General features: G+C 51.4%; 53 protein-coding genes (2 of these 53 cut by a window edge). 38 read left to right on the top strand and 15 right to left on the bottom strand.

From position 1 onward, the window contains the following. Both Q8K39_RS20085 and Q8K39_RS20080 read right to left on the bottom strand, forming a co-directional pair. A protein-coding gene (locus Q8K39_RS20085) for an MOSC domain-containing protein (protein WP_370868650.1) crosses the window boundary here: on the bottom strand, positions 1-397 show its beginning. Its footprint begins 497 nt before the window's first position; the window shows 397 of its 894 coding nt (coding positions 1-397); the start codon lies at positions 395-397; its stop codon lies off the left edge, out of view. Positions 398-414: 17 nt separating this feature from the next. Next, a complete protein-coding gene (locus Q8K39_RS20080) occupies positions 415-1,404 on the bottom strand; it encodes a GlxA family transcriptional regulator (RefSeq protein WP_305262938.1) in 990 nt (329 codons plus the stop codon). A gap of 133 nt (positions 1,405-1,537) precedes the next feature. Between Q8K39_RS20080 and Q8K39_RS20075 the strand changes: the two genes are divergently transcribed. Further along, positions 1,538-2,182, top strand: coding sequence for a cysteine hydrolase family protein (locus tag Q8K39_RS20075; RefSeq protein WP_305262936.1), 645 nt, complete (start codon positions 1,538-1,540; stop codon positions 2,180-2,182). Positions 2,183-2,191: 9 nt separating this feature from the next. Here the strand turns inward: Q8K39_RS20075 and Q8K39_RS20070 are convergent, their stop codons facing one another. From Q8K39_RS20070 to Q8K39_RS20055, 4 genes are all read right to left on the bottom strand, one after another. After that, positions 2,192-3,358, bottom strand: a complete 1,167-nt coding sequence (locus Q8K39_RS20070) for a GGDEF domain-containing protein (protein ID WP_305262934.1) — start codon at positions 3,356-3,358, stop codon at positions 2,192-2,194. Positions 3,359-3,634: 276 nt separating this feature from the next. Next, positions 3,635-4,726: a redox-regulated ATPase YchF gene (ychF, locus tag Q8K39_RS20065; RefSeq protein WP_305262932.1), complete on the bottom strand. Its 1,092-nt coding sequence runs from the start codon at positions 4,724-4,726 to the stop codon at positions 3,635-3,637. A gap of 188 nt (positions 4,727-4,914) precedes the next feature. Then, positions 4,915-6,309, bottom strand: coding sequence for an MATE family efflux transporter (locus tag Q8K39_RS20060; RefSeq protein ID WP_186954912.1), 1,395 nt, complete (start codon positions 6,307-6,309; stop codon positions 4,915-4,917). An 81-nt stretch (positions 6,310-6,390) separates the two neighbouring features. Further along, the gene (locus tag Q8K39_RS20055; protein WP_305262929.1) at positions 6,391-8,076 is read right to left on the bottom strand and encodes an SgrR family transcriptional regulator; all 1,686 of its coding nucleotides are present in this window, start codon (positions 8,074-8,076) and stop codon (positions 6,391-6,393) included. Positions 8,077-8,218: 142 nt separating this feature from the next. On the opposite strand from Q8K39_RS20055, the gene Q8K39_RS20050 reads away from it, so the two are divergent. From Q8K39_RS20050 to Q8K39_RS20030, 5 genes are all read left to right on the top strand, one after another. Next, a complete protein-coding gene (locus tag Q8K39_RS20050) occupies positions 8,219-9,526 on the top strand; it encodes an MFS transporter (RefSeq protein WP_305262928.1) in 1,308 nt (435 codons plus the stop codon). A 175-nt stretch (positions 9,527-9,701) separates the two neighbouring features. Further along, a complete protein-coding gene (locus Q8K39_RS20045; protein ID WP_305262926.1) occupies positions 9,702-10,622 on the top strand; it encodes an SPFH domain-containing protein in 921 nt (306 codons plus the stop codon). Positions 10,623-10,642: 20 nt separating this feature from the next. Further along, entirely contained in the window at positions 10,643-11,098 is a 456-nt protein-coding gene (locus Q8K39_RS20040) for a hypothetical protein (protein ID WP_305262925.1), read from the top strand. Then, positions 11,098-11,316, top strand: coding sequence for a hypothetical protein (locus Q8K39_RS20035; protein WP_186954908.1), 219 nt, complete (start codon positions 11,098-11,100; stop codon positions 11,314-11,316). Before Q8K39_RS20040 ends, Q8K39_RS20035 begins: the two co-directional genes overlap by 1 nt. Before the next feature lie 55 nt (positions 11,317-11,371). Then, on the top strand, positions 11,372-11,968 hold the full coding sequence (locus Q8K39_RS20030; protein ID WP_305262924.1) for an ACP phosphodiesterase: 597 nt from the start codon (positions 11,372-11,374) through the stop codon (positions 11,966-11,968). A gap of 5 nt (positions 11,969-11,973) precedes the next feature. Here the strand turns inward: Q8K39_RS20030 and Q8K39_RS20025 are convergent, their stop codons facing one another. From Q8K39_RS20025 to uvrA, 3 genes are all read right to left on the bottom strand, one after another. Then, on the bottom strand, positions 11,974-13,077 hold the full coding sequence (locus Q8K39_RS20025) for a patatin-like phospholipase family protein (RefSeq protein WP_305262922.1): 1,104 nt from the start codon (positions 13,075-13,077) through the stop codon (positions 11,974-11,976). After that, a complete protein-coding gene (gene pth, locus Q8K39_RS20020; RefSeq protein WP_162043524.1) occupies positions 13,074-13,646 on the bottom strand; it encodes an aminoacyl-tRNA hydrolase in 573 nt (190 codons plus the stop codon). Before pth ends, Q8K39_RS20025 begins: the two co-directional genes overlap by 4 nt. A gap of 166 nt (positions 13,647-13,812) precedes the next feature. Further along, entirely contained in the window at positions 13,813-16,752 is a 2,940-nt protein-coding gene (uvrA, locus tag Q8K39_RS20015) for an excinuclease ABC subunit UvrA (protein WP_305262919.1), read from the bottom strand. A gap of 189 nt (positions 16,753-16,941) precedes the next feature. On the opposite strand from uvrA, the gene Q8K39_RS20010 reads away from it, so the two are divergent. After that, the gene (locus Q8K39_RS20010) at positions 16,942-18,126 is read left to right on the top strand and encodes an MFS transporter (RefSeq protein ID WP_370868660.1); all 1,185 of its coding nucleotides are present in this window, start codon (positions 16,942-16,944) and stop codon (positions 18,124-18,126) included. Positions 18,127-18,160: 34 nt separating this feature from the next. Continuing rightward, a complete protein-coding gene (ssb, locus tag Q8K39_RS20005) occupies positions 18,161-18,652 on the top strand; it encodes a single-stranded DNA-binding protein (RefSeq protein ID WP_305262917.1) in 492 nt (163 codons plus the stop codon). A gap of 366 nt (positions 18,653-19,018) precedes the next feature. On the opposite strand, the gene Q8K39_RS20000 is transcribed toward ssb, so the two are convergent. From Q8K39_RS20000 to Q8K39_RS19975, 6 genes are all read right to left on the bottom strand, one after another. Continuing rightward, the gene (locus Q8K39_RS20000; protein WP_305262916.1) at positions 19,019-22,066 is read right to left on the bottom strand and encodes a hypothetical protein; all 3,048 of its coding nucleotides are present in this window, start codon (positions 22,064-22,066) and stop codon (positions 19,019-19,021) included. Between the two features lie 168 nt (positions 22,067-22,234). Continuing rightward, positions 22,235-22,624, bottom strand: coding sequence for a hypothetical protein (locus Q8K39_RS25020; protein ID WP_370868658.1), 390 nt, complete (start codon positions 22,622-22,624; stop codon positions 22,235-22,237). Positions 22,625-22,940: 316 nt separating this feature from the next. Next, entirely contained in the window at positions 22,941-26,087 is a 3,147-nt protein-coding gene (locus tag Q8K39_RS19990) for an efflux RND transporter permease subunit (protein ID WP_305262912.1), read from the bottom strand. Positions 26,088-26,104: 17 nt separating this feature from the next. Further along, positions 26,105-27,685: an efflux RND transporter periplasmic adaptor subunit gene (locus Q8K39_RS19985; RefSeq protein WP_305262910.1), complete on the bottom strand. Its 1,581-nt coding sequence runs from the start codon at positions 27,683-27,685 to the stop codon at positions 26,105-26,107. 8 nt (positions 27,686-27,693) lie between these two features. Then, positions 27,694-28,971: a TolC family protein gene (locus Q8K39_RS19980; protein WP_305262908.1), complete on the bottom strand. Its 1,278-nt coding sequence runs from the start codon at positions 28,969-28,971 to the stop codon at positions 27,694-27,696. A gap of 147 nt (positions 28,972-29,118) precedes the next feature. Then, positions 29,119-29,484 (bottom strand): hypothetical protein, encoded by a 366-nt coding sequence (locus Q8K39_RS19975; RefSeq protein WP_305262906.1) that lies wholly within the window; start codon positions 29,482-29,484, stop codon positions 29,119-29,121. A 239-nt stretch (positions 29,485-29,723) separates the two neighbouring features. Between Q8K39_RS19975 and Q8K39_RS19970 the strand changes: the two genes are divergently transcribed. The 30 genes from Q8K39_RS19970 to tatC form a co-directional block, all read left to right on the top strand. Then, on the top strand, positions 29,724-30,980 hold the full coding sequence (locus Q8K39_RS19970) for a DEAD/DEAH box helicase (protein WP_305262904.1): 1,257 nt from the start codon (positions 29,724-29,726) through the stop codon (positions 30,978-30,980). Positions 30,981-31,554: 574 nt separating this feature from the next. Further along, positions 31,555-32,532, top strand: coding sequence for a phosphate/phosphite/phosphonate ABC transporter substrate-binding protein (phnD, locus tag Q8K39_RS19965; RefSeq protein WP_186955580.1), 978 nt, complete (start codon positions 31,555-31,557; stop codon positions 32,530-32,532). Between the two features lie 228 nt (positions 32,533-32,760). Next, positions 32,761-33,102: a hypothetical protein gene (locus tag Q8K39_RS19960; RefSeq protein WP_305262902.1), complete on the top strand. Its 342-nt coding sequence runs from the start codon at positions 32,761-32,763 to the stop codon at positions 33,100-33,102. 244 nt (positions 33,103-33,346) lie between these two features. Continuing rightward, complete coding sequence (locus tag Q8K39_RS19955; protein WP_186955582.1) at positions 33,347-34,045, top strand: transposase; 699 nt, start codon at positions 33,347-33,349, stop codon at positions 34,043-34,045. A gap of 449 nt (positions 34,046-34,494) precedes the next feature. After that, entirely contained in the window at positions 34,495-39,183 is a 4,689-nt protein-coding gene (locus tag Q8K39_RS19950) for a glutamate synthase-related protein (RefSeq protein ID WP_305262900.1), read from the top strand. A gap of 113 nt (positions 39,184-39,296) precedes the next feature. After that, positions 39,297-40,760 carry a glutamate synthase subunit beta gene (locus Q8K39_RS19945; protein ID WP_305262898.1) on the top strand — a complete coding sequence of 488 codons (1,464 nt, stop codon included), beginning with the start codon at positions 39,297-39,299 and terminating at the stop codon, positions 40,758-40,760. 334 nt (positions 40,761-41,094) lie between these two features. Further along, positions 41,095-41,898, top strand: a complete 804-nt coding sequence (locus tag Q8K39_RS19940; RefSeq protein ID WP_186955585.1) for an ABC transporter ATP-binding protein — start codon at positions 41,095-41,097, stop codon at positions 41,896-41,898. Next, the gene (gene mlaE, locus Q8K39_RS19935; protein WP_186955586.1) at positions 41,895-42,665 is read left to right on the top strand and encodes a lipid asymmetry maintenance ABC transporter permease subunit MlaE; all 771 of its coding nucleotides are present in this window, start codon (positions 41,895-41,897) and stop codon (positions 42,663-42,665) included. Before Q8K39_RS19940 ends, mlaE begins: the two co-directional genes overlap by 4 nt. 133 nt (positions 42,666-42,798) lie before the next feature. Continuing rightward, positions 42,799-43,275: an outer membrane lipid asymmetry maintenance protein MlaD gene (gene mlaD, locus Q8K39_RS19930; RefSeq protein ID WP_186955587.1), complete on the top strand. Its 477-nt coding sequence runs from the start codon at positions 42,799-42,801 to the stop codon at positions 43,273-43,275. Next, positions 43,272-44,045: a VacJ family lipoprotein gene (locus Q8K39_RS19925; RefSeq protein WP_230413853.1), complete on the top strand. Its 774-nt coding sequence runs from the start codon at positions 43,272-43,274 to the stop codon at positions 44,043-44,045. The genes mlaD and Q8K39_RS19925 overlap by 4 nt, the downstream gene beginning before the upstream one ends. A 124-nt stretch (positions 44,046-44,169) precedes the next feature. Beyond that, positions 44,170-44,823, top strand: a complete 654-nt coding sequence (locus Q8K39_RS19920; RefSeq protein WP_186955588.1) for a phospholipid-binding protein MlaC — start codon at positions 44,170-44,172, stop codon at positions 44,821-44,823. A 15-nt stretch (positions 44,824-44,838) separates the two neighbouring features. Further along, entirely contained in the window at positions 44,839-45,114 is a 276-nt protein-coding gene (locus Q8K39_RS19915) for a lipid asymmetry maintenance protein MlaB (protein ID WP_186955589.1), read from the top strand. Positions 45,115-45,286: 172 nt separating this feature from the next. Next, a complete protein-coding gene (locus Q8K39_RS19910; RefSeq protein ID WP_305262893.1) occupies positions 45,287-46,207 on the top strand; it encodes an ABC transporter ATP-binding protein in 921 nt (306 codons plus the stop codon). Positions 46,208-46,212: 5 nt separating this feature from the next. Then, complete coding sequence (locus Q8K39_RS19905; RefSeq protein ID WP_305263159.1) at positions 46,213-46,968, top strand: ABC transporter permease; 756 nt, start codon at positions 46,213-46,215, stop codon at positions 46,966-46,968. An 82-nt stretch (positions 46,969-47,050) separates the two neighbouring features. Then, the gene (locus Q8K39_RS19900) at positions 47,051-47,287 is read left to right on the top strand and encodes a BolA family protein (protein WP_186955590.1); all 237 of its coding nucleotides are present in this window, start codon (positions 47,051-47,053) and stop codon (positions 47,285-47,287) included. Next, a complete protein-coding gene (gene murA, locus Q8K39_RS19895; protein ID WP_305262891.1) occupies positions 47,287-48,537 on the top strand; it encodes a UDP-N-acetylglucosamine 1-carboxyvinyltransferase in 1,251 nt (416 codons plus the stop codon). The genes Q8K39_RS19900 and murA overlap by 1 nt, the downstream gene beginning before the upstream one ends. After that, positions 48,537-49,190: an ATP phosphoribosyltransferase gene (hisG, locus tag Q8K39_RS19890; RefSeq protein WP_186955592.1), complete on the top strand. Its 654-nt coding sequence runs from the start codon at positions 48,537-48,539 to the stop codon at positions 49,188-49,190. Before murA ends, hisG begins: the two co-directional genes overlap by 1 nt. Positions 49,191-49,207: 17 nt before the next feature. Further along, positions 49,208-50,524, top strand: coding sequence for a histidinol dehydrogenase (hisD, locus tag Q8K39_RS19885; protein WP_305262889.1), 1,317 nt, complete (start codon positions 49,208-49,210; stop codon positions 50,522-50,524). Between the two features lie 37 nt (positions 50,525-50,561). Further along, positions 50,562-51,335, top strand: coding sequence for a site-specific DNA-methyltransferase (locus Q8K39_RS19880; protein ID WP_305263158.1), 774 nt, complete (start codon positions 50,562-50,564; stop codon positions 51,333-51,335). A gap of 167 nt (positions 51,336-51,502) precedes the next feature. Further along, on the top strand, positions 51,503-52,591 hold the full coding sequence (gene hisC, locus Q8K39_RS19875; RefSeq protein ID WP_305262887.1) for a histidinol-phosphate transaminase: 1,089 nt from the start codon (positions 51,503-51,505) through the stop codon (positions 52,589-52,591). Further along, complete coding sequence (gene hisB / locus Q8K39_RS19870; RefSeq protein ID WP_110256500.1) at positions 52,588-53,190, top strand: imidazoleglycerol-phosphate dehydratase HisB; 603 nt, start codon at positions 52,588-52,590, stop codon at positions 53,188-53,190. Before hisC ends, hisB begins: the two co-directional genes overlap by 4 nt. 43 nt (positions 53,191-53,233) lie before the next feature. Then, a complete protein-coding gene (hisH, locus tag Q8K39_RS19865) occupies positions 53,234-53,872 on the top strand; it encodes an imidazole glycerol phosphate synthase subunit HisH (RefSeq protein WP_305262884.1) in 639 nt (212 codons plus the stop codon). Between the two features lie 111 nt (positions 53,873-53,983). Then, complete coding sequence (hisA, locus tag Q8K39_RS19860; RefSeq protein ID WP_305262882.1) at positions 53,984-54,775, top strand: 1-(5-phosphoribosyl)-5-[(5-phosphoribosylamino)methylideneamino]imidazole-4-carboxamide isomerase; 792 nt, start codon at positions 53,984-53,986, stop codon at positions 54,773-54,775. After that, positions 54,772-55,536, top strand: a complete 765-nt coding sequence (gene hisF, locus Q8K39_RS19855) for an imidazole glycerol phosphate synthase subunit HisF (RefSeq protein ID WP_186955596.1) — start codon at positions 54,772-54,774, stop codon at positions 55,534-55,536. The genes hisA and hisF overlap by 4 nt, the downstream gene beginning before the upstream one ends. Further along, positions 55,533-55,934 carry a phosphoribosyl-AMP cyclohydrolase gene (hisI, locus tag Q8K39_RS19850; RefSeq protein ID WP_186955597.1) on the top strand — a complete coding sequence of 134 codons (402 nt, stop codon included), beginning with the start codon at positions 55,533-55,535 and terminating at the stop codon, positions 55,932-55,934. The genes hisF and hisI overlap by 4 nt, the downstream gene beginning before the upstream one ends. A 10-nt stretch (positions 55,935-55,944) precedes the next feature. Next, complete coding sequence (locus tag Q8K39_RS19845) at positions 55,945-56,298, top strand: phosphoribosyl-ATP diphosphatase (RefSeq protein WP_305262878.1); 354 nt, start codon at positions 55,945-55,947, stop codon at positions 56,296-56,298. A 36-nt stretch (positions 56,299-56,334) separates the two neighbouring features. Beyond that, on the top strand, positions 56,335-56,706 hold the full coding sequence (locus tag Q8K39_RS19840) for a histidine triad nucleotide-binding protein (protein WP_186955599.1): 372 nt from the start codon (positions 56,335-56,337) through the stop codon (positions 56,704-56,706). An 86-nt stretch (positions 56,707-56,792) separates the two neighbouring features. Then, a complete protein-coding gene (gene tatA, locus Q8K39_RS19835; RefSeq protein ID WP_186955600.1) occupies positions 56,793-57,011 on the top strand; it encodes a Sec-independent protein translocase subunit TatA in 219 nt (72 codons plus the stop codon). A 46-nt stretch (positions 57,012-57,057) separates the two neighbouring features. After that, positions 57,058-57,543: a Sec-independent protein translocase protein TatB gene (gene tatB / locus Q8K39_RS19830; protein WP_305262876.1), complete on the top strand. Its 486-nt coding sequence runs from the start codon at positions 57,058-57,060 to the stop codon at positions 57,541-57,543. A gap of 44 nt (positions 57,544-57,587) precedes the next feature. Next, positions 57,588-57,671 carry the start of a twin-arginine translocase subunit TatC gene (gene tatC, locus Q8K39_RS19825; RefSeq protein ID WP_186955602.1) on the top strand. Its footprint extends 693 nt past the window's final position, so the window shows 84 of its 777 coding nt (coding positions 1-84); the start codon lies at positions 57,588-57,590; its stop codon lies off the right edge, out of view.

The raw sequence follows: 57,671 nt of genomic DNA, 5'->3' as shown, positions 1-57,671 counted from the left end.
CCTTGCTGAACCAGTCAGCCATTGCTTGCCCGCAATCCAGGGCGCTGAAACTTTCTTCCCAGATGGTAACGCTGGCTGTGCTGCTATCTTCTTGCGGGTTCAGGGACAATACAGGCATGTTGGGGGCATGGATGTACAGGCCATCGCTGCGGAGTTCGGGGCGTATCAAGGCCATCCGTGGGAATTCTCTTTGCGTCAGGAACAGGCCCTGATGGTCTACCAGCATCCACTCCCTGTCATGTACGCCTTCAAAGCTGAGGCCGGTTTCATTCAGGGTAGCCGCTTCCAGTGCGATACCGGCACAGGATTTGATGGGATAGAGAGTGATAGAAAGTATGCTGGGCATGGTGCAAAATAAGTGAGCAAATTCAGTATCAGCTATTTTAATGGCTATCATGCATTCACGCTGAGCTTTCAGGCATTGCCCTGGAATTCACGTCGATAAGCTGATGGTGATATGCCAAATTCCCGGGCGAAGTAACGCCGCAGTAATAAACCCGTACCAAAACCAGTATCCGCAGCAATATCATCAATGCCACGCTTGCTGGTTTCCAGTTGCCGCTGGGCCAATGCCAGTCGCTGGTTCAAGAGCCATTTGCCTACCGTCGTACCAGTTTGCTGCTGGAAGTGGCGGGTAAAGCTGCGCCTGCTCATCAATGCTCTTTGCGCCAGTTGATCCAGTTGCTGAGGCTCTGCCAGATGTGCCAGCATCCATTCCAGCACTTTGGCCAGGCGCTCATCGGTGGCCAGCACAGCCAGAGGTTGCTCAATATACTGCGCCTGCCCCCCCTGTCTGTGTGGTGCCACCACCAGGCGCCTGGCCACATGGGCCGCGACATCAGCGCCATAGCCTGTGCGCAAGACATGCAGGCAACAATCGATGCCAGCAGCCGTACCCGCCGAAGTAATCACATCACCATGATCGACATACAAGACATTCGGGTCCAGGCTGATTTGCGGATAACGTTCAGAAAACGCCCTGGCCAGCGCCCAGTGCGTCGTGGCACTGCGGCCATCCAGCAAGCCAGCCTCAGCCAGCACAAAAGCACCCAGGCACAAGCCTATTAACCTGGCTCCCCGCTGGTGGGCCTGACGCAGGGCTTTCAGCAAGGCAGGTGGGGCAGGACGCAAGTCATCATGCCAGGAAGGCACGACCACCATGTCGGCCCTGGCAAGCGTAGTCAGACCATGCCGTACCAGTATGCCAAAGCCAGCATTGGTGCGCACCTCTTGGTGAATTTTTCCGGTTTGATCCAGACAAACCTTGAGATCAAATTCCGGCATCGCCAGCCCGCCATGATGCTCACCAAACACCATGCATGGCACGGACAAATGAAAGGGGCTGATTCCATCAAAGGCCAGCACCGCAATATTGACTATTTTTTCAGGTATGGAGATCTGCATGGCCTGATTGTATCGAATATTGGCAATCGGGTCACTTATATTCCTGAGGCTGATAGTCCATCATACAGTCCATGAACAGAGCAAAAGCTGATTCAAACTGCTGATTCAATCATTCACACAAAAGGAAGCCGCCATGAGCAACACGACCACCAACTCTGTCAAACGCGCCCTCATCGTTATCGATGTACAAAATGAATACTTCACCGGCAATATGCTGATTGAATATCCTGACCCAAAAGTATCCCTGCACAATATAGCTCGCGCCATGGATGCCGCAAAAGCTGCTGGCATCCCTGTTCTGGTGGTGCAGCATTCGGCATCAGAAAGCTCGCCGATTTTTGCGCGCGGTTCCAAAACCTGGGAATTACATGATGTGGTCGCCAGCCGCCATGCTGATCACCATATAGAAAAAAACATGGCCAGCGTATTTACAGGCACTGATGCAGCTGCCTGGTTGCAAAAAAATGAAATCAATACCCTCAGCATCGTTGGTTATATGACGCATAACTGCAATGCCAGCACCATCTACGAAGCTGCGCATAATGGCTATCAAGTCGAAACCCTGAGCGATGCCACAGGCTCGCTGCCATATGCCAACGCGGCAGGTTATGTCAGTGCAGAAGAAATCCATCGTGCCTACAGCGTAGTATTTCATTCCAATTTCGCGGCTGTCGCTTCTACCGACAACTGGTTGGCTGCGGTAAGAGATGGCGTGGCACTGCCAGTCAGCAATGTGCTGGAATCGCATCTGGCAGGACGCCAGCGCAAGGCTGTCTGAGTCAGTTACTCAAGCCGAGTCAGAATGCAGGGCGATGCAATTGCGCCCTGCGTTTTTTGCACGGTAGAGTGCCTGGTCGGCAGCGTCAATCAGCGCAGCCAGCTCTGTCCCCACGCTCGATGAATCTGCCACGCCTGCACTGAGCGTGCATTGCAAGCTGTCGCCTTTCCAGTTTACGCGCAGATCTGCATATAGCAGGCGCACGCGCTCAGCCAGCAGGGCTGCGCCCTGCTCATTAGTGCCCGTGAGTAAAATACAAAATTCTTCACCACCGTAGCGGGCCAGGTAATCCTCACTGCGGATGATAGTTTGTAACAAAGCAGCAAGGCGGCGCAGCACTTCATCACCAGCCTGGTGACCGTACATGTCATTGATACGTTTAAAGAAATCCACATCAATCATGATGATGGACATGGCATCGCCTGTGCGGGTCGCGCGTGCCAGTAAACGCCGCGATTCATCTTCAAAGCTGCGCCGGTTCAGCGCGCCAGTCAGGCTGTCATGCGTGGCTTGTTCACGCAAATCACTAACCAGGCGAAAAGTGATCAGCAGCACCAGCGCCAGTGAGATGGATAATTGTGACAAACCACCGAGCACCAGGAGCACCGGATTGACATTGCCTTGCGCAAACAGAGAAATCTCTTCAGCCGGTTTCAGCAAGATATTCAAAGCCCTGAGTAAACTCATCAAGGCAATAAATGAGAAGGATGCTGCAGCCAGGTTGTAGGCAGTTTTCAGTGGTTGCGTGGCTTTGACAATCAGGCTCAGTGCGCAGGCAGCAAATATGGCGCTGACCAGCAGGGAATTGGTGGCGACCACCATGCGGATATTGTCATGCACCATGCCCAGCCACAGACTTTGCAGCATCATTTGCCCGCCTACCCACACCGGGACCCAGTAATGGCAGCGTTTCCCCTTAAAAGCTTCAATCCCGTTAAAGAGAAGACCAAAGCCACAACCCGCGATGAAAGGCACACTGGCAATAATCCACAGAGGCCATTCGGGGGACATCTGGGTGCTGGTAAAAATACCTATGCCCATACAGCAATGCCCCAGCGCCCACTGACGCGCACCCCTGACATTGTCCGCATGAAAACTGATGAGCGCCATCATGCCAGCACCCAGCAGATTTATACCGCTCCATATCAGCATGATGGTGCGGACATCAAGATTCATGACTGACTCGCTCGAATGACAGGGGGGAAATACTGATAAGCCAAATGCTCTCCGCAAGTTGGGTGAGTGTTGCTGGATGGAGTGTTGGGCTGCAAGGCATTATATCGCAGGCAAATGCCTTGGGCAGTTAGCATGGAATCCGCCACTGAGTAATGTCGGTATTTTCACCACATATGCCAAAGGTGAAATTAACTGGCAGACTCAGGCAGGGAAGATAGGAACCGCAAAGCAAAAGAGCCGCTCAATTTGCGGCTCTTTGTTGAAACTGACCAGTATTTAGACGTTAAACAAGAAATTCAACACATCGCCATCCTTAACCACATATTCCTTGCCTTCGGCGCGCATCTTGCCTGCTTCCTTGGCACCTGATTCACCTTTGAAATTGATGTAGTCATCAAATGCGATGGTCTGGGCACGGATGAAGCCGCGTTCGAAGTCGGTGTGGATGACGCCAGCTGCTTGTGGTGCTGTGTCGCCTACGTGGATGGTCCAGGCGCGTACTTCCTTGACGCCTGCGGTGAAGTAGGTTTGCAGGCCCAGCAATTTGAATGCCGCACGTATCAAGCGGTCCAGGCCTGGTTCTTCCATGCCCATGTCGGCCAGGAACTCGGCTTTGTCAGCATCGTCGAGGTCAGCGATTTCAGATTCTATCGAGGCGCAGATCGCGACGATAGGTGCATTCTGGGATGCTGCATACGCGGTCAGTTGGTCCAGCAAGGGGTTCTTGGTGAAGCCGCTGTCTGAGACGTTGGCAACATACATGGCTGGCTTGGCAGTGATCAGGCAGAGTGGCTTGATCAGCAGCATTTCTTCAGCATCCAGGCCCAGCGCACGCACAGGTTTGGCATCATTCAGTGCAGGCATGATGCGTTCCAGCAGGGCGACCAGCTTGGCTGCGTCTTTGTCGCCAGAGCGGGCTTTTTTGTTTTCGCGATGGATGGCTTTTTCTACTGTGCCCATGTCGGCCAGTGCCAGTTCTGTCTGGATAACTTCGATATCATCCAGCGGGCTGACTTTGCCAGCCACGTGGATGACATTGTCATCTTCAAAGCAACGCACGACGTTGACGATGGCGTCAGTTTCGCGGATGTGCGCGAGGAACTGGTTGCCCAGACCCTCACCTTTGGAGGCACCGGCAACCAGACCGGCGATATCAACAAATTCAACGATGGCGTTCTGGATACGCTCAGGCTTGACGATGTCAGACAATTGCTTCAGTCGTGGATCAGGCACTTCAACCACGCCCACATTCGGCTCTATCGTGCAGAAAGGATAATTTTCTGCCGGGATGCCCGCTTTGGTCAGCGCATTGAACAGAGTGGATTTGCCGACGTTAGGCAGGCCGACGATGCCGCATTTGAGACTCATGATGTTTTGCCAGTTGGATTTGATTAACCCGCTATTTTACCGGAAAGCCTGCCCTCCAGACCGTTTCTGGTCTGAATTGCAGTAAATCTTGCTGATAAATACAGCAGACAATGACAAAATAATGCTCATTAACTGGTTAATTTGATATTGTCATCTTGAGTTTAGGGCACTTTCCCGGTTTGTCTGGTTCAGGCAGTGGCATTGCTCAAGCCTCCAGCTTGCTTGATCCTGCCCTTGCTGAGTTTATGCAACAAGCCTGTCAACATGATCCCGGCGACAGTGAGTCCCAGCACCAGCCCTATCCAGAAACCACGCGCTTCCATGGCTTGCTCTGGATGCCACGGCATCCATGAGGGAGCCAGGCCCAATAAGCAACCTATCGGCAAGGCAAAGCCATAAAAGGCCATCAGGTGTATCAGCATTGGCGTACGTGTGACTTTGTAGCCGCGTATGGCACAGGATGCGGTCACCTGGGCCGCATCAGATAACTGGAAGATTGCCGCATACAACAGCAACTCAGACGCCATGGCCTGCACAGCCGGGTCGGAGGTATAGGCCGCTGCCACCAGGTCACGAAAGATCATGATGCCCAGCGCCGATATCACCGCAAAGCTGGTGGACAGCGCATAGCCCGTCCAGGAAATAAAGCGAGCTCGCTCTGCATCGCCTTCGCCCAGGGTTTGCCCTACACGTGTGGTCAGGGCGATGCCCAGGCTCAGGGGCACCATGAACACCAGTGAGGAAAAATTCAAGGCGATCTGGTTTGCGGCTACCGGTATTACGCCAAAGCGTGCAATCAGCAATCCAACTGCACCAAAGGCTGAGACTTCAGCAAAATAAGTGACGCCTATCGGTAAGCCAAGACGCAAGGTGGAGCGGATTTCAGCCCAGTTCGGCCCTTCATATTGATGGAAGGGGAAAGTTTCGCGATAGGCCTCAGCACGACGTATCCAGAATATCATTGCACCCAGCATCAGCCACAAACCAGAGCCTGTTGCCAGCGCGCAGCCTGTTGATCCCAGTTTGGGGAAGCCCAGGTGGCCGTAAATGAATAACCAGTTCATGACGATATTAAAGAGCAAGCCACCCAATGCGATCATCATGACGGGCTTGGTCTGGTTCAGGCTGGTGGTGTAACCATACAGGGCGCGGTACATGGCAAATGCGGGCATGCCCAGGCTGATGACATGCACGAACTCTGAAGCCTTGGCATTGATGGCGGGGTCAAGTTGCAGGTAATTGAAGATCAGGGTGGAGATATTCAATAGCAGGCAGCCTATCAAACCCACGCCCAGGCCCAGCCACAAGGACTGGCGCACCATATGCGGCACACGTTGATGATTTTCTGCACCAACTTCATGGGCTATCATGGTATTGACTGCCATCATGATGCCCATCACACTGACCAGGATGATCACCCAGACATTCGCGCCCAGTGATACGGAGGCAAGGTCGTCGGCACTCAGGTGGCCGGTCATGGCGACGTCGGCCACACTCATGCCTACTGTGGCAAGCTGACCAATTAATACAGGCCAGGCAATGGTCCAGAGAATGGCGGCTTCAGTGCGGATACGGGTTTTCATGCAGGGCAAACAAAGAGGGAGTGGACCAGCATCTTACCGTAGAAAGTAAATTTCCTGCTATCACCAAAATTTGGTTTGTATTTAGCGCTTCAACCATAGCTCGTTGAACGACACAAAACCAAACGGCGTCATCCTCACACCTGCCACATGCGGGGCTATGCTGACTTGCTGATTTTCATGCGAAATGGGAATCAGCCAGCCTTCTTGCACCAGGCGTTTTCCTATTCGCGCATAAGCCAGCATGCGGCGCTTGCTTTCTACCAGTTCCTTGATTTTCATCAGATCTGCATCCAAAGATTTCAGGGCACTGGCGGGCATCCAGCGGCGGAAGACGCTGTCTGCCACGAACCATTCATAGCAACCAAAATCCTGGTCATCATGCATGACTTCACGGGTGACGACGAGGTCGGCATCTTTCATCCATTCGCGTGCCAGAAGTTGGTCATAGGGCAGGCTGGTCCATTGGACGGTGATGCCACCTGCTTCCAGTCTTTGCTTGACCGCTTGCGCCAGGCTCAACATTTCCGTTGTCTGGCCACTGACCATGCGTAATTTGCTGCCAGCCTTAAAGCTGCAGCATTTCGGTTTTTTTGCGACGCGGTGTTTCCAGATCGCCAGCAAGCCAGAGGCCGGTTTCCTGCTGCGCTCTTGCGGATCAAACAGGGTCTCCGGTGCCAGCCAGTCGGCCAATGCCAGTCTTTGATCTGCAGTTTTAAAAAAACTGCGTGAAGAATTACAGATGATATAAGTGCAGCCAGATTCTGCACCCGCAATAGTTTGTTTTTTCGAGCAATCCTGGTTGGCATAACCAAACTGCAAATCAAAGCCTGAAGGGCCGGATGGTGGCGGCAACATCCACAAGTCTATCTCATCAAGTAAAGGGCGTTCTCGGTAATAATCCTTGAAGGCCTGCAAGGTCAGCTGATAGGTATTGTTGCGTATCACGCGGAATGCACCGCTGCCAACCGGGAAGCGCTCAAAATCGGCGGCACGGTGACGTGGCACGATGGAAGAGTTGGCCGTAGCAAGGCAATTGGGCCATAATTGATCAGAATGCTCCAGGTAAAAACTCACGCGCTGGCTAGGGCCAGTCTCTACATGTGCCAAGTGACGGTATAGCCGCTGGTAAATGGCGGACTCATCACGCAGGCGCAAGAAGCTGGCTTTGACATCTTCTACACCAAGCTCAGTGCCATCATGAAAACTTAATCCGGGCCGTAACCAGAAATGCCAGACACTGCCATTCTTTTCGCTTTCCCAGTGATGGGCAATTGCCGGGCGCAAGGCATTTTGCTGATGGTCAAAAGTTGTCAGGCGTGAAAAAATCTGCCGCACAAGATGTGCTTCCAGGCGGCCATAGACCTTCAAGGGGTCCAGGCTTTCTACACTGCGAAACAGGGGCATGCGCAAGCTGCGGCAGGCACTGTCCGGCATGCCCAGATAATCAGGCAGGCGGCTTGCCAGTTGCTGGCGCTGGTGATCATCCAGGCTGGCAAAGGCCTGTTCCAGATCGCCGCGCGCTAAAAATTGCGACAGGTGATCAAGCGCCAGGCTATCTGGGGTTTGCAAAAACTCCAACTGCGAATGATTACCGCGTCCGCGTCCTGCCTGCCAGTTCAACCAGCCATGTTGCTGCATTTTCGCCAACAGGTTGCGCATATTACGCTCGCTGCAATGCATGGCCAGTGCCAGTGCAGGCAGGCCTGGCTGCTGCTCATGATGCTGAAGGAAAGTATATAGTTTGCGGTAGTGATCAAGCAGTTTCATGGTGGAGAGTCTACTCGCCTATCAAATCGATAAAAGGGGAAAAATTTTTTTAAATTATATCCATTTTTCCTTTCTGCTTTTTTTACCATACTGTCAGACATCAGTACCTGCCTGTATTGAATGGACCAAAAAAAGGAAGATGATGTCCCGCTTTCCCGCACCCGTGATACGACTTTTATTCAGTTCTTTTGTTTTTGTCATGGGGCGCGCAGTTGCCCTGCCTTTCATGGCACTGTATCTGCATGAACATCTGGGTATCAACCAGCAAACCATAGGCTGGGTTCTCGGCGGCAGTATTTTCTTTTCTACCCTGTTCAGTTTGTATGCCGGTTACCTGGCAGACCGACTCAGCAAAAATCTGCTGATGAAACTGGCGGGCGTCGTTGTTGCTGTCTGCACGGTGTCACTGACGATAGCACCGAATGCATGGACAGCTTTGCTGGCCCTGATGTGTATAGAATCTGCGTTGACCTTGCGCGGCATTTCGTTGAAGGCCACTCTGGCTGATCTGTTGCCGCCTGAGCAAAGACCAAAAGCATTCTCTCTCAACTATACATTGATCAATGTGGCTTTTGCCCTCGGCCCGGTGTTGGGCGCATGGTTGTTTGCCATTAAGGTTTCTGGCCCATTATGGCTGGCTGCGGTTTTCTCGCTATTGGCATCGCAGGTTTTGGGCAAGCCCGCAGCGATAGTCAAGACGACATCAGAAATTAAATCCAGTCCCGCCGGTTTCATGGCAACCATGCGCGTGCTCAGAAGTGACCGCCGCCTGATCTTGTTTACCTTGGGCAGCGTGTTGACTTCTTTCGTGTTTGGCCGTTTTGTCTCTGGCTATTTATCGCAATACCTGATCGTCAGCCAGGGCACGCAAGCCACAGCGCAATTGCTGCCATTCATCCTCATCACCAATGCGGTGACCGTGGTGGTCTTGCAATATCCTGTTGGCAAACTCATGCAACAAAAATACCTGTTTCGCTGGGTGAGTCTGGGTGCCATGTTATATGCCGCAGGTTTGCTGGGCTTCATGCATGCCAGCAGCGCCGTGAGCTGGGTAGTGGCGACGCTGGTCTTCACGGTGGGGGAGGTCATTGTGATCCCCTGCGAATACATGTTCATCGACATGATTGCACCGGCAGACAAGCGCGGCAGTTACTATGGGGCGCAAAGCCTGGCCATGTTTGGTGCCGCACTGAACCCCGTTATCTGCGGTTACCTGCTGGCGCATTTTCATAGCGATGTCATGTTCTGGGTTTTGATCTCGGCAGCCTTGTTGGGGGTACTCTTGTATTTTGCAGGCATGCGCAGCAAGCCTGCAGAGGAGCATGTAAGTGAGGCGAGTGAGACTGAACCTGCGCCTGCAGTTTGCAAGCCGCAGACTTGTCTTTCAGTGTTAGCTGCCAGCAAGCAGTTTGCTGGTAACCGCGTGAAGAATTTGTATCCCTTTTACTGACCTTATACTGGCCTCATCTTGCCTTGCAAAGCTTGCCCAGCGTGGGCAAGCTGTTTGACATTCTTGGGTCGTTTCCGTCCATCAGCATTGATTTTCAATCTTTCTTGACATTTTACTCTGCTCATCCTAAAGTGATATCACTTTGATTTCAAAGTGCCATCTATCAGGAGAAAGTATGAGTACTACCTCAGTGTCGGCGACTGGCAAAAAATTAATACAAGAACGTTCACTTACGTCGCTGGACGGTTATTTCATGATTATTGTTGGCCTGCTGTTTGTAGCAGGCGGAGCCTATAGCTTTATCGATCTGGTAGGTTCAGGTCAGCAAAGCCTGCTAGCAGTGCTGGTGCGTCTGGCGATTGTTGCGCTGGGCATTTTTCTCCTGACGGGTTTGTACATGCTGCAACCGAACGAGGCCGCCTTGTTGTCCCTGTTTGGTCAATACAAGGGCACCGACCGCAGTGAAGGTTTGCGCTGGGTAAATCCCCTGTATGCCAAGCGCAAGCTCAGCCTACGCGCGCGCACCCTCAATACAGCAGCACTGAAAGTCAATGACAAGCGCGGTAACCCTGTAGAAATTGGGGCTGCCATTGTCTGGCGTGTGCAGGACACGGCCCTGGCAATTTACAATGTCGATGATTTTGAACGTTTTGTGCACATCCAGGCAGAAGCCGCGATACGTCATCTGGCAACCCAGTATGCTTATGACGATGGTGAAGACCTGGGAGAAGGTGAGACTACCTTGCGGGCAGGCATGGATGTGGTCGCCTGTGCCATGCGTGATGAATTGCACAATCGCTTTACCGCTGCCGGTATTGATGTCGAAGACGCCAAGCTCACGCATCTGGCCTATGCCCCGGAAATTGCCCAGGTCATGTTGCGTCGCCAGCAGGCAGAAGCCATCATCAGCGCCCGCAAGAAAATCGTGCATGGCGCAGTCAGCATGGTGGAAGCTGCCTTGCAAGGTTTGTCCGAACGCAAGATATGTGAGCTCGATGACGAAAGAAAAGCGGCCATGGTCAGCAATTTGCTGGTGGTGCTATGTTCAGACAAGGAAACCCAGCCTGTCATTAATACCGGCACTTTGTATAATTGATTTTGTAGTGAGACAAGAAAATGGAACATCCAGTCTATATAGAAAAACAGTGGTTCAAGTTTTTGTGGATATTCATGCCGCTGGTGACTATCTTTTCCTTTGGAACGCAGTTTTTTGGAGGTGTGCCACTGGCATCCTGGGTTGCACTCCTCATACTGACGGTGAATACTCTGGTCCTGGTCTTCCTTGGCAACCTTACCATACGTATTGATGCTAGCCATCTGTCCTGGAGTTTTGGATGGCTGGGCTGGCCTGCGTGGAAGTTCGCACTGACGGATATCCAGACTGGCGAAGTAGTAAGAACTCGTTTTATTGATGGATGGGGTATCAAGAGTTCTGCACAAGGCATGCTGTATAACGTGCATGGTTATGGAGCTATACGTCTCACGCTGCGCAATGGCCAAACTTTGCGTCTGGGCTCGCAAGAACCGCAGCGTTTGCTCAGTTACATCACTCCACGTTTGAATGCCAGATAATGGCCAGCCCAGGAAAAAAATCCTTCCCGCTGCGTATCGATCCTTTGCTATGGAACGAGATCGAACGCATGGCGGCACAAGAGCTGCGCAGTGCCAACGCCCAGGTTGAATACCTGCTCAGGCAGGCATTGAAGCAGCAAGGGCGGCATGTGCCACCGGCAAAGTCAGTTGCAGATGCCGAAATTAAGGACGACATTTTGCCAGACGGGCAAAGCTAAGGGAATTTGAAGCTGGCAGCAAGCCATTACAAAGCCAGCTATACTGGCCTTACTTATGAATTACCTTGCCCACATTTACCTGGCCCAGCATAGCGATAAAGCCATGCTGGGTGCCTTGCTCGGTGACTTTGTCAAACTGAAAGACACTGCACTCTATCATCCCGAAATCCAGGCAGATATCCACTTGCACAGACTGGTCGATAGCTATACCGACAGCCACCCCATTGTGTTGCAGGCCAAGGGTTTATTCCAGGACCAGCACCGCCGTTATTCAGGTATCTTGCTGGATATCTTTTATGATCACGTCCTGAGTCAGCATTGGCCACAACATAGCCCGGCGCCTCGCCAGGAATTGATAGTGCGCTTTTATACCGCCCTGCAAGAACAATCAAAAATAGTCTTGCCCGACAATCTGCAGGCCGCCTTGCCACGCATGCTCAGCCAGGACTGGCTGGGGTCTTATCATGAATTTGATGGCGTTAGAATTGCGGTAGAACGTACTTCGCAAAGGCTGTCAAAGAATGGTGATTTGTTGCGCTCAGGTCTGGATGATTTGCAAAGTAACTATGTGGCTTTGTCAGAGGGATTTCAGGAATTTTTTCCAGAACTCATACACTACGTTGCTGAGCAACGCAGGCAAATGCCAAGCTAGCCAACTCAGAAATTCAGTGCCTGCACCAGATCAAGGTTTGGTTTTTCAACAAACGCCGCAAAATCGTCACGCATGCGCCCGCTTTCGCTGATCGCCAGCTTCCAGTTCTGGATGCGAAAGTCATGATTCGTGCCGTAGTAAAAAAAGTCTTTACGGTCAGGCAGCTTGCCACGGCTTAGCGTCTTCAGAAAAGACGGTGAGGGCGACACCATGACGACATTGTCCAGCCACTCACGATTGACACCCATGCCAGCCCTGCGCCAGGGCAGGGGCTTGTCCAGCCAGCCCGGCACGATGTGATCGGTAAAATGTGGGTACAGCACCAGATCGCCATCCTTGCTGCCGGCCACGCGTGAATAGGGCAGCGCCAGGTGATAATCAATGATGCCGCCATCCCAGTAAGTGCCTGAGGGCGTATGCGGGATGTGCGAGACTGGCTCCATGATCAATGGCAAGGTGCCAGATGCCAGCAAGGACCAGCCCAGGTTATCCGTTTTCAACGGGCAAAAGTGGGTATCAAAACCGTCGAACTTGGCCTTCAGCCAGAACAGCGGGTCACGGGTATCGCCAACCACCACGCGGTCCATATGTTTCGCCAGGCGCGAACGCGAAGCCAGGTTGGCAAATGTCGCAGCCACAAAACCAGCCTTGGCCTTGCTCACGGATTTTGGCGCGCTCAACAAGCCACGGCCACGCACAGCCAATAAATGCAGCCTGTGCAAAGGCTGGTTCACGATCTCTGCTTCATGCCCACCGATGAAATCATGCAAGAGATTCTGGATCTCCCGCGTGACACATAGAGCAGAAGGTTTTTCAGGGTAGCGCTGTTCACAATACAAATCACCCAGCCGCTGGAAGGCTGCAACCGGGTCGGCATGGCTGGCAGCCGCCATGCGCCAGGCACCGATAGAGGCACCGATCAGCGTGCGTTCACGCGGTGCTGTTGGCAACCATTCACCGAATATCCATTGATCCAGCGCCTGCAATATCAAACCCTTGGGGCCACCAGCCGCTGCCGGGATGATGGCCACATCCTGCGCACGCAAGCCATGCTCGCGCAGATGCGCATAGGCTTTGCGACCAGCATGGATTTGTATGGCGGAACTCATTTTGTCGTATGGAGTTGCATCATCGCTTCAGGGAATTTACCTTCAACCAGCAAGGGTAACACGGCCAGGCTATTGGCGATGGCTTCGTCTATCGGCCCCTGTTCTTCCTTGCGTGGCCTGTGCAAGACAAAGTCGGCAACACCTTGCGTTAAATTCAGGCTGCGCGGGTGGCCTATGCCTATGCGCAAACGCCAGTAATCCTGGGTGCCAAGCGCAGCAGTAATATCCTTGAGACCATTATGCCCGCCAGATGAGCCACCCAGTTTGAGCTTGGCAATTCCAGGCATGATATCAAGTTCATCATGCACCACCAGCACCTGATCCGGCGTGATCTTGTAGAAGCGGCAGATCGCCCCGACTGATTGCCCGGAGCGGTTCATGAATGTTTGTGGCTCCAGCAGCCACACCTCTTGGTTGGCGATACGGGTCTTGCCAACCAGAGCATTAAAATTCTTATCTCTTTGCAGGCTGGCTGGCAATTGGTCTACCAGCCAGAAGCCAGCATTGTGGCGGGTTTGTTCATATTCAGGGCCGGGGTTACCCAGGCCAACGATCAGGCGTATGGTCATTGCTAAGTGTATATCTTGATATTTTTGCAGAACCACTGTTCTGCGGATTGAAGGCTATTATAACCAAGCCGAAAGTGCTGTCATGAAAATCAACAATGTCCTATACAACGTAAATAAAAAAGCGCTACTCCCAAGAAGGAAATAGCGCTCCAATTATTTCAAAGGCTTATTTGGATTTCTTCAGCAACGGTGCGAGATACTTGCCCGTCACACTTTCAGGATTGGCTGCCACTTCTTCCGGTGTGCCAGTCGCAATAATCTTGCCGCCACCAGCACCACCTTCCGGGCCCAGATCAATCAGCCAGTCAGCAGTCTTGATCACATCCAGATTATGCTCGATGATGACCAGGGTATTGCCCTGGTCACGCAGCCTGTGTATCACCTTCAACAACAGCGCGATATCATGGAAATGCAAGCCAGTGGTCGGTTCATCCAGGATGTACAGGGTGCGGCCAGTGTCGCGTTTGGATAATTCCAGCGACAGCTTGACGCGTTGCGCTTCACCACCCGACAGGGTAGTGGCACTTTGTCCCAGACGTATATAGCCCAGGCCCACGTCCAGCAGGGTTTGCAGTTTGCGCGCAATGATAGGGACGACCTTGAAGAATTCATGCGCATCTTCCACCGTCATGCCCAGCACTTCATTGATGTTCTTGCCCTTGTAATGCACTTCCAGGGTTTCGCGGTTATAGCGCTTGCCATGGCAGACATCGCACGGCACATAGACGTCAGGCAAGAAATGCATCTCGACCTTGATCACGCCATCACCCTGGCAGGCTTCGCAACGACCACCTTTCACATTGAAAGAGAAACGGCCTGCGCTATAGCCACGTTCCTTGGCTGTAGGCACGGTGGCGAACAGGTCACGTATAGGCGTAAACAAGCCCGTATAAGTCGCCGGGTTGGAGCGCGGCGTGCGACCGATAGGTGCCTGGTCGACAGAAATGACTTTATCAAAATGCTCAAGCCCACTGACATGGTCAAACGTTGCCGGTTCGGTTTGTGAACCATACAAGTGGCGCGCAGCGACGTGGTACAGCGTGTCATTCACCAGCGTCGATTTGCCTGAACCGGATACACCCGTCACGCAAGTCAGCAAGCCTACTGGCAACTTCATCGACACTTTTTTCAGGTTGTTGCCACGTGCACCAGCAATCAATAATTGCCTGGCCGGGTCAAACTTGGTACGTGTTTTTGGAACTGCAATTTCCAGCGCGCCACTCAGGTATTGAGCCGTCAGTGAACGCTTGTTACTCATGATGTCTTCGAGCGTACCCTGGGCAATAATTTCACCGCCATGCACACCCGCACCTATCCCCATGTCGACCACAAAGTCGGCACAACGTATGGCATCTTCATCATGCTCGACCACCAACACGCTGTTGCCGATATCGCGCAAATGTTTGAGTGTATCGATCAGCCTGTCATTGTCGCGCTGGTGCAGGCCGATAGATGGTTCATCAAGCACATACATGACACCAGTCAGGCCAGAACCGATTTGCGATGCCAGGCGTATGCGCTGGGCTTCGCCACCAGACAGGGTGTCGGCACTGCGTTCCAGCGACAGATAATCGAGGCCGACATTATTCAGGAAAGTCAGACGTGCCGTGATTTCCTTGATGATGCGGTCAGCGATGTCGCGCTTCGAACCTGTCAGTTTCAGGTGCTCAAAGAAATGCAGGGTCTCGCGCAGTGGCATGGCGCTGATATCGTAAATCGCCTTCTCTTGCTTGCCTGTGCCCACCTTGACATAACGCGCTTCTATGCGCAGGCGTGCGCCGTTGCAAGACGGGCATTGTTTTTCATTGATGAACTTGGCCAGCTCTTCCTTGACGGCCATGGAATCAGTTTCGCGATAACGGCGTTGCAAGTTGGTGACCACGCCTTCAAAGCTGTGTTCCTTGATGACAGTACGGCCTTTTTCATTAATATAGGTAAACGGTATTTGCTGTTTGCCTGAACCATACAAAATGATTTGCTGTGCCGATTCCGGTAATTGTTCATAAGGCATATCAATATCAAATTCATAGAATGCCGCCAGGTTCGACAGCATCTGGAAGTAGAATTGATTACGCCTGTCCCAACCCTTGACGGCACCACTGGCCAGCGACAAGTTGGGGAAGGCGACAATGCGCTTGGGATCAAAAAATTCTATATGCCCCAGTCCATCACATTCAGGGCAGGCACCCATGGGGTTATTGAAAGAGAACAGGCGCGGTTCCAGCTCTTGCAATGAATAGCCACAAGTAGGGCAGGCAAATTTGTTCGAGAATAATTGCTCATGATTGCTATCCATATCCACAATCAGAGCGCGGCCATTGGCCAGACGCAAGCAAGTCTCGAATGATTCTGCCAGACGCTGCTTGATGTCAGCCTTGACCTTGACGCGGTCTACCACCACGTCAATTGTATGCTTTTCAGTCTTCTTCAACTTCGGCAGATCATCGACTTCATAGATTTTTGCTTCATGCGTGCCGCTCTGCACGCGAAAGCGAATAAAGCCCTGGGCCTGCATCTGCTCAAACAAATCCATGTGCTCACCCTTGCGGTTGGCCACCACAGGCGCAAGTATCATCAGTTTGGTATCGTCAGGCATGGCCAGCACGGCATCCACCATTTGCGATACCGATTGCGCTGCCAGTGGGTTTTCCGGGTGATCAGGGCAATACGGTGTGCCTACACGCGCATACAGCAGCCGCAGGTAATCATGGATCTCGGTGACCGTACCAACAGTGGAACGCGGATTATGCGAGGTGGCTTTTTGTTCGATGGAGATGGCAGGTGACAGACCCTCGATCAAATCCACATCCGGCTTTTCCATCAACTGCAAAAACTGGCGCGCATAGGCCGACAGCGATTCTACATAGCGGCGCTGGCCTTCGGCATACAGGGTATCAAAAGCCAGTGAAGACTTGCCAGAACCAGACAGCCCAGTGATGACCACCAGCTTATTGCGCGGCAAATCAATGCTGATATTTTTCAGGTTGTGGGTGCGTGCGCCACGTACGCGTATCAAATCACGCTTTTGTGCCAATTGAACATCACTGGCATCAAAGTCGATTTCTGCCGGTTTGGGCGCTTTTGCTGCTTTTGTGCGTGTGGTCATAATCTCTGTGCTGAATTTGGGCCGAATTGGGGGAAGTAGGCGTGCAACCTGATACTATAACGGGTTTTGAAAATTATCGCGGGCTCGTCTTTGCTTTGCGCAAACTAAACTGATCAGACGAGTTTTTTGAATATGACTATTGCAACATCTTCCGATGCATCCCCACTGAGTGAGCAAGAGCCTGCTGGCATGAGCCGCGAGGAGATCAGCTCCAGCGCGTCTCTCGCTTCCATCTTTGCCCTGCGCATGCTGGGCCTGTTTCTCATCCTGCCGGTGTTTGCCATCCATGCCAAGACCCTGCCTGACGGTGATAATGCCATGCTGGTTGGCCTGGCCATGGGTATCTATGGCCTCAGCCAGGCGTTTGGGCAAATCCCGTTTGGGATAGCATCTGACAAGTTTGGGCGCAAGCGTATCATCGTCATCGGCCTGCTGTTGTTCGCTATCGGCGCTTTTGTTGCGGCATCTGCAACGACCGTCGTAGGTGTCATCGTCGGTCGCGGCATACAGGGGGCAGGTGCTATCTCTGCCGCCATCACCGCCTTGATTGCCGATACCACCAGAGAAGAACACCGCACCAAGGCCATGGCCATGGTCGGCGGCTCCATAGGCCTGACTTTTGCGCTGTCACTGGTGGCGGCGCCCTTGTTGTATCAAAGCATAGGCATGAGCGGTATCTTTGCCATGACGGGTGTCTTGTCACTGGTCGGCATAGCTGTTGTTTTATTCATCACTCCAGAAGCACCGGCCATACGCCATAAACCTGTGCCCCTGTCCGTGGTCTTGAAGAATACTGAACTCATGCGCCTCAATTACGGCGTGTTTGCCCTCCACCTGACGCAGATGGCCATGTTTGTTGTCGTGCCCGCAGCACTGGTGCAATATGCCGAACTGCCCGTGGCCGCGCACTGGAAAGTCTACCTGCCAGTCATGTTCGCCTCTTTCATCGCCATGTTGCCAGCGATTTTCATCGGTGAAAAATTTGGCAAGATGAAACAGGTTTTTGTTGCCGCCATCGCCCTCTTGCTGTTGGTAGAGCTTGGTTTGTGGCAATACTTGCAATCTCCAGCCATGCTGGTAGGCTTGCTGTTTGCATTTTTTATCGCCTTCAATATCCTGGAGGCATGCCAGCCATCCCTGGTATCGCGTATCGCCCCACCCGCCGCCAAAGGTGCAGCACTGGGTGTGTATAACACCTTGCAGGCCCTGGGCCTGTTCTGTGGTGGTTTGCTGGGGGGCTGGATTAAACAGAATATGGCATCGAACTCGGTGTTCATCGTAAGTGCAGTGCTGACAGCGGTCTGGCTTATAATCGCTATCAATATGCCCAACATACCCAAGCGCAGCAAAACTGCGGCTACGGTCAAGGCATAAATTAATTTGTATCAGGAAAAATGAGGAGAATTACATGGCATCAGTGAACAAGGTCATTATCGTCGGCAACCTTGGGAGAGACCCGGAAACCCGTTACATGCCATCAGGCGATGCAATGACCAGCATCACCGTGGCAACCACCGATAGCTGGAAAGACAAGTCCAGCGGTGAAAAGAAAGAACAGACAGAATGGCACCGCATCACCTTTTTCGGCAAACTGGCAGAAATCGCCGGTCAATACCTGAAGAAAGGTTCGCAAGTCTATGTTGAAGGCAGCCTGCGCACCCGCAAGTACACCGACAAAGACGGCGTAGAAAAATACGCAACCGATATCAAAGCCGACAGCATGCAAATGCTGGGCAGCCGCCAGGGCATGGGCGGCGGCGCAGGCATGGATGATGGTGGTGGCTACGGTGGCGGAGCACCAGCCCCACGCCAGCAGGCAGCACCACAGCAACAACGCCAGGCCCCGGCATCACGCCCGGCACCGAACTTCTCGGATATGGATGATGATATTCCGTTTTGAGGCCTAAGTTTATATAGTGTAAACTTCTGTCCCACTACTTCTATGAAGAGTGGGATTTTTTTTGTTTATTGACATGTTGAAATGGGCCTATTTTGATACTAAATGTCTACCTGCAAAAGATGTAAATATAGCACTTGGATTCGAGATTCAAACGGTCGTTTTTATATTGGGAGACTTTGCATAATTATCCTAGCATCAACGATGCTTTACACATCAGAATTCTGCTTTTGCAAATAATTTTGTTGATGTGCGGAAAAAGACTGCGAGGCCATCGAGCTGGTGCTAGCCTTTGCCGCAAGTTGATTCAGATATGACATTCGTCGTGACCAAACGTCAGAAATCTTCTGGCTCCTGGCAGGCTTTAGACTAGCTATCCGCCTTAGATACATCAATCTTTTGTGTGCTATATTTCTTCAGATGTCGCGCATATTGGCCTATGCCATCGCTGCGATCACGTGCTGCAAGAATTAAAAGGAGAACGGATTTCTTGCTCTCTCCACCAGCGGCTAACGCAGCCTTCCATCCTACTTGGACTCTTTCTAAGTCCATCTTTTCGAAAACTTGCTGTAGGCCTGTTGGCGAAAATTTTTGCATGCATTCTAGTAAAATATAACTGTTTTTGTACCAGCTAGGATGTGCTTCTGATAAACACTTTGCAACCGTAGAGATGCATTGATTCACAATCGTTGGTACTAGTTCAGGTGCCTCTTTGGCAAAAAAACTAATCAGGTATGCGCCAAACTTCCAATGAACATGGGATGAGTCTGCTATAGCGATTTTCCGACCGGCGCGCACGAACTCAATTGCGCAGCTGGGCGCAATGTACGCTAGCCGTGGAGGCATCTGGTCCATCTTCCAAAGGTTTTGTTGAATCAGGTTCGATATTTGCTGGCGAGTTTTAGTTGTTGCAGATGCAATTCCCATGAGAACTTCGGCATCATGAGGTAAATACTTCCAGTGATCACCCACTGTCAACGCTACTTGGTTCCAATCCATAAACCCGACAAGTGCTTGAAATTTCGATGAAGATACCCGTCGAATGCTTGCGAGCAAATAGGAGACTTGCTGGAATTTGCGCAGTGGGGCTCGGGACAACTTAGATCCTATTTCCCTTAAGTCGACATTCGCAAAGATCGAACGTGCAATATGAATGTGTCTTTTCGAAGGCCCTTTTTTTCCTCTATAGGTACCAAATAGGTCCAATACTCGCAGCACGTGCCAGAACAAATCGCTGATTTCGTAGAATTGCTTTACAGGGTCCTCCATCAACCGTCTGCTTATCTCAGGAACAAGTTCCTCAACAATGGATAGCGCAAGGTCTTGGTTTAAATGTATGACTGATTCCAGTAGCTCGACGACTGGATAAAGGGGCTCATTAACTGGCCATGTGGCCGCCAATGTCAGTAGCCGTTCAGAGTTCAGTAAATGCGATATCTCTTGCGCCCACGGATCGTTGATCCACAATCGAAGGCCTTTTGCGAGCAATGCGATATGCCAAACGCTAGCTGGATCGCTGTTAGAAATGAGATTCGCTATAACTTGCGGAGATGCTTGACGAACGAGCGACAGTGCACGCGGCTCGTCAATGTTTAATAGGGAATTTAGCAGCCAAGATAGTCCATGTCCCATAGGAGCTTTGGCTTCTTCAAGCCACGTGACAAGCTTGGACTCGTGACCACGAATGGCAGCACCTTCGGCTCCGTCCGACCAATGTAATACTTCATGAATGACATAGCATGCCGCGGAAATCTCGTTGGGGTCAGTGGCCGTCCAACACCTTTTTAGTACAGGCTCAAGAGCATCCCAAGTGACAAGATTCTGCCAGCGTCGATTATCAGCAAACCAAAGCTCATGCAATAGTGCCCGTATTCCGCTAAGAGAAATATTTTCGTCGGCCAATGTCGCACGCAACATGAACTCGACCTGCGAAATTGTGGATTCGTGTAGCGTTCCAATAAGTTTTGACAAAAGAACTGCTGCAAACCGTTGATGTGGGCAACGTAAGTCATTCCTTGCAAGTACAATTCTTTCCTCAATGAGTGCTTCTAGCTGTGCTTCTAAGGCGTGTATTTCAACACCAGCAGAGGTCAGGAAATCCGCAATTTCAGATAACCCCAAGCGAGCATCACGCGAAGCAATTTGACGAATTGCAATTGCAGCTAACGGAAGAGATGCACCAATCGCTTTCGCTATGTTTGCCGCCTCGGTTGCACGCCGCCAGCCGCCGCCCAAAACAAAGCAAAACTGCCAGGGATGTGAAGCGTATTTCGCTGCATGCTCGATTCGATCTTCTAGAGACTCATCCATTATGGTGTCGCCAACATGATTGTCTGCCCGACGAACTGCATCAAGTGTTGCATTGCGGTTCGCTAACAATCCTGACGAAATCGCTTCAATAGCAGCTTGCGGGTTCATGCGAATAGCACCACGCTGAGAAGTAAGACCTTCAATTGCATTGTGCGTGCATAAGATAAGACATCTAGGATTCGCAAGATCTGTTAGTGACCGCAATTCGGGTCGTGAGAGAAGATGCGCGTCATCGATTAATAAGAGAAGACGCCCATTTATTTTTCCTTTCGGAATGGCTGGTAATCCATCGGATCCTGATGACGAAAAAATTTCCCATCCTTGCTCCGCAAACGCATACGCTACCTGAAACGCGCACACTGACTTCCCTGACCCTGAATCACCGACCAGATGAGCAGAATATGCCATCTCCAGTTGTTTTACTGTTGGAGAAACTTCCGGTAATTTGGGACACGCAAGGGCGTCAGATGGTCCTAGTGGTCGTCCTAACAAGGCGGGGCCAATGTCACGTGTTTGATGAAACACAATTGGGTGCGAGGATGATCCGATGGCTTCAGGTTGAGCGAAGGACGCTCCGCTAACGAGTGGCTGGTCGACGATCAGCTTCAATACAGAAATCTTCTTTGCGAGAATAGCAATATCAATACCCAACTCGGGATAATGCAATTCCAATACGGTGGGATGATCACAAAGCAAAGACTCAATGTCTCCCCATCCGATTACTTGGACTGTAAACTTTCCTTGTCTTTCGCGCTCGACTGAAATCTCGCGAGCGATACGTTGCAACTCAGCATCAGGCGGCGCGGTAGTGGCTAGTATCCAGTGTTCTAGCGGCGGCGCGAATTTCTCCGCTTTGGCAATTTCTTCACGTAAGTCTGTTTGCGTTACTTTCGAGGCAATGGAAGCGTCTTTCCCCTTGCATTGGATGCCTCGAATCCTTGATTGCTCGTCATTTACAGCCCCCCAAATATCGACACCGCATTGAGGTTGACCACTCCGGCCATTCTTTTGAGCGAGCGGGTTGTTCCAGATTGATTTAAAAAGCGATAAACACAGGTCTTCGAATTCCTGCCAATGCCGTGGCCGGGGTATTTGTTTGTTGCGCATTTCCATCGGGCTAGTATAGTGCACAAGGAAAAAATGGGCAATCTTGCTGATGAGATAAGGCTTATCTTGGCGGCTGATTTGGGTGCCTCTCAGACTTCACGCTTCAACAGCGCCAAATCCACAATACCCTGCACCTCCGCCACAATCTCGTTCAAATGCTCCTAATCTTTAAAACTCTCGGCAAAGATCTTGTAGATTTCCTCGGTGCCTGACGGGCGGGCTGCGAACCAGCCGTTGTTGGTGATGACTTTCACGCCGCCTATGGGGCTCATGTTGCCGGGTGCGGTGGTGAGGATGTCCGTGATGTTGTCGCTCGCCAGCAATTTGCTGGTGATCTCTCGCTGGGACAGGTTGGAGAGGGCTTTTTTCTGTGCCGGCGGCGCGTCCGGTTTTTACTTTCATTTGACCTGTCATCAAGGCGGCGACTATGCCGTCCTTGTCGGTAGTCCATGCGCTGCCATTCATGTGTACAAAGCTGGCACCTGCGCTTTCTTCGCAGGAAACCCCCAGGTTGCCATCAAACAGGCTTGGGGCGAACCATTTGAAACTGACGGGCATATCGTATAGCTTGCACCCCAGTCGTCGAGTCACAAGTTCTCTGCGCATTACTTACGGTTTCTACTTCTCCAGTAAGAGCATTAACTAGGTGTGCATTTGCGCCGACATAACACTTTTCCACTATTCCTCGAATGACATAGTCAGCACTATTTGCACGAATAATCCGATAATCCTTGCGGGGTGAAAGTACGCAAGACTGAATTACAACTTCGTATCCCCCATTGGTGTTTCTGCCCGGATCGTCACGCCTGAGATTCTCTGAAGCGTGACGACCTGCAAAGCAATTCCCCTAATGCACTATCTCATTCTGTGGATGTTAAAACCCTTCACTTCTCCAAGCCTTATCCAGCTTGCGATGACTCAGTTGATAAAGCAAAGGCAAGACCAGTAGCGTCAATAGGGTGGATGACAAGATGCCGCCTATGACGACGGTGGCCAGTGGTCTTTGTACTTCAGCCCCCGTGCCGGTTGCCAGTGCCATGGGGATGAAGCCCAGGGATGCTACCAGTGCTGTCATCAGCACCGGGCGCAGGCGTGTCAATGCGCCTTGCTGGATGGCGCTATCCAGTGCCATGCCTTCTTCACGCAGGGTGCGTATATACGCAATCATGACTAGGCCATTCAATACCGCAACGCCGGACAGGGCGATAAAACCTACACCAGCGGAAATCGAAAGCGGTATGTCACGCAACCATAGTGCGACGATGCCGCCAGTCAGGGCAAACGGTACGCCCGTGAATACCAGCAAGCCGTCCCTGATATTACCAAACATGGCAAACAGTAGCATGAAGACCAGCAGCAAGGCGGCGGGTACGACGATTTGCAGGCGTTGGGTAGCGGATTGCAATTGCTCGAAAGTGCCGCCCCAGGTGGTCCAGTAAGCCGTCGGGACTTTGACTTTTTGTGCCAGTTGTTCTTGCGCTTCTGCCACAAAAGAACCGATATCGCGGCCACGTACATTGGCGGTGACGACGACGCGGCGCTTGCCATCTTCACGGCTGATTTGGTTGGGGCCGGGTGCCATGTCTATGCTTGCCAGGTCCGCCAGGGTAATGAAATTACTTGCTCCATTTTGTGGATTCGGCAAGCGTATAGGCAGGCGTTTGATGGCATCAATATCGCTGCGCAGGTTTTCTGGCAAACGCACGACGATATCGAAACGACGGTCGCCCTGGAACAGGGTGCCAGATTCCTTGCCACCTATCGCCGCAGAAATCACGTCCTGCACATCGCTGATATTCAAGCCCAGCCTGGCTGCTTTTTCACGGTTGATGTTGATGCTCAACAAGGGGAGGCCAGTGGTTTGTTCCAGCTTGACATCGGCAGCCCCGGGAATTTTTTCCAGCACTCTGGCAATCTGCTCTCCAGTGCGGTTCATGATGTCCATGTCGTCACCAAACACCTTGATCGCCACGTCACTGCGTACGCCGGAGATCAGTTCATTGAAACGCATTTGTATGGGCTGGGTAAATTCATAGTTATTGCCCGGTACTTTTTCCACGGCTTCCTGTATCGCTGCCACCAGATCATCCTTGCTGCGAGTTGGGTCAGGCCATTGTTCTTGCGGCTTGAGCATGATGAAGGTATCGGCCACATTCGGCGGCATGGGGTCAGTGGCGATTTCTGCCGTGCCCAGCTTGCCAAAGACTTTGTCCACCTCTGGGAAAGTGCGTATCACGTGTTCCAGTTCTATCTGCATTTGTAGCGCCTGGGTCAGACTGGTGCCAGGTATGCGCAAGGCGTGGAGGGCGATATCGCCCTCATTCAGGCTGGGGACAAATTCACTGCCCATACGGCTGGCCAACAAGCCACTCAAAGCCAGCACCACCACAACGATGCTCAAGACCAGTGCCTTGCTTTGCAATGCAAATTCCAGCATGGGTTGGTAGAGTTGTTTCGCCCACAGCATCAAACGGTTTTCTTTTTCGCTGACGTGCTCACCGATGAACAAAGCGACAGCGGCGGGAATAAAAGTCATCGATAGCACCATCGCTGCAAGCAGGGCAGCAACTACGGTAAACGCCATGGGGTGGAACATCTTGCCTTCTACCCCGGTCAGTGCAAAGATGGGCAGGTAAACCACCATGATGATCAACTGACCAAACAGCAAGGGGCGGCGGGCTTCTCTGGCGGCGGCGAAAACTTCTTGCAGGCGTTCACTGCGGTTCAGGGTACGCCCGGCAGCGGCCTGTGCATGAGCCAGCCTGCGCACGCAGTTTTCCACGATGACGACGGCACCATCAATGATGATGCCAAAATCCAGCGCACCCAGACTCATGAGATTGGCGCTGACCATATTGCCTACCATGCCGGTAAACGTGAACAGCATTGCCAGCGGTATCACCATGGCGGTGATGATGGCAGCGCGGATATTTCCCAAAAACAGGAACAGGATGGCGATCACCAGTACCGCACCTTCCAGCAGGTTTTTCTTTACCGTATTGATGGCCTTGTCGACCAGCACGGTGCGGTCATACACTGTGCTGGCGATAATGCCGGGGGGCAGGCTGCGGTTGATCTCGGCCAGTTTTTTTGCTACGTCCTGCGATACCTTGCGGCTGTTTTCACCGATCAGCATGAAGACTGTACCAAGCACGACTTCACGGCCATTTTCTGTCGCTGCACCAGTACGCAATTCACGGCCTATACTGACTTCGGCGATATCGCCGATACGCACAGGAATATTTTTCTGACTGCTGACAACGACATTGCGTATCTCGTCCATGGATGACAGTTGCCCCGGTGCCCTGACCAGATATTGTTCGCCACGCCTTTCTATATAGCCAGCGCCGACATTACCATTATTTTTTTCCAGTGCAGTGACAACATCTTGCCAGCTTAGCCCATGTGCCACCAGTTTCTCTGGCGATGGCGCGACCAGAAATTCCTTGGCATAGCCACCTATGGTATTGATCTCGGTCACGCCCGCGACATTGCGCAACTGTGGCTTGACTATCCAGTCCTGTATTTCCCGGAGATCCGTTGCCGTGTAAGGCTGGCCGTCAGCCTTGAGCGCGCCTTCCTTGCTCTCGACTGTCCACATGACAATCTCGCCCAGACCAGTGGAGATAGGACCCATGCCGGGTTCTATACCTGCCGGTAACTTGCCCTTGGCTTCCTGTATGCGTTCATTGACGAGCTGGCGGGCAAAGTAAATGTCTGTCCCATCCTTGAAGATGATGGTCACTTGCGACAGGCCATAGCGTGACAATGAACGCGTCTGTTGCAGGTTGGGCAGGCCTGCCATTACGGTTTCTATGGGAAAGCTGATGCGTTGCTCAGCCTCCAGTGGTGAGTAGCCGGGGGCGGCAGTATTCACCTGTACCTGGACATTGGTGATGTCAGGCACGGCATCTATCGGCAGGCGCTGATAACTGAAGATGCCCAGTGCTGCCAGCGCCAGTGTCAGCATGATGACCAGCCACCGATGCGCTATCGAAAATTGTATGATTTTTTCAAACATAATGTGTGCTCCTGCGTCTAATGGTCATGACTGGCGGCAGCTTTGCCCAGCTCAGCCTTGATCAGGAAACTGTTTTTCGCGACATAGGCTGTACCCGCCTGCAAGCCCTTGCGTATTTCTGTGTACTTGCCATCACTGCGGCCCAGATCCACGGGCCTGGCTTCCAGCTGATCACCATAGCTGGCAAACACCGTGGCTTGCTCATCAATGATTTGTATGGCCTCATTGACTATCGCAATCGGAACTTCCACTTCGGCCGACAGCAGGGCCACATTCACGGTCAGGCCTGGATACCATTCACCCTTGGCATTTGGCAGCAGCAAACGTGCTTTGGCCGTACGGGTTTGTTCACCCATGACAGCGCCCACATAACTGAGCTTGCCTTCTGCTGTTGCATCAAAGGCGTTGGCGCTGATCCTGGCAGGCTGGCCTGTCCTGACATGGTTGAGATCTTTGGCAGGTATCGCGACTTCTACCCAGACACTGCTGAGATCGGCTACTGTAAAAATGGCAGCATCATCCTTGAGTGACTGGCCCATGCTGATGTTTTTCTCGGTCACTGTGCCTGCGATAGGTGAGCGGATTTCATAGCGGTTCAGGTTGCCCTTTGTCGCCATGCCTGTGCCCAGGGAAGCCAGTTTTTGTTGCGCACTTTGCAGCGTGATGTCGGCTTCCTGCATGGCATTGCGGGCATGCAGATAATCCTGCTCGGCTGAGATTTTTTCTTCCCAGAGTTTTTTCTCGCGTTCAAAATTGCTGCGTGCCAGTGCATGGCGTTTTTGTGTTGCCAGCACTTCGGTGCGCAAATCCACCAATGCCTGGCTGGATATCACGGCCAGTAACTGACCCTTGCTGACCTTGTCACCTGCATTCACTGCCACGCTTTCTACTACGCCTGCGAGGCGCGGCACGATTTGCAGCATGCGGTCTTCATTCAGACGTACTTCCCCCAGCAGATTCAGACTGCTTTGCAGTTTCACCGCGCCTGCGATTTCTGTTTCCACACCATTTTGCTTGCGCTTCAGGGCATTCATGCTGACCCGGCCTTCTATCTGTTCATAATTGAACTGATAGCTCTTGCCCGCATGCTGGGCAGTGATGCTGGCTTTGAAGGAATGCGGTTCTTCGACGATGGCATCGCTTTTCAGATAGTTTTTTTCCGTCGCGAACTTGAAGTTCTGTACTGCCCCACCCAGACGTTCCAGATTGATGCTGACGGTATTGGCAGCAGGTGCCAGCTGCTTGCCATCCTGATAGGCATACAGGCGAAATTCTGGTGGCGTATTTTGCTCGAAGATAGTCACTTCCAGTGCATAGCCATCCTTGCTGAACAACTTGCCGCCATGCGGACCTTTTTGGGATTCACCAGCGTCATCGTGGTGCTCTTTGTCTGCATGCGTTTGCTCATCACCATGCGCATCTTTATTTTTTTCGTCATGGTGATCCTCATCTGCATGGGCAGATTGTTCCGCGTGGCTGCCATGGGTGTCACCGGTTTTTTTCTTGTCTGTGCTTAGTATTAGTGCACCCAGTAATACGCCTATCGCCATGACACTGGCAATAGTGACAGCAGTTTTTTTATTGATATTCAGTTTCATACAAAATCCTAGAATGAAGATGTGGCAGTGAACAGGCTGAACTCACTGTCACCCAGATAAGCTTCGATTTCAGCAGCAGCACGCTGCGCTTCTGACAGGCTGCGCAAATATTGCGCTCTGGCTTGCAGTAATGAACGCTGGGCATCCAGCACATCCATGAAATTGAACTTGCCATATTCAAAGCCCTTGATGGCAAGCTCATATGCCTGCTGTGCACCGGGCAGCATGGTTTTTTTCAGCATCTCAGCTTCTTCTCTGGCCAGGCTCAGGCGTTGATGGGCTTGCAGCACTTCGCCATGCAAACGGTTTTCTGTGGCTGTCAACTCATCTCTGGCCTTGTCTGCGCGGCTCAGTGCTTCTTGCAAATTGCCCTGGTTGCGGTCGAACAGGTTTAGCGGGATGCTGATGCCGACGATGGCCTGGTTGCGGCCGGTTTGCTGTTCGCGCTTGCTGCCTATGCTTAAAGTCAGGTCTGGTATTTGCCTGCTTTTTTCCAGTGCAGACATGGAGACGCGCTTGTCCACTTCCAGTTGCGCGCGTTGCATCAATGGTGATCGTGCCAGGGCTTGCGTCAGTTTTTGCATGCTGGGCAAGGCGGGCAAGGTATGGAATTCAGCCTGCAATTGCTGCTCAGCAGCCAGCTTGTTACCCATGGCTGTTGCCAGACCTTGCCTGGCTATCATCAATTCACTATTGGCTTGCGCCAGTTCCACACGCACACCAGATTCGGCGATGCCTGCTCTGGTGGCTTCCAGTGGCGGGATTTTCCCCAGATTGACCTGGCGGCTGGCAGCATGGCTGGCGCGTTGTGCCAGTTCCAATGACACTGTGGCCAGACGCTGGCGCTCCTGCGCAATCAATACGGCAAAGAAATGCGTGGTAACTGCGGCCCTGATCTCGGCTGATTTGATCGCCAGTTCATTCAAGGCAGCGCTGCGACTACGCTCGGCGACGCTGACTCGTGCGCCGCGTTTGCCACCCAATTCCAGTGCCTGATTGATTTGTATGGTGGTACTGCGGCTATCCTGCCTGGCATCTTCCACGAACGCAGACAGTTCAGGGTTGGGCATGACGCCTGCCTGGCGCAATGCGCCTTCACTGGCTTGTACTTCACGCCTGGCTGCAGCAATGTCGGGATTGTTGGCAAGCGCCTGCCTTAATGCAGCGGTCAAGGGGAGCACGGCAGCGCTGGTTGGGGGCGGTGAATTTTGTATCTGTGCAGATGCTGGCAACAGCATGGCACACAGCATTACAGCTACTAAAGCTGATGGTAATAATTTTTGCATGGCATTCTCCTGGAAAAACGAAAAGGAAGAATCCAGCAAGTCGCTGTCATGTTTCTATCTGTTGCAATGCGTGACGCCACACGTAAAGAGATACGTGGCGAAACTCAACAACAAAAGGGATGAATGTAGACAGATAGCTCGCCGGACTTAGGCGAAGGCCATCCATTTGGGACGTTCAGGTTGTGCCAGGAATGGCGCGGGAGTTTGTAAAGATGCGGCACTGAGCTGATAAGCAATCAGTTTTGACAGGATTATCAATAAATTTGAGGAGTAGGCACCCAGCGGGCTAGGTGCGCAAGAAGCACAATCTGGGTGAGACGCGGCTTTTTTTTGTGACTTGTCCGCAGATTTGTCTGTATGTGCATCGCCATCCACTGTCTCATGTTCATGTGGATGATGACCAAAATGCTGGGCGCTCATGTCTGTCTCATGCATGCAATAGGCACTCGCCACCGCCCAGCTAAGCTGGAGAGTGAAGGCAAGGATGATCATGAAGACAAATTTCTTAAGCATGTCGCGAATTATAAACTCTAAAGCAATTGTATATACCCGGTGGCCAGAATAATGTAGCCATGCTTTATTAAACACCCTGTAGCAACTACAGAGTCAAGGCTTTCCTGGAAAATTCATGCGCTAGTGAATATGCTTTCTGCTCTACAATGCGCGATACACAAAAAGCTTTGCAATCCTGATGAGTGTCGGGTGCAGGCTTTTGCTTGAACACCATCGTATTTTTCTACTCCAGATTTTCCATGACTTTTGCTACCCTGGGCCTGGGCCCTGAACTCCTGCATGCTGTGGCAGCGCGCCAATATATGCTTCCTACTGCGGTGCAGACTGAGGCTATTCCTGCCGTGCTGGCTGGTCAGGATGTCATGGCACTGGCGCAGACTGGCTCGGGCAAGACAGCCGCCTTTGCCTTGCCATTATTGCAGCGCCTGCAACAAGACATGGAAGAGGGCAGCAAGCAGCGCAAGGTTAAAGTGCTGGTCCTGGTGCCTACCCGTGAGTTGTCGGGGCAAGTGGGGCAAACCATCGAAACCCTGGCAGAGCACTTGCCAAAAAAATTAAAAGTCGCTGTGATCTATGGCGGTGCGTCCATCAATCCGCAAATGATGCATTTGCGGGGCGGTGCAGATGTTGTCATCAGTACACCAGGCCGCTTGCTTGATTTACTGGACAACAATGCCTTGTCCTTGCAGCATGTCAACACGCTGGTGCTGGACGAGGCAGACCGCTTGCTGGACCTGGGTTTTGCCGATGAAATCAAGCGCATACTCGAACAATTGCCCGCACAGCGGCAAAATCTGTTTTTCTCTGCCACTTTTTCGCCTGCAGTAAAAAAGCTGGCCCTGGCTTTGTTGCATGAGCCCAAGCGCATAGCGATTGCCGATCTGACTGAAAACCTGCCAGACATCGCGCAAAGGGCGATTGCGGTGGATGCCGACAAGCGCACCCGGTTATTGGTGCACCTGATCAAAGAGCAACAATGGGAACGCGTACTGGTTTTTGTCGCCACCAAATATGCCAGTGATACGGTGTCGAATAAGTTGAAAAAAGCTGGTATCAAGACCGAAGCCTTTAACGGAGATGCCAGTCAGGGCGCGCGCCAGCATATGCTGGCTGACTTCAAGGCGAATCGCATCCAGGTGCTGGTCGCTACTGATCTGGCGGCACGTGGTATTGATGTTGCCGGTCTGCCTGCCGTCGTCAACTACGATTTGCCGCGCTCGGCAGATGACTACATCCACCGTATAGGTCGTACCGGCCGCGCCGGCGCCAGTGGGTGTGCAATCAGTTTTATCCTGGCCGAACATGAAATGCATTTCCGCCTGATAGAAAAACGCCAGGACAAGCGCGTCCCACGCGAAACGCTGGCAGGTTTTGAGCCCAGCCAGGCATCAGGCGACATGACCCCAGAAGAGACCGATGCGCCAACTGGCGGCATCAAGGGCAAGCGCAAGAGCAAAAAAGACAAGCTGCGCGAGCTGGCAGCGCAAAACAAATAATGTCTGGATTGGCCTGGCTGCTAGAAATGGCATGCAGAGTCGCAATGACGTGAAGAGTTCCACCAGCTTCAACTACGATAGTAGTTGTCAAGTTCATGCGTGCTCAAGAGACAAATTTACAACGGAAAATGGAAGTGCATGTTATTTGTGCATTTCTGATTGTATGGTGTAGAGCCAGTTATTGAAAAGTCTTGAGTGGCAGAGAAGATATTTATGTAAATCAATGACTTGATTAAATTGGCTTGAGTCATTTTGCGTGGTTTTAAGATGCTCAGACGGCTGTTTCTTTCAATCGTTGCAAAGTATTTTGCGTATTTTTTCAGCAACTCCTAATCATTCGGCAACTGACTCGAATATATCTCTTGCTTTGTGAAAAAATGTTGCCTCATTTCATCTGATGCTATAATTCTGCTTAATTGATGTGCAGAACTTACTTGGCGTACATCCAATCACCCTCCCATTCCTGTCCCAAAGTACGTCATTGACGGCACTTGTTTGTCTGCTATCGCATACATGTCTGACCGGTCATAAGCATCTTGATGCTTTGGGCATTTGTATTTTCTATCGAGGCTTTATGTTTAAAAAAATTCTTCCCCTGACACTGCTTGTTGGCAGTATGTTTGTCACTGTTGCCCATGCCGCTGAAAAACTCACGGTTGGCCTTATCGCCACCACCAGTATCGAGGACACGCGCAAGCGCTGGCAGCCATTGCTGGATGATCTGGCAAAAAGCACAGGCACGGAAGTGAGTGCTGCCATCTCTTCCAACTACAGTGAGATCGTTGCTGGCTTGAAAGAAAACAAGATACAAGTCGCCTGGCTGAGCAGCAAGGTCGCCCTGGATGCCGTTGAAGATGGCAAATCGACTGTGTTTGCACAAATGGTGAAAAGTGATGGCTCACGTGGCTATAATTCTTTGCTGATCGCTTCCAGCAAGAGTGCATTGACGACTTTTGATCAGGTTTCGGCCAAGCCTGGTGTGTATGTATTCTCCGATGGCGACAAGAAATCTACTTCTGGTTATCTGGTGCCTGCTTATTATTTGTTTGCTAAAAATAAAATAGATATCAATAAGCTGTTCAAGAAGGTCAATGTCGGTAACCATCAAAGCAATTTTGCGGCTGTCACTCAAGGTGACGCTGATGTGGCTACTTTTAATTCTGAAGAGATGGATCGATTAAAAAAAGAAGCGCCTGAGCAAATCGCTAAAGTGCGCGTTATCTGGACTTCACCTCTGATACCCAATGATCCTATTTTGTACCGCAAGGACTTGTCGCCAGCCTTGAAAACCCGCATCGAAGATTTCTTTGTCAATTATGGCAAGCAAAAGCAGGCGCAGGTGGTACTGAAAGATATTCTGAATTTGTCTGGTTTCCAGCGCTCTACAGATGCGCAGTTGAAGCCAATTGCTGATTTGACATTATTTAGCCTCTTGCGTGAAAACCTCAACAATCCAGGACTGACCGATGCTCAAAAACAAAAGAAGTTTGATGAAGTCAGCGCCCGTTTTGGCAAACTGAGTTTCGTGCTGGAAGCTTCTCGCATCAAATAATAAAAATAGTTCCAGGTAATTTGTATTTAAAGCTGAAATAAATGCAATGAATTGGGTAATTTCACCGCAATCGAGCCTAATTTATTGCTTTTTTATAAAATTTATAAAAAAATTTCTCATTTTTGTACATTAATGTGTCAACTGAATGGCGAACCGGTGCGTTTTTGGACTAAAGAATCTTTGCTGACACCTTCCTTTAAGCAAAGTTTCCCTTTAAGGAGTCAGAAAATGATTTACGAAATACTGGTTCGCCCTTCGGACAACAGCAAGAAAATGACTTCAGATCATCTGATCTGGATAGAAAGCGACATGACTACTCGTTCCTTCGAGAACTGGTTGCGTGAAAAATCCTTGCTGGATGGTAGTGGCCATGCGCCTGTAGCGCGCTGGAGCATAGTGCAGACTCAGCGTTCTGCACATTTCAATCTGGCGACACAAGCAAAAGCCCTGAAGAGCCGTATTTCTGAATTGATGACTGGTACACCAGAAATCGTTGCAGTGCCGGATGCATCCCGTGCGCTCAAAGCTTTCCGCTTGAAAAGCCCGGTTCAAGAACTCATCGCTGCCTGATAAAGCGGGATTGCCAGCTTTCCGATTGCACCGGAAAGCTGTCGCGCCTCCCAAAAGACTATATAGAGCATAGACAGACCATGGCCATGTCCTGTGATCAGGGCATGGCAGGTATGCTTCGTTGTTCGCATTTGTTGCTGACGTCAATGGCATTATTGCTGCCAATGACACAGTACAGATAAGTTTTGACAAGATAGTCAGATGCCAAGCACAATCCAGACTCTTTTGGATTGCCTGCACACACATGGCCAGATTAGCCCGTTTAGTTATTCCGCATCAGCAACATCATGTTATCCAGCGTGGCAATGCTGGTGCCTTGATTTTCCAGGATGCCGAGGATTACAACAGTTTCCTGGACTGGCTCAAGCAAGCTGCCAGGCTGTTTGACGTCGCCATCCATGCCTATGTATTGATGCCAGACCACCTGCATTTGTTACTGACCCCCGGTGATGAACCCGGCCTGGGCAAGATGATGCAATGGCTGGGCCGTCACTATGTCCCTTATTTTAATCGTAAATACCAACGCGCTGGTACCTTGTGGCAGGGGCGTTATCGCGCCACAGTCATTGAATCCGCGACCTACTTCATTCCCTGCAGTATCTATATGGAAAGCAATCCTCTGCGTGCCAGTCTGGTGCAGGATTTGCTCGATTACACCTGGTCCAGCTACCGTCATCATGTAGGCCTGACTATTGACCCACTGATCACTGACCATAGCTGTTACTGGGCATTGGGAAATACACCTTTCCAGCGCGAAGCTGCCTATAAGCAGAGTCTGGAGCAGGGTTTGTCAAGCACGCAAATCAGCGAAATCACCCAGGCCACCACCAAGGCCTGGATGCTGGGCTCATCCAGATTCAAGATAGAAATGAGCAAGCTGACGGAGAGGAGGGTAGAGCCAGTCAAGCGCGGCCGACCTCGCAAAACCCAGGAAATCATTTAATTTTTTCTTTTTCCTGAGTCCGTCTACTGGCGACATCTGCTCTTCAAAACTCTGATACAAACGGCGGAAACTCAGTAAACACGGCGACTTTTACTATGTCCCCAATTAAAAAATAACAAGAAAATGAAGATTTTTAATTGACACTGACCCCAATTAAACCAGTTGCGTAATATTTTGCACTGCACTATTCTCTGTCTTGTCCTGACAGGATTTACGCCAAACTGTCGTGTCGGCGCATTTGCAATCAACAAATGCCTGACACATTTGTCCAGCGTAGTGCCATCTTCCTTACCCGGAATCCTGGCCAACCTGGTTTGATCATCCATCAAGCCAAAGTCATCAAGCTGCCATCCGCAGCCAGCAAGTGCATGAATAGCCACGATAGCTATTCACACCGACAGCTGTTTCACGTAAGTCCTGATATTGAAATTGTCCTCCGGAGATCCACTATGCACGCTCAAGGTTTATACGACCCATCCAATGAACATGACGCCTGTGGCGTAGGTTTTGTTGCCCATATCAAAGGCAAGAAGACGCATGCCATCGTCGATCAGGGATTGTTGATTTTGAAAAATCTTGACCATAGGGGTGCGGTTGGTGCTGATGCCCTGATGGGTGATGGTGCCGGTATCCTGATTCAGATTCCTGACCAGTATTATCGTGAAGAGATGGCCAAGCAGGGCATCAACCTGCCGCCGCCTGGTGAATACGGCGTAGGCATGATCTTCCTGCCCAAGGAGCATGCATCCCGTCTGGCTTGCGAACAAGAGATAGAACGTGCAGTGCGCGCAGAAGGCCAGGTTGTACTGGGCTGGCGTGATGTGCCGGTAGACCGCGACATGCCGATGTCACCTACCGTTCGTGAAAAAGAACCCGTAATCCGCCAGATTTTCATCGGCCGCGGACCTGACATCATGGTGACAGACGCGCTGGAACGCAAACTGTATGTGATCCGCAAATCGGCTGTGCATGCGATTGAAGCCCTGCATCTCTTGCATGGCAAAGAATACTTCGTGCCATCCATGTCTGCCCGCACCATCGTTTATAAAGGTTTGCTGCTGGCTGATCAGGTCGGTGTTTACTATAAAGACTTGCAGGATGAGCGCTGCGTCTCCGCACTGGCGCTGGTGCATCAACGCTTCTCTACCAATACTTTTCCTGAATGGCCGCTGGCACACCCTTACCGCATGATTGCGCATAACGGTGAAATCAACACCGTCAAAGGCAACTTCAACTGGATGCGCGCTCGTGAAGGCGTGATGAAATCCGCCGTACTTGGCGAAGATTTGCAAAAACTGTATCCGCTGATATTTGAAGGTCAGTCTGATACAGCCAGTTTCGACAATGCGCTGGAACTGCTGGTGATGGCCGGTTACCCAATCGCACAGGCAATGATGATGATGATCCCGGAAGCCTGGGAAAATCACACCATGATGGATGAAAACCGCCGCGCCTTCTATGAATACCACGCCGCCATGATGGAACCGTGGGACGGTCCGGCCGCCATGGCCTTTACTGATGGCCGCCAGATCGGTGGCACGCTTGACCGTAATGGCTTGCGTCCTGCCCGTTACATTGTCACCGATGATGACCTGGTCGTCATGGCATCTGAATCCGGCGTATTGCCTATTCCTGAATCCAAGATCATCAAGAAATGGCGTCTGCAACCAGGCAAGATGTTCCTTATCGACCTGGAAGCGGGACGCATCATTGATGACAAGGAAATCAAGGACACCTACGCCAACGCCAAGCCTTACAAACAATGGATCAAATCGGTACGTATCAAGCTCAATGAATTGAAGGCAGCAGAAGACAAAACCGTCTACTCTGCAACTTTGCTGGATAGACAGCAAGCCTTCGGTTACACGCAGGAAGATTTGAAATTCCTGATGGCACCGATGGCGCTGGCAGGTGAAGAAGCAATCGGCTCCATGGGCAATGATTCTTCTCTGGCGGTGATGTCGAACAAGCTCAAGCCTCTGTATAACTACTTCAAGCAATTGTTTGCACAGGTCACCAATCCGCCTATCGATCCTATCCGCGAAGCGATGGTGATGTCGCTGGTATCCTTCATCGGCCCGAAACCGAATTTGCTGGATACCAATAACATCAACCCGCCCATGCGTCTGGAAGTAGCGCAACCGATACTGGATTTTGCTGACATTGCCAAATTGCGCAATATCAGCGCCAATACGGGTGGCAAGTTCAAGTCCTATGAACTGGATATCTGCTATCCGGTTGCCTGGGGCAAGGATGGTATCGAAGCGCGTTTGGCCTCCATCTGCGCAGAAGTGGTGGATGCGGTCAAGTCTGGTCACAACATCATGATCATCACTGACCGCAAGATGGACGAGCACTATGTTGCCATCCCGGCATTGCTGGCTACATCGACCGTGCATCAGCATTTGGTCAGCAAGGGTTTGCGTACCACCACCGGTCTGGTCGTCGAGACTGGTTCTGCCCGCGAAACTCATCACTTTGCCTTGCTGGCAGGTTATGGTGCAGAAGCCGTCCATCCTTACCTGGCGATGCAAACCCTGGCCGATATGGCCAAGGATTTGTCCGGTGAATTGTCGGCAGAAAAAGCGGTCTACAACTACACCAAGGCAGTAGGCAAGGGCTTGATGAAAGTCATGTCCAAGATGGGTATCTCTACCTATATGTCCTATTGCGGCGCGCAGATTTTTGAAGCAGTCGGTTTGAACAAATCGCTGGTCGACAAGTACTTCAAGGGCACCGCATCAAATGTAGAAGGCATAGGCGTATTTGAAGTTGCCGAAGAAGCCTTGCGCTTGCACAAGGCAGCTTTCGGTCAGGACCCTGTACTGGAAAATGCCCTGGATGCAGGTGGTGAATATGCTTTCCGCGTTCGCGGTGAAGACCATATGTGGACACCGGACGCGATCGCCAAGCTGCAGCACTCCACCCGTGCCAACAATTACAATTCTTATAAAGAATACGCACAGATCATCAATGACCAGAGCAAGCGTCATATGACTTTGCGCGGCTTGTTTGAATTCAAGATAGACCCAAGCAAAGCTATCCCGCTGGACCAGGTAGAACCGGCCAAGGAAATCGTCAAGCGTTTTGCAACAGGTGCGATGTCCCTGGGTTCCATCAGTACAGAAGCGCATGCTACGCTGGCTGTGGCAATGAACCGCATAGGCGGCAAATCAAATACGGGTGAAGGTGGTGAAGATCCGGCGCGTTATCAGCAAGAGCTGAAAGGCATCCCTATCAAGCAGGGTGCGACGCTGGCTTCTGTCATCGGCAAAGACCAGATAGAAGTCGATATTCCTTTGCAAGATGGTGATTCCCTGCGCTCGAAAATCAAGCAAGTTGCATCGGGCCGCTTTGGTGTCACCGCTGAATATTTGAGTTCTGCTGACCAGATACAAATCAAGATGGCACAAGGTGCCAAGCCGGGTGAAGGCGGTCAGTTGCCAGGCCACAAAGTATCTGAATACATCGCCAAATTGCGTTTCTCAGTGCCTGGCGTGGGCTTGATTTCCCCGCCACCGCATCATGATATTTATTCGATTGAAGATCTGGCACAATTGATCCATGACTTGAAAAACGCCAATCCAAGAGCTTCGATATCGGTCAAGCTGGTGTCTGAAGTTGGTGTCGGTACGGTTGCTGCAGGTGTTTCCAAGGCCAAGGCTGATCACGTGGTCATCGCTGGTCATGATGGTGGTACTGGTGCCTCACCTTTGTCTTCCATCAAGCATGCTGGTACGCCGTGGGAACTGGGCTTGTCTGAAACCCAGCAGACCCTGGTCTTGAATGGCTTGCGTGGCCGCGTCCGGGTACAGGCCGATGGCCAGATGAAAACAGGTCGTGACGTCGCGATTGCTGCGATGCTGGGTGCAGATGAAATTGGCTTCGCCACCGCACCGCTGGTGGTAGAAGGTTGCATCATGATGCGCAAATGCCATCTGAACACTTGCCCGGTAGGCGTGGCAACACAAGACCCGGTCTTGCGTGCCAAGTTCTCTGGCAAGCCTGAGTATGTCGTCAATTACTTCTTCTTCGTTGCTGAAGAATTGCGCCAGATCATGGCACAGCTGGGCATACGCACTTATGACGATTTGATAGGCCGTGTAGATTTGCTGGACAAATCCAAAGCAGTTTCACACTGGAAGGCTAAGGGGCTGGATTTCAGCCGTATCTTCTATCAGCCAGAACTGGCCGAAGGTGCAGCGATACGCCATGTCGATGTTCAGGATCATGGTCTGGAAAAAGCACTCGACAACAAACTGATCGCTCAGGCAAAAATCGCACTGGAGACTGGTGAAAAAGTATCCTTCATATCACCAATCAAAAATCTGAACCGCACTGTCGGTACCATGTTGTCTGGTGAAGTGGCGAAAAGATATGGCCACGCTGGTTTGCCGGATGACACTATCCACATACAGTTGCAGGGTACGGCTGGTCAGTCTGCCGGTGCCTTCCTGGCACATGGTGTGACGCTGGACCTGGTGGGTGAGGGTAATGACTATGTCGGCAAAGGTTTGTCCGGTGGCCGCATCATCATCCGCCCGAATACAGAATTCCGTGGCTGGGCGGTCGATAACATCATCTGCGGTAATACCGTCCTGTACGGTGCCATCTCTGGTGAAGCCTTTATCAATGGTGTTGCCGGTGAACGTTTCGCCGTGCGTAATTCCGGTGCAGTAACGGTAGTCGAAGGTACTGGCGACCATGGTTGCGAATACATGACAGGCGGCACAGTCATCGTTCTCGGCAATACAGGCCGTAACTTTGCTGCCGGTATGTCGGGCGGTATCGCTTATGTGTATGACCCTGAAGGCGAATTTGAAGCCAAGTGCAATATGTCCATGGTGACACTGGAGCCTGTCTTGGCTGGGGACGTACAAGTGGCAACTCTGGATAAATCCATCTGGCATAGCCGTCTGCGTGGCGGTGAGGGAGAGACGGATGAAGCCATCTTGCGTAATCTGATAGAGCGTCATTTCAAACATACAGGTAGTACCCGTGCCCGCAATTTGCTGGATGACTGGGCCCGCAGCCGTGCCAGGTTCGTCAAGGTATTCCCTACTGAATACAAGCGCGCCCTGGGGGAAATGTATGCAGCAAAGCAGCTCGCAGCGAAAAAGGAAAAAGTCACGGCATAGTTGGTAGGGCGCGCCGCAGCCTGGCTGCGGCTGCACCCTCCTGTGTTCTTCAGACTGTTCAGCTTAATCAGATTAGACAGGGCATATGCCCGCAACGATATTGAGGTTAGAAAATGGGTAAAGTTACCGGCTTCATGGAATACCAGCGTTTGCAAGAAGCAAGCGAAGCACCGCAGTCACGCAAAAAGCATTACAAGGAATTTTTGGTGCATCTTGAAGATGGCCAGGCCAAAGTACAGGCCGCACGCTGCATGGATTGCGGTATTCCTTTCTGTAATAACGGTTGCCCAGTCAACAACATCATCCCTGACTGGAATGACCTGGTTTATAACGGCAATTACAAACTGGCGCTCGACACCCTGCATTCCACCAACAACTTCCCTGAATTCACTGGCCGTATTTGTCCTGCGCCTTGTGAATCAGCCTGTACCCTGGGTATCAATAGCGATGCTGTTGGTATCAAGTCGATAGAACATTTCATCATCGACAAAGGCTGGGAAAATGGCTGGGTAGTGCCGCAAGTGCCCTCTGTCAAGACAGGCAAGAAAATTGCCGTGGTTGGCTCAGGCCCTGCAGGTATGGCGGCTGCTCAGCAACTGGCACGTGTCGGCCATGATGTAACGGTATTTGAAAAGAATGACCGCGTCGGTGGCTTGCTGCGTTATGGCATCCCTGATTTCAAGATGGAAAAATCCCATATCGACCGTCGTGTTGATCAGATGGTGGCTGAGGGCGTGACTTTCCGTACCAGTGTGTTCGTCGGCAAGGATTTCCCGGCAACAGTGACCAACTGGGCCAAGGAAACCATCTCGCCTGAGCAACTGCAAAAAGACTTTGATGCCGTCATCATTGCCGGTGGTGCAGAAACCCCGCGTGACTTGCCTGTACCTGGCCGTGAACTCAAAGGCGTGCATTTCGCCATGGATTTTTTGCCTTTGCAAAACAAGGTCAATGCCGGTGACAAGGTCAAGGACCAGATCATGGCGAGTGGCAAGCATGTGGTCGTCATCGGTGGTGGTGATACAGGCTCTGATTGCGTTGGTACTTCGAACCGTCATGGTGCCAAATCAGTAGCCCAGTTTGAACTCATGCCTCAGCCGCCAGAACAAGAAAACAAACCCATGGTCTGGCCTTACTGGCCAACCAAGCTGCGCACCTCGTCTTCGCATGAAGAAGGTTGCGACCGTGATTGGGCAGTAGCTACCAAGCGCCTCGAAGGAAAGGCAGGCAAGGTAGAGAAGCTGATTGCCTGCCGCGTCGAATGGAAAGACGGCAAGATGCAGGAAGTGCCGGATTCTGAATTTGAAATGAAAGCCGACCTGGTCTTGCTGGCCATGGGTTTTGTCTCGCCAGTACAACAAGTGCTGGATGCTTTTGGCGTTGATAAGGATGCGCGCGGCAATGCCAGGGCAAGCACAGACGGTGCTGGCTGCTACAAGACCAATGTAGACAAGGTGTATGCCGCAGGTGACATGCGTCGCGGTCAGTCATTGGTGGTTTGGGCAATACGTGAAGGGCGTCAGTGCGCACGTGAAGTGGATGCCTTCCTGATGGGCGATTCTGTTTTGCCTCGCTAAGAGTGGCAGTTGGAGTGAGTGCCTGAATTGGCATTTGCAAGGCCCGGCTGATTTGTCCTTGTGAGTAAAAATCTAAGGCAAATCAGCTAAGATAAAGTCAGTTTTGACAAGGGAATTGTAAATAACTGACTTTCCGTTCATTAAAAAAATTATTTTTCACCCCCTTTGTTTGAATTAAATTCGGAAAATTTTCCATTTGTCGCGTTTTGCGCGTAATAACAGGATTATTCTGAATATTCATCAATTTCTTGTTTTTTCGACATAGTTGTCTGTACAACCCTCTGCGCCTTTCTGCATTACAATCTGGGTTTCATAAAACTATTTATCCACTGCTGTGCCAAATCTTGTAGAAATTCGCGATATCCAGTTTGGGTATGGAGACCGGACTATCTTGTCTGAACTCCATATGGATTTCCCACGCGGTAAACTGATTGCTGTCATGGGTGGTTCAGGTTCTGGCAAGACCACGATCTTGCGCCTGATAGGCGGGCAAATCCGCGCCCAGCGTGGCAGTATCAAGGTCAACGGGCAAGAGATTGCTGAGCTAGACACGCAGGGCTTGTACGCCATACGCAGAAAAATGGGCATGCTGTTCCAGCATGGCGCCTTGTTCACAGACTTGAATGTTTTTGATAATGTGGCCTTTCCCATGCGCGAACATACCAATCTTAGCGAAGCCATGATACGTGATCTGGTCTTGCTGAAGTTGCAGGCAGTTGGCCTGCGCAATGCCGCTGCTCTCATGCCTGCCGAAATTTCTGGCGGTATGGCCAGGCGTGTGGCACTGGCCCGTGCAGTTGCGCTGGACCCTGAATTGCTCATGTATGACGAACCCTTTGCCGGGCTGGACCCTATCTCCATGGGCGTTGCTGCCAATTTAATACGGAACTTGAACGACGCTCTGGGGTCTACGTCTATTCTGGTGTCGCATGATGTGCATGAAACTTTTGCGATTGCTGACTATGTCTACTTTTTGTCCAAAGGCAAAATCGTCGCACAAGGTACGCCAGCAGAAATGCGGGTTTCAGAAGACCCGTATGTGAAGCAGTTTGTACATGCAGAGGCAGATGGACCCGTGCCTTTCCATTATCCCGGTGCATCCCTGCAAGCGGAACTGGGTTTGGAGACGCGCGCATGATCATAGAAAAAATTGGTGGTTTTGTCAGGTCGACCTTGGCTGATGTGGGTTATGCGGCCCGCAGTTTTTTCTCCATATTGGTGAATTGCCTGGGCTTGTGGCGCAGACCGCGTTTGATAACAGACCAGATTCATTTCATCGGCAATTATTCCATGCTGATTATTGCCGTGTCTGGATTGTTTGTCGGTTTTGTACTGGCCTATCAGGGTTATTACACGCTGAACCGTTATGGTTCTGCAGAAGCGCTGGGTTTGCTGGTGGCACTTTCACTGGTGCGTGAACTTGGGCCCGTCGTGACCGCCTTGCTGTTTGCCGGACGTGCCGGTACTTCACTGACGGCAGAGATAGGTTTGATGAAAGCCGGTGAACAACTGGCCGCGATGGAAATGATGGCAGTCAACCCCATACAAAGGGTGCTGGCCCCACGTTTTCTGGCTGGCATCATCGCCTTGCCGATATTGACATGCATCTTTAATGCTATGGGCATTATTGGTGGTTATGTCGTTGGTGTGAAACTCATCGGTGTCGATAATGGTGCATTTTGGTCGCAGATGCAGTCTGGGGTCGAAGTTTTTCAGGATATAGGCAATGGTGTTGTCAAAAGCATCGTTTTTGGTTTTGCAGTAAGCTTTGTTGCATTATTCCAGGGCTATGAAGCACAGCCTACCCCCGAGGGCGTAGCGCGTGCCACCACCAGAACCGTGGTCATATCCTCTTTGCTGGTACTGTTGCTAGATTTCCTGCTGACCGCATGGATGTTCCAATAGTGCAACTGTGTCAGGCTTTTGCTTGAGCGCCCTGAGCAAACTGAATTATTTGCCAAAAACGTGCGCTGAAGCAGGGCGATTGGTAAAAACGTAAGAAAACGTAAGAAATCGCAAGAATTGGTGGAAAAGAAAAATGGAAAAAAAATCTCTCGACTTTTGGGTAGGCCTATTTGTTTTGCTAGGCGCTGCTGCACTGTTGTTTCTGGCACTCAAGGCAGGCAATTTGAGTTCCTTATCGTTTGAGCAGACCTATACTGTTACTGCACGCTTCGACAATATCGGCGGGCTCAAGCCCAGGGCTGCAGTAAAAAGTGCGGGAGTGGTTGTAGGGCGCATCAGCGAAATCAAATTTGACGATAAAACCTACCAGGCGACTGTCGTCATGGAGTTGGAGAAGCGTTATAAATTCCCAAAAAATTCATCCATCAAGGTACTGACAGCAGGTTTGCTTGGTGAGCAGTACATAGGATTAACTGCAGGTACTGATGAAAAATTGTTGGCTGCAGGTGACAGAATTACATTTACTCAGGATGCCATCGTGCTGGAAAGCCTGATTAGTCAGTTCCTTTTCAGTAAAGCAGCAGACGGTAATACGGAAGAGAAAAAATGACAAGAACAAATAAATTTCCTGCCAGTAGCAGGATCTTGGCGATGTTCCTTTTGCTGACCAGTGTCTTGCTGACCGGTTGCAGCACGATAGCGGTAGAGAAAATCAAGGACAAGGCAGACAAGACACTTGATGTATTAAGCACGAAGACCAATATAGGCAAGAACCCGCGTGACCCTCTGGAGGGCTTTAACCGCGCCATGTTCAGCTTTAATGATACGGTCGATACTGCAGTGGTCAAGCCAGTGGCAGAGGCTTACCGTGCTGCAACACCGGGGTTTGTACAAACCGGCATAGGTAATTTCTTTAGCAATATTGGAGATGTATGGAATGCAGTGAACAACTTGCTGCAGGGCCGGGTCAATGATGGCGCTACTGATGTCATGCGTTTTGCCATTAACACCACACTCGGTATAGGCGGCTTGATAGACATAGGCTCGGCGGCGGGCATGCCCAAGCATAATGAAGATTTTGGCCAGACAATGGGGCGCTGGGGTGTCAGGTCTGGTCCTTACCTGGTTTTGCCGGTATTTGGGCCATCGACGGTCCGTGATGCCCTTGCTATGCCGGTCGATATGCGGGGTGATTTGTGGTACTACAAGCGTCCCATGTATATCAAGAACATAGGCTCGGTAGTGCGTCTGGTTGACAAGCGTGCATCAGTACTGGATGCCGGCAGTCTTCTGGAAGAAGCAGCGCTCGACAAGTATGTCTTCTTCCGCGACGCCTATCTGCAGCGTCGCGCCGGTCAGGTTAGTCCTGATGTTGATTAAGTAGTTGTCTTTGAAATTGTAAGAATTGATGAAGCTGTAGTGAACTGGGTCAACCGCCGAGGCTGCTGACAAGTTAACTGCTCATGTGCGGCGTTTGCCGCAAAACAGGAACAGGAATAAGAAAATGAAACGAACTCTGACAAAATTTTTTAGTTTGATATTTGCCAGTTTGCTCATCGCTGGGCTGTCCAGTGGTGCCGCCCAAGCACAGGAAGCACCTGACGCACTGGTCAAACGCCTGAGCCAGGAAATTCTGGAGTTGGCAAAAAATGACAAGGATATACAGGCGGGAAATCAAAAGAAAGTCTATGACATGGTGGAAAGCAAAATCCTGCCACATATCGACTTTCCACGCATGACTTCACTGGCTGCTGGCAAGAGCTGGAAAGAAGCGACGCCAGAACAGCAAAAACAATTGACCAATGAGTTCCGTACTTTGTTGGTATTTACTTACTCTGGTGCGATTTCCCAGATCAAGGATCAACGCGTGGAATTCAAACCTATGCGTGCCGATCCTGGTGATACCGAAGTAGAGGTTCGCACACAAGTCATACAGTCGCGTGGTGAACCTGTCGTCCTGAATTATCGCCTGGAAAAATTGTCAACAGGCTGGAAGATTTTTGATATTAATGTACTGGGTGCCTGGTTGGTGGAAACCTATAAAGGCAGTTTTTCTGCTGAAATCAGCAAATCCGGTATCGATGGCCTGATCAAAGTCCTGGCCGACAAGAATAAAAAGTTGGCTGCTTCCAGTGCTGCAAAAGCGGCTGCAAAATAATTCCGGGAATCTATCGTGTATACAGTAACGGGTGAGCTTAGCCACGGTAATGCCAATGCAGTTGTCGCTGCAGGCTTGTCTGCTTTAGCTGAAGGTCAGTCCGAGTTCGACTTGTCGGCCTTGACCAAGATTGACTCCAGCGCAGTTGCCGTCATGATCGCCTGGCAACGTCAGGCGATCCAACAAGGCTTGAAACTGCATTTCACGGGGGTGCCTGCCAGTTTGCTGAGCATACTGGCACTATATGGTCTCAACGAGCAATTCCAGCTGCATACACCAGAGCGACATTGATCGCATCCTGAGTTTCTTTTCCTGAAAGGCATACATGGTGACAACACCAGCATGCCATTTCAGATCAAACACCGAAAATCCCCTATAATCAAAGGTTTCGCCACTTAAGTGGCAAGAAACCGGGTTTTCCGGTTCTTAATTCCCTGATGAGCACTTTGTGCAAACACGCCAGATGGCAGCCATACAAATTAGCAACATACAAAAACGCTACCAGTCGCTACAGGCTCTGGGTGGTGTCTCACTCACGATAGAAGAGGGTGAGTTTTTCGGTTTGCTGGGGCCAAATGGTGCAGGCAAGACTACCCTGATTTCCATTTTGGCAGGCTTGAACCGCGCCGATGCTGGCAATATCACCGTGCAAGGCCATGATGTGGTCAGTGACTACCGCAATGCCCGCAAGAATCTTGGTGTAGTGCCGCAAGAGCTGGTATTCGATCCCTTCTTCACAGTACGTGAAACCCTGCGCATGCAGTCTGGCTATTTTGGTCTGAAGAACAATGACAAATGGATAGACGAGGTCATGGAAAACCTCGACCTGACCAACAAGGCTGACGTCAATATGCGCGCCCTGTCCGGCGGCATGAAGCGCCGTGTGCTGGTCGCGCAGGCGCTGGTGCATAAACCGCCCGTCATTGTGCTGGATGAACCAACCGCCGGTGTCGATGTGGAATTGCGCCAGACCTTGTGGCAATTTATTGCCCGTCTGAATCGTGAAGGCCATACTGTCGTTTTGACCACGCATTATCTGGAAGAGGCACAGGCCCTGTGTAACCGCATCGCCATGCTGAAACTGGGCAAGGTCGTGGCACTCGACAGCACAGCGAATCTCATCAAGCGCATTTCTGGTTCACAATTGCGTATCACCCTGGCGGCCAGTGGTGTAGTGACTTTGCCTGCCATTTTGCGCGATAAAGTCATCAGCCATGAAATCCAGGCTGATCCGCGTCAATTTGCCCTGCGTGTGACTGACTACAATCAGGTCGAAGGCATGCTGGCGGCTTTTCGTGCAGATGGCTGTGTCATAGAAGATATGCATTTATTGCAAGCTGATCTGGAAGATGTCTTCCTGCAAATCATGGAGGGCAACAAATGAGCAGCATGACCGGTTTTAATACCCTGTTCTACAAAGAGGTCTTACGCTTCTGGAAAGTGGCGACCCAAACCATCACTGCGCCCATCATGACAGCCATCCTGTATTTGCTGATTTTTGGCCATGTGCTGGAAGACCATGTGCAGGTTTATCCCGGCGTCAAGTACACAGCCTTTCTGGTGCCCGGCTTGGTGATGATGAGTGTTTTGCAAAATGCGTTTGCGAATTCATCTTCTTCACTGATCCAATCCAAGATCACTGGCAATCTGGTCTTCATCTTGTTACCACCACTGTCGCATTGGGAAATTTTCAGTGCCTATGTACTGGCCGCGATATTGCGGGGCGTTGCGGTGGGTGCAGGGGTCTTCATTGCGACAGCCTGGTTTGCCGACCTGCATTTTGTAGCGCCCTGGTGGATAGTTATTTTCGCTTTCCTCGGTGCCGCGATGCTGGGTACCATGGGTTTGATTGCTGGTATCTGGGCAGAAAAATTTGACCAGCTCGCCGCTTTCCAGAACTTTTTGATCATGCCTGCCACCTTCTTGTCGGGTGTGTTTTATTCTATACATTCCCTGCCTGGCATCTGGCAGAGTATTTCGCGTTTCAATCCGTTTTTCTACATGATAGATGGCTTCCGCTTTGGCTTCTTCGGCAAGTCCGATGTTGATCCTCTGCACAGCCTGATGATTGTTTCCGTGTTCTCGATCTTGTTGGCTACCATCGCCATCAATATGCTGAAACGTGGCTACAAGTTACGACATTGAGCAAGTTACCAAGTGCGTTATTGAATTAAATCAGCATCCAAGTACAACCTTAGCTTCACCATTTTGATCAAGAGAGTTAGCCGTGTTTCCTACGCCCGAACAAATTAAAAATTACATTGCAGCTGGTCTGGAATGTACGCACCTGGAAGTCGAAGGCGACGGCCAGCATTTCAATGCAGTGATCGTGTCTGCCGCCTTTGTTGGCAAGCGCCCGATACAGCGTCATCAAATCGTCTACGCCGTGCTGGGTGACCGCATGCGTGAAGAAATACATGCCCTTTCCATGAAAACCCTGACACCGGAAGAGTACGCTGCATAATGGATAAATTATTGATTACAGGCGGCAAGCGCCTGAATGGTGACATCACGATTTCCGGCGCAAAAAATGCTGCACTTCCTATCTTGTGCGCAGGCTTGCTGACGTCGGGCAATGTGGAGCTGCATAATGTACCTTCGCTGCAAGACGTCAGCACCATGTTGAAATTGCTGCGTCAGATGGGTTTGCAAGTCACGCAGGAAAATGGTGTGACCACTCTTAATGGCTCCGCCATAGACAAACTCGAAGCACCGTATGACCTGGTGAAAACCATGCGCGCATCTATACTCGTGCTAGGCCCTTTACTGGCACGTTTTGGTGAGGCCAAGGTATCCCTGCCTGGTGGTTGCGCGATAGGCTCGCGCCCTGTTGATCAGCACATCAAGGGCTTGCAAGCCATGGGTGCCGAGATCAATATTGAAGCTGGTTACATCCACGCCAAGGCCAAGAAACTCAAAGGTGCACGCATCGTCACTGACATGATTACCGTGACAGGCACCGAGAATTTGCTGATGGCCGCAACTTTGGCCGAAGGTGAAACCGTGCTGGAAAATGCCGCACGCGAACCTGAAGTCACTGACCTCGCCAACCTGCTGGTGGCCATGGGTGCGAAGATTGAAGGCATAGGCACAGACCGCCTTGTCGTCCAGGGCGTAGACAGCCTGCATGGCGCTACCCATACCGTTATCGCTGATCGCATAGAAACCGCAACCTTCCTTTGTGCAGTGGCTGCCACCGGTGGCGACATTACCCTTAAAAACACCCGCAGCGACATTCTTGATGTTGCGCTCGACAAATTGCGTGAAGCAGGCGTGATATTGACGACAGGCCCGGACTGGATACGTGCGCAGATGAGTGGCCGCCCCAAAGCGGTAGGTTTCCGTACCACTGAATACCCTGGCTTCCCGACTGACATGCAGGCGCAATTCATGGCGCTGGACTGTATCGCCCAGGGTACCAGCATCGTCACTGAAACGATCTTTGAAAACCGCTTCATGCATGTACAGGAAATGAATCGCCTGGGTGCGAAGATAGAAATCGACGGCCACACTGCGATCGTGAATGGTGTCGACAAACTTGTCGGTGCGCCAGTCATGGCAACTGATCTGCGTGCATCCGCGTCGCTGGTGATCGCTGCCATGGTGGCCGAGGGTGAAACCCTGATTGACCGCATCTACCATCTGGACCGCGGCTATGACCGCATGGAAGTCAAACTCTCCGCAGTTGGTGCACAAATACAGCGAGTCAAATAATGTCTTCACAACTGACATTGGCCTTGTCCAAGGGCCGCATCTTTGAAGAAACACTGCCATTGCTGGAGGCGGCAGGCATACGCGTGACGGAAGATCCAGAGAAGTCGCGCAAGCTGATACTGGCGACCAATGATCCTGACGTGCGCGTCATCATCGTGCGTGCATCGGATGTTCCTACCTATGTGCAATATGGCGCGGCTGATTTTGGCGTGGCAGGCAAGGATGTCTTGCATGAACATGGTGGAGCAGGCCTGTACCAGCCTATCGATTTAAACATAGCCAAATGCCGCATGTCAGTTGCAGTGTCAGTGGGTTTTGATTATGAAAATGCCGTGCGCCAGGGAGCGCGCCTGCGCGTTGCCACCAAGTACACCGAAACTGCGCGTCAGCATTTTGCTGCCAAGGGTGTGCACGTCGATCTGATCAAGCTGTATGGCTCGATGGAACTGGCACCTCTGGTTGGTTTGTCAGATGCGATTGTTGATCTGGTCAGCACCGGCAGCACCCTCCGCGCAAATAACCTGGTGGAAGTGGAACACATCATGGAAATTTCTTCGCGTTTGGTAGTTAATCAGGCTGCCCTGAAACTGAAGCGTGAACGCCTGCAACCGATATTGGAAGCTTTTGATCGTGCCTCCAAGGCAAATGCATAATTAATGAAGAGAAAAGCATGGCATCCCTGATTACCCGGCTTGATACTACCGATGCAGATTTTTCCAGGAAACTGACTTCACTTCTGGCTTTTGAAGCGAGTGAAGATGAGGCGATAGACCGCGCCGCTGCGCAGATTTTGGCCAGCGTCAAAACCAGTGGCGATACCGCAGTGCTGGAAGCGACCAATCGGTTTGATCGTCTGAATGCTAGCAGCGTTGCCGCGCTGGAGTTAACGCAAGAAGAGATGCAGGCTGCATTGGCATCTTTGAATACAGAACGCCGCACTGCGCTGGAAACGGCAGCAGCACGTGTACGCGCTTATCACGAAATTCAGAAGGCAGAATGTGGCTCAGCCGGTTTCAGCTATACCGAAGCTGACGGCACCGTGCTCGGCCAAAAAGTCACCCCACTGGACCGTGTTGGTATCTATGTGCCAGGCGGCAAGGCTGCTTACCCATCTTCCGTATTGATGAATGCAATACCGGCCAAGGTGGCAGGCGTCAAAGAAATTATCATGGTCGTACCTACGCCAGACGGGGTAAAAAATCCGCTGGTATTGGCAGCTGCCGCGATTGCCGGTGTTGACCGCGTGTTCACAATTGGTGGTGCCCAGGCTGTCGGCGCTTTGGCCTATGGTACGGCGACAATACCTGCTGTCGATAAGATCGTTGGCCCCGGTAATGCCTATGTAGCTGCGGCCAAGCGCCGTGTGTTTGGCGTGGTCGGCATAGATATGATTGCTGGTCCGTCCGAGATTTTGGTCTTGTGCGATGGCACGACTGACCCTGACTGGGTTGCCATGGATTTGTTTTCGCAAGCTGAACATGATGAACTGGCGCAATCCATTTTATTATGCCCGGATGAAACCTATATCGAAGCAGTGCAGGCCAGCATCATCAAGCTCTTGCCTGATATGCCGAGGCATGAAGTGATACGCACTTCACTGGCCAATCGTGGCGCACTGATCAAGGTGCGTGATATGGATGAAGCCTGCGAAATCGCCAATAGCATCGCGGCAGAACATCTGGAAATTTCCGCAGAAAATCCTCAACAATGGGCAGAAAAGATACGCCATGCCGGTGCCATGTTCCTCGGTCGCTATTCATCTGAATCCCTGGGTGATTACTGCGCTGGCCCCAACCATGTCTTGCCAACTTCACGCACGGCGCGTTTCTCTTCACCGCTAGGTGTCTATGATTTCCAAAAACGTTCATCGATGATTTTCGTCAGTGAACAGGGCGCGCAGACCCTGGGCAAGGTAGCGGCTGAACTCGCTTATGGCGAAGGCTTGCAAGCCCATGCCCGTAGCGCAGAATTTCGGATCAAGTCATGAAAGCGAAACTGCTGCCAGTTATGAATACCCGCATATGATGGCTGAATGGCGTAACCAGGTTTTTTGTGAAGACGCGCTGCAAGGTCTGGCGCGTTTGCCTGATGCCAGCATCGATTTATTGCTGGCTGACCCACCTTATGGTCTGGGCAAGGATTATGGCAATGAATCAGACAAGATGGAGTCGGCTGACTATCTGGAATGGATGGCACAGTGGATAGATCTGGCTCTTCCCAAGCTGAAGGCAAATGGCAGTCTGTATATCTTTCTGACCTGGCGTTATTCGCCAGAAGTCTTTGTCATGCTCAAGCAGCGCATGAGCATGATGAATGAAATCATCTGGGACAGGCGCGTGCCGTCGATGGGTGGTACCGTACGGAAGTATTCATCGGTGCATGACACGATAGGTTTTTTTGTCAAAGCCAAGGATTACTATTTTGACCTGGATGCCATACGCATACCGTATGATGCAGCCACCAAGAAAGCTCGCAGCCGCAAGATTTTTGAGGGTGCAAAGTGGCTGGAAATGGGATTCAATCCCAAGGACGTCTGGAGTGTTTCGCGCCTGCACAGAGAGCATGCCGAACGTGAAGAACATCCTACCCAAAAACCGCTCGAAATCATCGAGCGCATGATCAAGGCTTCCTGCCCACCCGGCGGTGTCGTACTCGATCCCTTCATGGGCAGCGGCACCACCGCCGTAGCTGCCAAACGTTGTGGGCGTGATTTTGTTGGATTTGAATTAAATGCCGACTATTGCGCAATGATAGAAAATCGCCTGGCCTCCATCGACACGGAAGCACTTTCTGCCTGATTTGTGTTGAGACTTGGTCTGCGTGATTTTCTAAGAGGTTGTTGCGAAGTTAAGATGGCTAGGCGCCCCCGGCTAGGCGCGCCGACGCAGACAGTGCTTTAGCACGGCAAGGAGGTGCAACAACGCCAGGTTAATTTCGCAACAGCCTCTAAGTACTAGTCCTGAACATGGAGCAAAAATTGAGCATCACCAAACTGATACGCCCTGAAATCGCCAGTCTGTCCGCTTATCACGTGCCGGACGCCAGCGGTTTTGTGAAGCTGGATGCGATGGAAAACCCTTACCTGCTGCCCCCTGCTATGCAACAGGAACTGGCCAACCATCTGGCAGGCGTGGCATTGAATCGTTATCCACAACCGGCCTATGCCAGCCTCAAACAATTGATTGCTGACAAACTAGGCGTACCTGCTGGCCATGACATTGTCCTTGGCAATGGCTCGGATGAACTCATCAGCATGGTTTCCATCGCCTGCGCCAAACCGGGTGCCAAGGTGCTGGCACCAGTGCCGGGCTTCGTTATGTATGCCATGTCAGCCCTGTTTGCCGGGCTGGAATTTGTTGGCGTGGACCTGAACTCTGATTTCACGCTGAACCAGGCGGCCATGCTGGCAGCCATAGCTGAGCATCAGCCAGCCATCATCTATCTGGCTTATCCAAATAATCCTACCGGCACGCTTTACGAGGCTGACGATATGGTCGCCATCTTACAGGCGGTTGGTGATAATGGCATCGTCATTGTGGATGAAGCCTATCAACCCTTTGCTCAGGCAAGCTTCATGTCACACCTTGCAGAGTTTGATAATCTGGTTGTCATGCGTACTGTCTCCAAGCTGGGCCTGGCAGGCATACGGCTGGGTTATATGGCGGGCAATAATGCCCTGATGCATGAATTTGAAAAAGTGCGCCCGCCTTACAACATCAATGTCTTGACGCAGGCAGCAGCAGAATTTGTACTGGCCAGGGTAGAAGTACTGGATGCCCAGGCAGCAGAATTGCGCCAGCAACGCACTGAGTTAATGGCCGCGATGGCAAGCTTGCCAGGCGTGCAAGTCTTTCCTTCTGCTGCCAATTTTGTGCTGATACGTGTTGCGAATGCCGAACAAGTCTTTGTGAAATTACGCGAACAAAAAATTTTAGTCAAAAATGTAGGTAAAATGCATAATCTGCTGGGTAACTGTCTGCGCATTACAGTCAGTACCCGGGAAGAGAATGCTCTTTTTCTTGCTGCCCTGGCAGCATCTTTATCATCAAAATGAATAAGCCCATAGAACGCATTGCGGCGGTTACCCGCAATACCAATGAAACACAAATCCGTGTTGCCATCAATCTGGATGGCACAGGCCAGCAAAAACTCAATACCGGCGTCCCTTTTTTGGATCATATGCTGGATCAGATTGCCCGTCATGGCCTGATCGATCTGGACATAGAAGCCGTCGGCGACTTGCATATTGATGCTCACCACACGGTAGAAGACGTTGGTATTACCCTTGGCCAGGCCTTTGCCAAGGCGATTGGTGATAAAAAAGGCATACGCCGTTATGGTCATGCTTATGTGCCTCTGGACGAGGCATTATCACGCGTGGTCATCGACTTTTCCGGCCGTCCAGGCCTGGAGTACCATATCCCGTTCACTCGCGCCATGATAGGCAATTTTGATGTAGACCTGACCCGTGAATTTTTCCAGGGTTTCGTCAATCATGCTTTAGTCAGCTTGCATATCGATAACTTGCGCGGCGACAATTCTCATCATCAATGTGAAACTGTATTCAAAGCCTTTGGCCGCGCCCTGCGCATGGCGACTGAGCTGGATGCGCGTGCGGCAGGAACCATACCCTCGACCAAAGGCAGCCTTTAATCGCAATACAGATAGCAGATACCAGCCCGGCTGGTGATCCATTATGAATAAAATTGTTGTAGTAGATTATGGTATGGGTAATTTGCGCTCGGTAGCGCAAGCCCTGCGTGCCGTGGCCCCTGAAGCGAATGTGCTGATTTCTGGCGAAGTCGCCGATATCCGTAGCGCAGACCGTATAGTTTTGCCCGGGCAGGGCGCCATGCCGGATTGCATGAGCTGCCTGCGTGAATCAGGCTTGCAAGATGCCTTGCTGGAAGCTGCCCGCAGCAAACCGCTGTTTGGTGTTTGCGTCGGTGAACAAATGCTGTTTGATGTGAGTGAAGAGGGTAATACGCCCGGTTTGGGCCTGTTGCCCGGTAAAGTGGTACGCTTTACACTGGATGGACTATTGCAGGCAGATGGCTCGCGTTACAAAGTTCCACAAATGGGCTGGAACCGTGTGCAGCAATCGCAGTCTCATGCCTTGTGGCAAGACATTGCTGACGATGCCTATTTTTATTTTGTGCATAGCTATTATGCCCAACCTGCAGATGTACAGCATGCGGTCGGTATGACGGATTACGGCAGCCTGTTTGCCTGTGCAGTGGCGCGCGACAATATCTTTGCTACCCAGTTTCACCCAGAAAAGAGTGCATCGGCTGGCTTGCAACTGTATAAGAATTTTGTACACTGGAAACCATAAGTGGCTATGTAATGTCTGATGTAAATTGTTTACTCTGATTGTTAACTGGTATTGTCCGTTCTAATTGTCTTCTCTTATTGTTTAATTGACGTCCCTACTTTTTCTCATATCATGCTGCTCATCCCTGCTATAGACCTGAAAGATGGCCACTGCGTACGCCTTAAACAAGGCGATATGGACCAGGCTACCGTATTTTCTGAAGACCCTGCCGAAATGGCGCGCCATTGGTTGCGTCAGGGCGCGCGTCGTCTGCATCTGGTGGATTTGAACGGCGCTTTTGCCGGCAAGCCCAAGAACGAGGCGGCGGTCAAAGCCATCATACAAGCGGTGCGTGATTACGCAGAAGAAACCGATACCGAAGAAATCCCGGTACAACTCGGTGGCGGCATCCGTGATCTCGATACGATTGAACGTTATCTTGATGACGGCTTGTCCTACATCATCATAGGCACTGCTGCGGTCAAGAACCCTGGTTTCCTGGCAGATGCCTGCAGCGCCTTCCCTGGCCAGATCATCGTCGGTATTGATGCCAAGGATGGCAAGGTAGCTACTGATGGCTGGAGCAAATTGTCGGGCCATGAAGTCATCGACCTCGCCAAGAAATTTGAAGGTTATGGCGTGGAAGCGATTGTCTATACCGACATAGGCCGTGACGGCATGATGGGCGGTGTGAATATCGACGCCACCGTCAAACTGGCGCAAGCTGTCAGCATTCCCGTCATCGCTTCTGGCGGCGTGCATGTACTGGCCGACGTCGAAGCGCTATGCGCTGTGCAAGATGAGGGCATAGAAGGTGTGATTTGTGGCCGTTCGATTTACGAAGGCACGCTGGATTTGTTGTCTGCACAAGACCGTGCCGATGAGCTCAGCGGTGAATTCGAAGATGAAGAAGAAACTGAATGAGCTTAGCCAAACGTATTATCCCTTGTCTGGATGTGACCGCTGGCCGCGTCGTCAAGGGCATTAATTTTCAGGAGCTGCGTGATGCCGGTGACCCGGTAGAAATCGCCCGTCGTTATGACGGGCAGGGCGCTGATGAAATTACTTTCCTCGATATCACTGCATCGTCGGATGGCCGCGACCTGATCTTGCCTATTATCGAAGCCGTGGCTTCGCAAGTGTTCATACCGCTGACTGTTGGTGGTGGCGTTCGTACGGTGGCTGATGTACGCCGTTTACTCAATGCTGGTGCCGACAAGGTGGGTATCAATACTTCTGCCGTGACCAATCCGCAACTGGTGGCAGATGCGGCGCATAAGTATGGTTCGCAATGCATAGTCGTAGCTATTGATGCAAAAAATGTGGGGCCAGGCAAATGGGAAGTGTTCACCCACGGTGGCCGTAATGCCACCGGTCTGGATGCAGTCGAATGGGCGCAGCGCATGGCCAAACTCGGTGCAGGAGAAATCCTGCTGACCAGCATGGACAAGGATGGTACCCGTTCGGGTTTTGATCTTGGCCTCACTCGTGCAGTGTCAGATGCAGTATCGATACCCGTCATCGCTTCTGGTGGCGTCGGTGGTTTGCAAGACCTGGCCGACGGTATCAAAGTGGGCGGTGCCGATGCGGTACTGGCTGCCAGTATCTTTCATTATGGACAACATACAGTAGGCGAAGCAAAACAATTTATGGCTGCACAACATATCCCCATGAGGTTGTCATGAGCGCGGCAAAATGGTTGAACAAGGTCAAGTGGGATGAAAACGGGCTGGTGCCTGTCATCGCCCAGGAAGCTAGCAGTAATGACATATTGATGTTTGCATGGATGAACCGCGATGCGCTGACTAAGACCGTGGAACTGGGTGAAGCTGTGTACTGGAGCCGCTCGCGCAAGAAACTTTGGCATAAGGGCGAAGAATCAGGCCATGTCCAGAAGGTTAAAGAAATTCGCATCGATTGTGACGAAGACGTGGTCTTGCTGAAGATAGAACAGACCGACAGCATTGCCTGCCATACTGGCCGTCATTCCTGCTTCTTCCAGAAGTTTGAAGGTAGCCTCAATGATGGTGACTGGCAAGCAGTTGATCCGGTCTTGAAAGATCCGGAAAGTATTTACAAATGAGTATATTGTTATGATTGTTTCCCAAGAACAGACCTTGCAGCGTCTGGCAGAGATCATAGAAAGCCGCAAGCTGGTCAATGGCGGCGACCCCGAGATATCCTATGTGGCCCGCCTGTTTTCCAAGGGTGACGATGCCATCTTGAAGAAAATAGGCGAAGAAGCAACAGAAACCGTCATGGCAGCCAAGGACGCGCGAGTATCAGGCGATGCGTCCAAGCTTTTATATGAGTGCGCCGACTTATGGTTTCATTCGCTTGTCATGTTAGCGCAGTATGATCTCAGCCCTCAGCAGGTGCTGGATGAGCTGGCAAGGCGTGAAGGTGTTTCTGGCATTGAAGAAAAAGCGGCACGCAAGGATGCGTGAACATAAATATACGTCTTGTTGAGGAACGGATAAAACGTGGATAACTGCATTTTTTGTAAGATCGCTGCAAAACAAATTCCTTCTGCCAGTGTTTATGAAGATGAAGAATTGCTTGCCTTTAAAGATATCAACCCGGCTGCCCCAGTGCACCTGTTGATTATTCCCAAAGTTCATATCGATACTTTGTCTTCGATACAGCCAGAACATACAGCCTTATTGGGTAAAATGCTGGCGCTGGCCCCAAAGCTGGCGCAAGAGCAGGGTTGTGCGCCAGTGCAGCAGGCTGATGGCAGTTTGTCTGGCGGTTATAAAACCCTCATCAACACCGGGCCAGATGGTGGGCAGGAGGTGTATCATTTGCACATGCATGTGATAGGCGGTCCCAAGCCCTGGCGCGGACAGCGCTGATTGAGTTGCCACCGCATCAGTTCGTGTTTGGCAATGCAAGCTTTAATCATATTTTTCGAGAGCAAGACTCTCACAGGGAGTAAGTAATGGGTTCATTTAGTATTTGGCACTGGCTGATCGTTCTGGTTGTCATCGTGCTGGTGTTTGGCACCAAGAAGCTGGGTAATGTCGGTTCTGATCTGGGCAAGGCCGTCAAGGGTTTCAAGGATGGCGTCAAGGGTGACGAAGACAAAACTGATGCACCTCAGCAGGTTGCTGACAAGGGCACCATCGACGTAGAAGCAAAAGACAAATCCAAGCTGTGATGTATTTCCCTTGCACTGACGTGCAGCCCTCACCCGGGTTGCCAGCATGATCGATCTGGGTATCAGTAAGCTGGCTCTTATAGGCGTGGTTGCCCTGATCGTTATTGGTCCTGAAAAATTGCCCAAGGTGGCAAGGATGGCTGGCACTCTGCTGGGTCGCGCTCAACGTTATATCAATCAAGTCAAGTCTGAAGTCAGCCGCGAAATCGAGCTGGAAGAATTGCGCAAGATGCAAAAGGATGTACAGGATGCCGCTCACAATGTAGAGCAATCCATACACCAGACCTGGTCAGAAACCGAGCAGGAGTTGCGCAATCTGGACCAGGAAACCGATACCAGCTTGTTACACACCGCCACGCCCGAGCAACTGGCGGTTAAGGCTAAAGACTTCCGCCGTAAAAAACTCGCCCGCACTTCGGCACTGCCTGCCTGGTATAAAAACCGCCATGGCCAGCGCCAGCATATTGTCTCTGGATCAGCAAGAATGGCGCGTCACCGTGCCACTCCCCGCTCCGGCGGCAGCTTCTTTTAATTTTCGCTTATGTTTTTGCGTTTTTATAATTTGGCGGTATTCGCATGAGCGATGACAAGGAACATAGCCCGGAAGAGAGTTTTATCTCGCATCTGGTTGAATTGCGCGACCGCCTGGTCAAGATACTT

This window comes from Undibacterium sp., from assembly GCF_030683615.1.
Taxonomy (GTDB): Bacteria; Pseudomonadota; Gammaproteobacteria; order Burkholderiales; family Burkholderiaceae_D; genus Undibacterium; species Undibacterium umbellatum.
The sequence above is the reverse complement of the archived record's forward strand: the minus strand, read 5'-3'. Positions and strand labels throughout refer to the sequence as shown.

Bases quoted from the DNA above. Each gene is read 5' to 3' on its own strand.
- Q8K39_RS19925 (WP_230413853.1), top strand. From the start codon at position 43,272: ATGACAAGAACAAATAAATTTCCTGCCAGTAGCAGGATCTTGGCGATG.
- hisD (WP_305262889.1), top strand. From the start codon at position 49,208: ATGGCATCCCTGATTACCCGGCTTGATACTACCGATGCAGATTTTTCC.
- uvrA (WP_305262919.1), bottom strand. From the start codon at position 16,752: ATGACCACACGCACAAAAGCAGCAAAAGCGCCCAAACCGGCAGAAATC.
- phnD (WP_186955580.1), top strand. From the start codon at position 31,555: ATGTTTAAAAAAATTCTTCCCCTGACACTGCTTGTTGGCAGTATGTTT.
- hisB (WP_110256500.1), top strand. From the start codon at position 52,588: ATGAATAAGCCCATAGAACGCATTGCGGCGGTTACCCGCAATACCAAT.
- Q8K39_RS20030 (WP_305262924.1), top strand. From the start codon at position 11,372: ATGAATTACCTTGCCCACATTTACCTGGCCCAGCATAGCGATAAAGCC.
- Q8K39_RS19975 (WP_305262906.1), bottom strand. From the start codon at position 29,484: ATGCTTAAGAAATTTGTCTTCATGATCATCCTTGCCTTCACTCTCCAG.
- Q8K39_RS19955 (WP_186955582.1), top strand. From the start codon at position 33,347: ATGGCCAGATTAGCCCGTTTAGTTATTCCGCATCAGCAACATCATGTT.
- murA (WP_305262891.1), top strand. From the start codon at position 47,287: ATGGATAAATTATTGATTACAGGCGGCAAGCGCCTGAATGGTGACATC.
- Q8K39_RS19845 (WP_305262878.1), top strand. From the start codon at position 55,945: ATGATTGTTTCCCAAGAACAGACCTTGCAGCGTCTGGCAGAGATCATA.
- Q8K39_RS20050 (WP_305262928.1), top strand. From the start codon at position 8,219: ATGTCCCGCTTTCCCGCACCCGTGATACGACTTTTATTCAGTTCTTTT.
- Q8K39_RS20060 (WP_186954912.1), bottom strand. From the start codon at position 6,309: ATGAAAACCCGTATCCGCACTGAAGCCGCCATTCTCTGGACCATTGCC.
- Q8K39_RS19945 (WP_305262898.1), top strand. From the start codon at position 39,297: ATGGGTAAAGTTACCGGCTTCATGGAATACCAGCGTTTGCAAGAAGCA.
- Q8K39_RS20010 (WP_370868660.1), top strand. From the start codon at position 16,942: ATGAGCCGCGAGGAGATCAGCTCCAGCGCGTCTCTCGCTTCCATCTTT.
- mlaD (WP_186955587.1), top strand. From the start codon at position 42,799: ATGGAAAAAAAATCTCTCGACTTTTGGGTAGGCCTATTTGTTTTGCTA.
- Q8K39_RS20045 (WP_305262926.1), top strand. From the start codon at position 9,702: ATGAGTACTACCTCAGTGTCGGCGACTGGCAAAAAATTAATACAAGAA.
- tatB (WP_305262876.1), top strand. From the start codon at position 57,058: ATGATCGATCTGGGTATCAGTAAGCTGGCTCTTATAGGCGTGGTTGCC.
- Q8K39_RS20075 (WP_305262936.1), top strand. From the start codon at position 1,538: ATGAGCAACACGACCACCAACTCTGTCAAACGCGCCCTCATCGTTATC.
- Q8K39_RS19950 (WP_305262900.1), top strand. From the start codon at position 34,495: ATGCACGCTCAAGGTTTATACGACCCATCCAATGAACATGACGCCTGT.
- mlaE (WP_186955586.1), top strand. From the start codon at position 41,895: ATGATCATAGAAAAAATTGGTGGTTTTGTCAGGTCGACCTTGGCTGAT.
- tatA (WP_186955600.1), top strand. From the start codon at position 56,793: ATGGGTTCATTTAGTATTTGGCACTGGCTGATCGTTCTGGTTGTCATC.
- hisA (WP_305262882.1), top strand. From the start codon at position 53,984: ATGCTGCTCATCCCTGCTATAGACCTGAAAGATGGCCACTGCGTACGC.
- Q8K39_RS20055 (WP_305262929.1), bottom strand. From the start codon at position 8,076: ATGAAACTGCTTGATCACTACCGCAAACTATATACTTTCCTTCAGCAT.
- hisI (WP_186955597.1), top strand. From the start codon at position 55,533: ATGAGCGCGGCAAAATGGTTGAACAAGGTCAAGTGGGATGAAAACGGG.
- Q8K39_RS20070 (WP_305262934.1), bottom strand. From the start codon at position 3,358: ATGAATCTTGATGTCCGCACCATCATGCTGATATGGAGCGGTATAAAT.
- hisH (WP_305262884.1), top strand. From the start codon at position 53,234: ATGAATAAAATTGTTGTAGTAGATTATGGTATGGGTAATTTGCGCTCG.
- Q8K39_RS19970 (WP_305262904.1), top strand. From the start codon at position 29,724: ATGACTTTTGCTACCCTGGGCCTGGGCCCTGAACTCCTGCATGCTGTG.
- Q8K39_RS19990 (WP_305262912.1), bottom strand. From the start codon at position 26,087: ATGTTTGAAAAAATCATACAATTTTCGATAGCGCATCGGTGGCTGGTC.
- Q8K39_RS25020 (WP_370868658.1), bottom strand. From the start codon at position 22,624: ATGCCCGTCAGTTTCAAATGGTTCGCCCCAAGCCTGTTTGATGGCAAC.
- Q8K39_RS20080 (WP_305262938.1), bottom strand. From the start codon at position 1,404: ATGCAGATCTCCATACCTGAAAAAATAGTCAATATTGCGGTGCTGGCC.
- pth (WP_162043524.1), bottom strand. From the start codon at position 13,646: ATGACCATACGCCTGATCGTTGGCCTGGGTAACCCCGGCCCTGAATAT.
- Q8K39_RS20025 (WP_305262922.1), bottom strand. From the start codon at position 13,077: ATGAGTTCCGCCATACAAATCCATGCTGGTCGCAAAGCCTATGCGCAT.
- Q8K39_RS20000 (WP_305262916.1), bottom strand. From the start codon at position 22,066: ATGCGCAACAAACAAATACCCCGGCCACGGCATTGGCAGGAATTCGAA.
- Q8K39_RS19910 (WP_305262893.1), top strand. From the start codon at position 45,287: ATGGCAGCCATACAAATTAGCAACATACAAAAACGCTACCAGTCGCTA.
- hisF (WP_186955596.1), top strand. From the start codon at position 54,772: ATGAGCTTAGCCAAACGTATTATCCCTTGTCTGGATGTGACCGCTGGC.
- Q8K39_RS19960 (WP_305262902.1), top strand. From the start codon at position 32,761: ATGATTTACGAAATACTGGTTCGCCCTTCGGACAACAGCAAGAAAATG.
- Q8K39_RS19985 (WP_305262910.1), bottom strand. From the start codon at position 27,685: ATGAAACTGAATATCAATAAAAAAACTGCTGTCACTATTGCCAGTGTC.
- Q8K39_RS19980 (WP_305262908.1), bottom strand. From the start codon at position 28,971: ATGCAAAAATTATTACCATCAGCTTTAGTAGCTGTAATGCTGTGTGCC.
- hisG (WP_186955592.1), top strand. From the start codon at position 48,537: ATGTCTTCACAACTGACATTGGCCTTGTCCAAGGGCCGCATCTTTGAA.
- Q8K39_RS20035 (WP_186954908.1), top strand. From the start codon at position 11,098: ATGGCCAGCCCAGGAAAAAAATCCTTCCCGCTGCGTATCGATCCTTTG.
- ychF (WP_305262932.1), bottom strand. From the start codon at position 4,726: ATGAGTCTCAAATGCGGCATCGTCGGCCTGCCTAACGTCGGCAAATCC.
- Q8K39_RS19920 (WP_186955588.1), top strand. From the start codon at position 44,170: ATGAAACGAACTCTGACAAAATTTTTTAGTTTGATATTTGCCAGTTTG.
- Q8K39_RS19905 (WP_305263159.1), top strand. From the start codon at position 46,213: ATGACCGGTTTTAATACCCTGTTCTACAAAGAGGTCTTACGCTTCTGG.
- Q8K39_RS19880 (WP_305263158.1), top strand. From the start codon at position 50,562: ATGGCTGAATGGCGTAACCAGGTTTTTTGTGAAGACGCGCTGCAAGGT.
- hisC (WP_305262887.1), top strand. From the start codon at position 51,503: ATGGAGCAAAAATTGAGCATCACCAAACTGATACGCCCTGAAATCGCC.
- ssb (WP_305262917.1), top strand. From the start codon at position 18,161: ATGGCATCAGTGAACAAGGTCATTATCGTCGGCAACCTTGGGAGAGAC.
- Q8K39_RS20040 (WP_305262925.1), top strand. From the start codon at position 10,643: ATGGAACATCCAGTCTATATAGAAAAACAGTGGTTCAAGTTTTTGTGG.